This window comes from Parachitinimonas caeni, assembly GCF_030129945.1.
GTDB classification, from domain to species: domain Bacteria; phylum Pseudomonadota; class Gammaproteobacteria; order Burkholderiales; family Chitinimonadaceae; genus Parachitinimonas; species Parachitinimonas caeni.
This window is the reverse complement of sequence record NZ_JARRAF010000002.1, coordinates 1-57,671: the sequence shown is the minus strand read 5'-3', so window position 1 is coordinate 57,671 and position 57,671 is coordinate 1. Positions and strand designations below refer to the sequence as shown.

Below are 57,671 nucleotides of genomic sequence, written 5' to 3'. Positions count from 1 at the left end.
CTTCACGTTGCGACATATCAGCCGACTGGAAGCGGGTCCACCAGTCTGCCAGCTCCTGATCCAGCTCGCCGCTGGCGGCACGCAGACACAGAAAATCGTAACCGGCGCGAAAACGTGGGCTCTCCAGAAGGCGGAATGGTTTGGCGCCGGTACGTTGCTCGAAACGGGGCTGGATCATCCAGATTTCTTTCATTACCGTTCCGTAACGACGCGGAATTGCCAGTTTTTCTTCCTGTACGGCCTCTACTTCATCAATCGCAGCAAACAGTGCGGGCATTGGTTTCTCGTGGCGTGCTTTGCGCCGAGCCCAGTTTTGCAGCACTTCTTGCCAGAGCAGGGCTGCAAACAGAAAGCCTGCTGATACGGGCTTGTCGTCACGAATCCGGGCATCGGTGTTCTCTAGCGCCAGCTTCAGAAACTGCGTGCCTTGAGGATTGGCCAGGATGCTGTCAAGCAAGGGGAAAAAGCCATGATGCAAGCCTTCTTCCCGTAGTTGCATGAGCGCCCCCCAACTCTGGCCAGAGAACAGCAGTTTCAACATTTCGTCGAATAACCGGGCAGCCGGGACGTTTTCGAGTAGCTTGGCATGTTCCCGAATCGGCTTGCGTGTTGCTCCGTCAATATCCAGCCCCAGCTTGGCTGCAAGACGCACCGCGCGCAGCATGCGCACCGGGTCTTCGCGGTAGCGCTGGGCAGGAGGGCCGATCATGACCAGCTTTTTGCGTTTGAGGTCTTCGACACCGCCATGGAAGTCGATGATTTCCTCGCGTGCCGGGTCGTAGAACAGGGCATTGACGGTGAAATCGCGGCGTTTGGCGTCGTCTTCCTGGTTACCCCAGGCATTGTCGCGAATGACGCGGCCGGTTTCATCGGTTACCGTTTCTCCACCGCCACGAAATGTCGAAACTTCGATGATTTCGTCGCCAAACATGACATGCACCAGACGAAAGCGGCGGCCAATAATGCGGGAGCGGCGAAATAGCCGGTGAATTTCTTCTGGCGTGGCGTTGGTGGCGACGTCGAAGTCTTTGGGATGCTTGCCCAGCAACAGGTCGCGCACCGCGCCGCCTACTACATAGGCTTCAAAGCCGCTTTCATGCAGGCGGTCGGTTACCTTGAGGGCACAGGAGTCGATGCCATCGCGATGCAAGCCATGGCGGCGCTGTGGGATGACCACTCGGCCACCACCGTGGCGTTTAGGTAGGCGCAGCACGCGGCCCAGTAGTTTACGAATCATGGGTCGGATCGGCTCGGGTTGATAATCTGAAAATATGCGATAAACCCTGCATTATACAAAACAAACTTATTCAGTCGGCCGTTTTGGCCGTATTTATATTTGGAGTGGCCGATATGCCAGAAGTGCGCTTTCGCATTGTGAATGTATTTGCTGAAACAGCATTTGGTGGAAATCCGCTCGCGGTGGTCGAGGATGCGAGCCAGCTTGACGCGCAAACCATGCAGGCAATTGCCAGCCAATTCAATTTGTCGGAAACGGCATTTTTGTTTGAATCGGAAACGGCTTCAGCGGCCTTGCGTATTTTCACTCCGGCGTATGAATTGCCATTTGCGGGGCATCCTGCACTAGGGGCAGCGGCCGTGGTGCGGCGCGTTTACCAGACTGGGGATACGGTGACGCTACAACTTCCGGCTGGGCAGATTGCGCTGCAGGCTCAGCAGGATCGGTGGCGTTTGCGTGCACCTGTGCCTTTGCATCGTCTGTGCGAGTTAGATCGACGCCAGATTGCCGAAGTATTGGGGCTTGGGCCCGATCAACTGGCAGGTGAGCCGGTCTGGATGTCGGTACAGGGTAATGAGCAGCTTCTGGTGTCAGTGAAGGATGAGGTAGCGATTGAGGGTTGCCAGCCTGACGCTGGTTTGATGGCGCGCAGGGTGCGAAACGTGGCTGGGCAGAGCAAGGTGTACGTGTTTGCGCGTACGGAAGAAGGTTTCCTGGCCCGCTTTTTCTGGTTGAAGCAAGGGTGTGTCATGGAAGATCCAGGGACTGGTTCTGCTGCTGCCAATCTGGGTGGCTGGTGGCAACTCCAGTGTGGAAGAGTGCCCCTGAAGGCGCAGATCTCGCAGGGCAGACAAACGGGGCGTCTGAATTGCCTCTCGCTGGAGGTGGCGACGGACGGCGGGATATATGTGGGTGGCCGGGTGGTCGAACTGGGGTGTGGCGTATTGCATCTCTGAAATGCGTAATGCTGGCGGGCGACTTGCTGTGAGCTTGATTAAACTGAACTAGGCTCTGTTGACGTGACGGTTGCGCCTCATCAGAGCTGCACTTGGGTTGTCAGGCAATTTGCCGTGCTCGTCATGAAAGCCGTGAGGTCGATTCGATGAAGAAGCTAGTCATCTACCATAGTCTGCTGGCAGGGTTGCTGTTGCTCGGGGGCGGAATGGTCAGCGCGGCAGAGCAGCGTAATCTATCGGTATCTACCAAGAAGACTCGACCCAGTGAGCCTGCTCCGGCGCCTTCTGCCATTTCCAGCAAGGCGGCACCCGAAGTCTCCGTTACCATCACGCCCATTCCCTTCCCGCGTGAAGGGGCGCCATTGTTGCCCGCCAATGTGGTGATTCTCCCGCCATCCAAGAACGTCACCAGTGCGTCGGGGGCGCCATTGGTGGCGGCTATACAGACCGTGCCGGGCCAGGTAACGACGACTCCAGCCCACGCTTCAACTCCCGTTTCGGCACCAGCCTCAGCCCCAACTTTGGCCCCTACGCAAACTCAGCCCTCTGCGCCGGTTTCGGCGCAGCCTGTTATTGCAGCGGCCAAACAAACACCGCCACCAGCGATGCCGGCTCCCGTAGCTGCCCACCCGGCTCCGGTTGTTACGACTGCCGTCCCGCAAGTACCTGCTTCTTTTCCTGTCGCGACAACGGTGGCTTCTCCTCAACCGGCACCGAGCCCTATGGTGGCCGCCACCAGTGTCTCGACCGCACCGGCGATCGTGCGTGAACAAAAACTGGCGCTGGTGATTGGCAATGGCGCCTATCGTGACTCGCCATTATTGAACCCGGTCAATGATGCGAGAGCCATGGCCAGCAAGTTGCAACAGCTCGGCTTTTCGGTGACCAAGCGCGAGAACATTGGCTTGGAAGAAATACAGAAAGTGGTACGCGACTTTGGCAATCAACTAAAGAACGGTGGAGTGGGTTTGTTCTTCTATGCGGGGCATGGGTTGCAGGTGAAAGGAAATAACTATCTGGTGCCGGTAGGGGCCGACATCCAGGCAGAAGATGAGGTATCGACGCGTGCCTATAACGTCAACGAAGTTCTGGAGAAGCTTGATAGCGCCAAGAATCGGGTCAATGTGGTGATTCTGGACGCATGCCGCAATAACCCGTTTGCCCGTAGCTTCCGTTCGAATGGCAGTGGTCTTGCCCAAATGGATGCTCCGACCGGTACTTTGGTAGCGTTTGCAACGGCACCCGGCCGGGTCGCTTCGGATGGCAGTGGCGGTAATGGGCTGTACACCGAGAACCTGTTGCGGGCCATGTCTCAGCCTGGCTTGCGCATTGAGGAGGTGTTCAAGCAGGTGCGGGTGGGGGTCATGCAGCAGTCGGGTGGTCAGCAAACCCCGTGGGAGAATACGTCGCTGACTGGGGATTTTTATTTCAATCCGCTGGCGGGCCAGGAAAATACGGCGGCACCGATCCAGCTTGCCATGGCGCAAAGCGCTGAGCTGGCACCCTCCCGGTCTATCGGGGTCATCCTGCCTCGCAAGTTGTTTGAAAGCTATCAGCTGATTTCTGGTCTGGGAGGGTTCACTGGGGATGTTCTGAGTGCCCGTTTTTCTTCTGATGGTCGTCGCCTGGCGCTATTTGGCGCTGATCGCGCAGCGCGAGTGTGGGATGCGCAGAGCGGGGCTGTAATCAACCAGACGGCCAGTGCGGGCCAGCGCTCGCTATCGCCGGATGGCAAATATCTACTGACGCCGGCTGAGAGCAATAGTCTGAGGGTGCTTGATACGGAAAGCGGTGGCATGGTTGCCCACCTGAAGGGCCATCGCGAGCGGGTGGTTGAGGCGTTGTATTCTCCCGATGGCAAGCGGATTGTTGCGCGCGGTGGTGAGGGGGATATTTATTTGTGGGATATCGAGGCGGGCAAGCTGCTCGATACATTGAGCGCACCCAGCGGCAAGGTCACCTTCCTGTTTTCGCCCAATGGCAAGCGATTGCTGGCTTGGGGCGACGAAGACTCGAATCTGCGCATGTGGAATGTCGCGGACGGCAAACGAGAATCTGCCATGCGCGCCCATTGGAAGAAGGTTAACAGCATCCGTTTTTCACCGGATGGTAGCCGTATCGTCACGGCCAGTGATGACGAATCTGCCAAGGTCTGGAATGGCGAGAGCGGGGATGAGCTGTTCAGCCTGAAAGGCCATGTCGGCCCCGTGGTTGACGGATTGTTTTCTGCTGATGCCCGGCGAGTTCTGACACGCGGTGCCAATGGTCAGGTCATCTTGTGGGATGGTACGAATGGTCGGCAACTGCAAGTATTTGAAGGCGTGCAGCAATCCATGTTTTTCTCGCCCGAAGGTAGCAAGATCATTCTTAATGGAATGGATCGGGTACTACGGCAGGCTGATGCCCAAAGTGGGGCCCTGTTGGCGACGATTCCAGGTAATGTTTTTGTCAGTTTCTCCGCAGATGGCAGACGATATGCAACGTTAGGGGATGAAGGTGCGCGTTTATGGGATACCCAGAGTGGTGCAGCCGTGGCGCGTTTACCTGGTCAGGTTGCCGTATTCTTCGCAGGCAAGGGGCGTTTGCTGGCTTCCGCAGGCAATGACTTTTCGCTGCAGTTGTGGGATGCCGAGCATGGGGATCCTGTCGGTGTGCTGAAAGGGCATGTCGAACGGATCCGTAATGTAGTGTTCTCGGCAGATGGGCGTCGTTTGCTGTCATGGGGGGATGACAAGAGCTTGCGGCTGTGGGGTTTGCCAGAAGTGAATGACATTGCCACCTTGTCAAAAGACGCCTTCGAAACAACGCTGGAATACCAGACCCGGGTTGGCAAATGGTCGTCGGCTTATTCCGCCATCGTCAATCTGGGTGAATATGATGCGGATGTTCAGGTGTTCAATGTGCGCTTGGGTGATCACACCTTTGGTGTACCCATGCCGCGTGAAGAAGCCCGGAAACTTGCGGGGCAGAAGCAGGTCCAACTGACCGGCACGCTTCGCTTTTCCGATGCGGAGCGGCTGGAGTTGGCCGGAGCCAAGTTATCCCGATTACCTTGACGCCCTTTCTGCATAGAGTCGCGGCGCGCCGGAAGTCCGGCGCGTTTTGTTTGGTTCACGCCAAATGGGAAGTGTTTCGCCAGGCTCACCGGCAGGTTTGCTGGACCGCGTCGCTTTGATGATGGACATTTGCCGGAGTGGCTTAAGTCTTGATAAACCACCACGGGTGTCAAAATCGGCATTGAATACGGCAAATTGCCGGTTTATCGGGGTGGATCGCATATAATCTTGGCCTTTCTCGAAGTCTATCCACTATTCAAGATCAAGAATGAAAAGATTGCTTTTTGCCGGTTTGGCCGGCCTGTTGCTGAATGCAACCGTGTTCGCCAATGCCATGAATGTGCCTCCGGTGCCCGAGATTGCGGCACGGTCTTACTTTTTGGTGGACTATCAAAGCGGCAAGGTCATTGCTGCCCGTGGCGCTGCGGACAAAGTGGAACCAGCCTCCCTGACCAAATTGATGACGGCTTACCTGACCTTCAAAGCTGTCAAGCGGGGTTCGATCAAGCTCGACCAGCAATTCACCGTGTCGCAGAAGGGGTGGAAAACGGAAGGTTCACGCATGTTTCTTGATCCAAAGAAACCTGCCAAGGTGGAAGAGTTGATTCGCGGGATGATCGTGCAATCGGGTAATGATGCGTGTGTGACGCTGGCTGAAGCCATTGCCGGGGATGAGGCGGTATTTGCCCAGATGATGAATACCGAAGCCGCGCGCCTTGGTATGAAGAACACGCACTTCATGAACGCAACGGGCTTGCCTCATCCGCAACACTATTCAACGGCTGAAGATCTGGCGATTCTATCGGCGGCGATCATCCGCGACTTTCCTGAGTTTTATCCAATTTATTCGCTGAAGGAATATCGCTACAACAATATCAGCCAGCCGAACCGCAACTTGCTGCTGTTTCGCGATCCTTCTGTGGACGGCATGAAAACTGGGCATACCGATAACGCGGGCTTCTGTCTGGTGGCTTCGACCCACCGGGATGGTCGTCGCCTGATCTCGGTATTATTGGGCGCCGCCAATGAGAATGTCCGCGCAGTGGAAAGCTTGAAGTTGCTGAACTACGGTCTGCAGTTCTATGACACTCCCAAGCTGTATAGCGCCAAGCAGGTCGTCTCCAGTCTGCCGGTCTGGAAGGGGGCAGTGCCGCAGGTACAGTTGGGATTCCAGGCCGATCAATTCATGACGCTGCCGCGTGGTCAGTCCTCGAAAATCAAGGCGGATCTGGTGACCCAGCAACCATTGGTGGCACCGATTCGCGCTGGTCAAACACTTGGCAAGCTCAAGCTGACACTGGAAGGCCAACCTGTTGGCGAGCTGCCGGTTGTGGCTTTGGCTGAAGTGCAGCAGGCCGGGATTCTCGGTCGGGCTTGGGATACGATGCGCCTGTGGTTTCACTGAGCGGCGCTGAAACTGGCTCAAGAGACGATCAACGACGATTTCTTGCTTCGCCTCCGGCTAATGCAAGCCGCAAACGATCTGGCAGAAAGGTAGTAAACAGAATGCTTTATTTGAATGGCGAGTTTTTACCGGCTTCTGAAGCAAAGGTTTCTGCACTGGATCGCGGCTGCTTGTTTGGGGATGGGGTTTACGAGGTGGTTCCGGTTTACTCGCGCCACCCATTTCGACTTGAGGAGCATTTGGCTAGGCTGGAATCGAGCCTGGCAACCATCGAATTGCCGAATCCCTATCCCCGAGCCGAATGGGCGCGTCTGATTCATCAATTGATTGTCATGCAGGATTTTGATGATCAGTCGGTATATTTTCATGTGACCCGAGGCTCTGCTTATGAGCGGGATTTCCCGTTTCCGGCAAATGTCGCCCCGACCGTGCTGATCAATCCCACGCCCTTGATAACGCCGTCGGCCCAGACCAAGGCAAGTGGTGTGCGGGCGATCAGTCATGTGGATTTTCGTTGGCTGCGTTGTGATATCAAATCCCTCAATCTGCTGCCGGCGGTTCTGATGCGCGAGGCGGCGCGCAGGGTGGGTTGCGCTGAAACCGTATTGTTTCGAGATGGTTTTCTAAGTGAGGGTGCGGCCAGCAATATCTTTGTGGTGAAAGACGGCGTGGTGTTCACACCGCCCAAGTCCCATCTGATTTTGCCCGGCATCACTTACGATGTCGTGATTGAGCTGTGTCAGAACAATGGTGTCCCGCTTGAGATCCGTGCCGTGGCAGAGGCTGAAGTGCGTGCTGCTGATGAACTCTGGATGACCAGCTCGACCAAGGAAGTGCTCGCCTTGGTTGAACTGGATGGACTACCCGTCGGTAATGGTACCGTTGGGCCGCTGGCGCAACGACTGGATGCGCTCTATCAGAATTTCAAGAATCAGGTCATGCGATCTGGTCTGGCGAGCTGAACTCGCCACTAATCTAATATAGGTATTCCCATGCAAAGTCAGCCTGAAACCCTGCTGGAGTTTCCTTGCCGTTTTCCCTTGAAGATCATGGGGGTTCGGCATGATGAGTTTTCCCAGACCATTTTTGAGGTTGTACGGGTACACGCACCGGATGTTCAGGCCAGTGATGTTGAAATGCGAATGAGTTCGGGAGGGAAGTATCTGTCTGTGACCGTGACGATCACCGCTACCTCCAAAGCCCAGCTGGATGACCTTTATCGCGCCTTGACGGCGCACCCGATGGTCAAGGTCGTACTGTAATAAAATCAGATCCATATCCCCCGTGCGGCCAAACCTGTTGGTCGCCGCGAAGCTGAATCATGCATATCAAACACCTGGGGCTGGTTGACTACGAGCCCACCTGGCAGGCCATGCGCGAATTTACGGCCAGCCGTACGGTAGAGACAGCAGACGAGATCTGGTTGCTCGAACACTTGCCCGTCTTCACCCTTGGCCAGGCCAGCAAGCCCGAGCACATGCTTCGCCCATCTGACATTCCGGTGGTGCAGATTGATCGAGGTGGTCAGGTGACTTATCACGGCCCTGGCCAGCTAGTGGCGTATCTGATGGTCGATCTGGCCAGACACAAACTTGGTGTGCGTGAATTTGTACGTCGCATGGAACAGAGCGTGATTGATCTGTTGGCTGACTACGATGTCGCTGCCGCAGGGCGAGTAGATGCGCCTGGGGTCTATGTGGGAGATGCCAAAATTGCCTCCTTGGGCCTACGTATCCGGAATGGCAAGAGCTACCATGGTCTGGCGTTGAATGTGGATATGGATCTCACGCCCTTCACATATATAAACCCTTGTGGTTATGCCGGGCTTCGAGTCACCCAACTGCGTGATTTGAATGTTGAGGCGAGCCTTGCCTCGCTTGCTTCACAACTGGCAGTTAAAATCAGTCACTTGTTAGCGCTACCGGGAGTTGCCTCGGTTGCTGATTATGCGCTGACCTCCCAACCTCAACCGCCTGAAGCATCATGACCCGTCACTCTGAAAGCAATACTCCATCTGATTCTGTCGCAATCGCGACGGAGGCCGTTTCTCCCAAACCTGTGGTGACAGGTGTGAAACTCAAGGGTGAGGCGAAGACGGCCCGCATACCGATCAAAATCGTGCCTCTGGATAAGCCTCTGGATAAGCCGGAGTGGATTCGCGTGAGAGCGCCAAGTGGCAGTCGTTTTTACGAGATCAAGAATATTCTGCGCGAACAGAAGCTGCACACCGTTTGCGAGGAAGCCAGTTGTCCGAATATTGGCGAGTGCTTTGGCAAAGGCACCGCTACCTTCATGATCATGGGTGACATCTGTACCCGGCGTTGCCCGTTCTGTGATGTTGGGCATGGTCGCCCAAATCCGCTTGATCAGAACGAACCTAAACATCTGGCTGAAACGATTGCAGCGCTGAAGTTGAAGTATGTGGTAGTGACTTCCGTTGACCGAGACGACTTGCGCGATGGTGGCGCCCAGCACTTTGCTGAGTGTATTCGGATGACGCGTGAACTCAGTCCCACTACTCAAATTGAGGTTCTGGTGCCGGATTTTCGAGGGCGGCTGGAAGTGGCGCTAGACATCTTGAGCCAGATACCGCCAGATGTCATGAACCATAATCTGGAAACGGTTCCACGTCTCTACAAGCAGGCCAGACCTGGCTCGGACTACCTGCATTCGTTAAAGCTTCTGAAGGAGTACAAGGCACTGCGCCCAGACGTTTTGACCAAGAGCGGCATCATGGTTGGTTTGGGTGAGACTGACGAGGAAATTCTGGAAGTGATGCGGGATATGCGTGCGCACGATATCGACATGATCACCATTGGCCAATACCTTGCGCCTTCGAATTCTCATCTGCCGGTTCTCCGCTATGTGCATCCGGATCAATTCAAGCTATTCGAGGCCGAAGCATACCGACTAGGCTTTAAACATGCGGCAGTTGGGGCGTTGGTGCGGTCCAGCTATCACGCAGACCAACAGGCTCATGGGTTGGTGTGATAAAGATTGCTGCCCGGGGGGATGTCTTCCGGGCGGAATTCTTGCACAAGTGGCTTAGCGATACGAAGACGAGGATCCTGTTTGTAGAATAGGCTTAACTGTTCATAGATTCTCGGATATTCCTCGTACAGCTGATGGGGAAGCTCAAAGAAACATTCAGAGAGCACCGCAAAGAACTCTGCCGGGTCTTGCGCTGCATAGGGGTCGATCCGCGTTGGTATTCCCAGCCTTAATTTGCGGCGGAAATCTTCAAAGCCGCGATTGAAGACGCGACTCCAGGTTTCTCGATTCATGCCTTTGTGAAGCAAGGGAAATCCGTTGGCTGAGCCATTCATCATGTCCAGCTTGTGGGCGCACTCGTGAATCACCACATTCCAGCCATCCAATGCAGGCGCTTTCGTGACATCCGGCCAACTGAGCAGAAGTGGGCCATCCTGGCGGGCCATGCCGATGATCTGTCTTTCCCCTTCGTGGACAAGGCCAACATCATCACGCCAGATGTCTCTGGCAATAAAGGGGCTTGGATAAATGATGACGCCAAGCCAATCCTTGTAACTATCAACATCAAGAGCCAGGATCGGCAAGCAGGCTTGAGCAGCAATGTTAGTGAGCATGGCAGGGGTCAGCTCAAAGTCATGCGCGCCGTAGAATGATTTCTCAAGCAGGAATCGCCGCATTCTATATTCCAAAGCGCCGCGCTCATCTTCAGTAAGGCCCTGCAAAAGAGGGAGGGTTTCTGCTAGGCGAGGCCAGCCACCAGCCGCCAGCAACTCTGCAGACATGGCTTCATGCTTGGGGCTAAAAGCGCGCTTGAGAAAGTCGAACATGGGTGGACTGTTGAAATAATGACGATAGCATTAATGTGAGGGCGTTGTGCCGAATCACAAGTGAGGGGTTCCGACTTTCTAGTGAATACGCAGGTTGTTGTGGTGAGTCGGTTCATGTGTCATTCATGGGCGCGCGGCCATGATGTGACTAGGCACTATTCATAAATGTGCTGCGACGGATGCAAGATAAGTCGAAATTGTGATGAGGAACGGCGTGTTGTGTTATCGCGCGTGCTCTTTAAGGCTATGTAATTAAGTTGTCGCATCTGGTCGAGGGACATTGATAAGCTTGCAAAAATTGCAGGTATCGGTTCTATGTAAAGTAACGGCCTTCTTGATATGGATGACAACTGCGTACTGCCAATTCTTACTCTTTGCTGGGGGTGGTTAGATGAGAAAGCTAATTTGTGTTTTAGGCCTGCTGACAAGTAGCGGCTTTGCTATTGCAGCACCGAATATGCAGGCGGGACAGTATGAGGTGACTTACAAAATGAGTACTCAAGGTGGTGGGGGCATACAGATTCCACCTCAAACAGTCAAAGTTTGTCTCGCTCCTTCTGACGTGGCGGATGTGCGCAAATATGCCATGCAGGGGCCTCATGGTAGTAACGGAAGTGACTGCAAACCAGTAGAGCAGAATGTTGCAAATGACCATGCCACCATCAAGATGCGCTGTGATGGCAAACAAGGTGTTTCCAATATCACTGTGGATGTGGGGTTCAAGGGGGATACGTATTCAGGGAAGTCAACTATTGATACGACTGCCGGCCCGCAAGGGCGGATGGTGATTGTCAGCGAGTTTACTGGCAGACGAGTTGGCGATTGTGCCAAGTAGGGGCTCTCTGGATTCATTTCATACCTAACCGCTTGCTTGGGCGTATACGAAGTGGAGTGATTGCACGAGAATATGTGGTAATTCCCGCACAGGTACCAAGGCTGCTTGGACCTTCGCCCAATATGAAGCTAGAATCCGCACCATGTCCAAGCTGCCAGAGCTTCTGGATATTTTCAGGAACGCCTGTCAATCTGCTAAAAATGGAATGCGGGTGTTGCAAGCGCGCAAAGTATTTAGAACGTGTTGTGATAACCCCAGTGCTCACCGCGTGTGCGCTTGCCATGTCTCTAGGCTGCTGATATATTCGGCGCGTGTTACTGTGGCAGGCCAAGGTAAGCAGGCTGCGGCACTTGTTTGTTGCGGTAGCAAGCTTGGCAAAGTTTGGGGAACTTACGACCACTGTCTGGCGTGGCGGTCGGTGAGAGTAACACTTAAGTAGTTTTGCTGAACAAACCTTATTTTCAATTGGAGAAACATCCCATGATGAAGAAAAAGATCCTGGCTTCTGCCGTGGCTACGACTTTTGTCGCTGGCATGCTGGCTAGCGGCAGCGCACACGCTGTTCGCATGTCGGAAAACGGCTCGGGCCAAGTACTGCTGGGCGCACAATACCTGGCACGTGCCGCTGATTACACAACAACGCGTATTCGCGTTGTTAACCCTAGCCTGACTGATGCAGTTAAGGCACGTCTGTCGCTGCGTTCCAAGAAGCATTCTGACGAATGTTTCGATACGGTTCTGTACCTAACACCTGGCGACGTTGCTTATCTGGATCTGCGTCTGAGCGCAGCAGGCAAGCCGGAAGTTTGGACTGATGATGATTCAATCTTGGCAAGCCGTAGCTCTGATGGCAGCCTGAAGTTTGCTTCTCAGGTTCCTGGTGGCGTTACCTTCCCGATCAACGAGTCCGTTGTTCTGAAGACCGAGCCTACTGCTGATAGCTGTGCTCAGGGTCACATTGAAGTGGTTGGTGCTTACTCTGCTGCTGGCGTAATTTCTGGCTTGGCAAGTGGTCTGCCGAACGTAACTGTTCGCCAGACAATGTCCAAGTTTGAAGTTATCCGTATTTTTGATACCCCTAAGGGTAGCTTGAATATCGCTGGTAACAACGTTACCAACAACCCTGCAATCGGCACAGGCCCTGCTGACCACGCTGCTCGCGTTCAGTTGTCGGGCTTCGTTGAAACCATCAAGAGCGATGATCGCATCGCTACTCCGATGAGTGCATTGCGTGACGGTATCAACCCTCTGACTGCTGGTGCAGTTACCTATGTAATTGGTAACCCGCTGCTGGATCCGACAGTTGGTAACGAAGTTAAGATGGGCCAAAACTTTGGTTCTCTGACTGGTGGTACTCTGAACCTGACTGGCACGATCGACACTATTAACGATATCGAAGCCGGTATCGCTTCTAGCAACCTGCGTGGCTTCTACGAGAACAATGGTGGTCGTGGTTTGAGCATGGAAGTTACCTTCCCGACCAAGTACCGTCACCAGTTAGTTAAGGATGCTTCAGGCAAGATGACCTACGGCGCTCCTTTCCACAACTACGGTGAGATCGGGTATGCAACTTCCCTGTTTGATAACCAAGAGAACAGCGCACCTGCTACTGTTTCCGAGATTTGCGTTGTTTCTCCTTGCCCGATTGCAACCATTTCTGGCAGCTTCCTGATTCACGAAGTGAACTACAACGTGGTTACTGGCGCTACCAACTGGAATCCTAGCTCTGGCTGGTACTCCACTAACTTGAGTGGTGTTGCGGGTGCTCCGCGTTATGACATCGGTGTTCTGGGTACTGCTTACGCAGGTATCCCGACGATCGGTTACACACACTACTTCTACACCAATACTGGTACGATTTCTCGCTCGATCGTAGAGCCTCTGAATCGTAACAACAACGTTGGTCAGAACTAAGACTGATGTGGTGTATGTAGGTCAGCAGAGTTATTGCTGATAAAAGCCCGCCAATTGGCGGGCTTTTTTATTGGGGAATATTCGCAATGTTGTGACAAATTTCCACTGTTATAATGGCCTTGAATGCAGTGGACGATTGCTTGTTATCAGGCAGTTCCTGATATGGTTGTTAAATACATTTTCTTGGGCAGGAGTTTTCCGTGAGGCATGGATTAAGTTTTTTTATGAAGGCGGTGGCAGCTTCTGTGGTGATGGCTCTGCCTGCTATTTCTTTCGGCTATACGAGTTCAAAATATGTATTTCCCGAGGTTGGCGGAAAATTCTACAAGGCAGTGCCCGAGACGGGTAAGCAGCAGATTTTTTACACATGGGTTAATCCACGCTCTGCGCCATCTGAACCAAGACAAGTGTGGCAGCTACTACCTGTAGATAATCATATTCGTTTTTCTATTTTGCTTCCGCCGGGTGTAAGTATTGCAACGGCTTACGCTAACTCGTATTTCTTCACAGATCAGCATTTTGGTGTGACAACCAAAAATATCCCATATTGTCCTCGCCCGTCGGCCAGACCTGCTGCTCCTCCTTATTGCAGTGAGCCTGGCGTGGAGTCGAGTAGCGAATATTTATATTTAAATGACCTTCCGATTTTTCGCGCTTTGAACAACTTCGTGTATCCCACGAGTGGGGGGACTGGAGTAATTAACGACAAAGCACGCTATGTTTATTTGCATTTATATAATGGATTTGAGCAGTCGTTTGAGTTTGGCCAAATGGATTTTTCAATGGTTATTGATGATCCAAAAATGTACATGGACTGGCTGAGGAAGCGTCCTTGGTCGTCAGTCTACGATGGCACACCTGGTCAGTCGAACGATGGTGTTGATGGGAGTCCCCCTGAAGGCTGCACAGTAAACTGTGGCCCAACGCCGTTTACTTTCAATCCTAAGCCAACCGCCACTCCTGGCTCAGAGGTGATTTCAGATTCGGTCACTCTGGCAGGACAAGGTGGGACATGGACTATCTCTGTCGGGACAAATGCGCAATATAGTCTGAATGGAGGGGCATTTACGTCAAGCGGTGGGCAGGCGAAGGCTGGAGATACTATTCGCCTTAAGGTAACAGCCCCTACAGGTCCGGGTACATCTCTGACAGCTACAGTGACAATTGGTACGACTACCGCCAATTTCTCGGTAACTTCCGTGGCTCAGACGTTGACTTGTTCCACTCTGAGTGGAGTTGCCAAATCGATTTACACCGGTCGTACCAATCAGTTATTGGGAGATCGCCTGCGCTTACAGGAAGAGTCTGGTGGTTCCATAAAAGGGCAGATTACGGGCAGCCTGAGTTCAGGCGTCATGTTTGCCGCGAATTCTTCAATTGGACTACGTTCCGATGAAGGTGGTGTTCCCAAACCAACCGCAGACATTTCCATCGGCACCAGCGCCAAGAGTCAAGTAGCGTTCACCTTGCCTGCTGATACCAATGACACCTTGCGCGGTTACCTCGAACTGGGAAGCGATGCTGCTCCGATTACACTGGATACAACATCTGCCACAACGGTCGGTGAGGTGTCGGTGACATTCGCCGGGGGGGCCAGCTGCGCGCCAAAGCTCGCGCAATTGAAAGATGCGACAACTTACGCAAATGTTCCGTCTGCGTCTTTAGTAAGCCTGGCACCGGGAGGCGCAGCTGTTGCTTTGCCTGAAATCTCAATTGCCGAAGCTGACAAAGGGGCTCTGGATCTAACGGGTAACAAGACCTTGGCTATCAAGCTGCCAACAGGTGTTACATTTGACACCTCGGTTGTGCCGACGGTGCAAGTGCTCAAAGCAGGTGCTCTGGCAGGTGATGTGCAGGTTGCCAGTCAGTTTGGTGGGAATACTGATCTGAAACTGACTTTAGGCGCGAACTGGAATAGCGCTACTGATGGTCCTTATACAATTGTCGTAAAAGGCTTGAAGGCTCAGGCTGACAGCAACACTACGGCGGCCGATTTCAAAGTAATGGTTGGTGGCAGCAAACAAGTTGGTGGTACCGCTTTGACCGACGCTGACTTCGGTTCAAACGAAGGTGCAAAAGCCACCAAGCGAGATATCAAGTTGGGAACAATCGGTGCTGGTGTAACGCCTTGGATTCCACCTGCCTCTGTGCAAGTCGCGGATCCCAAGCAAGCTCAGATCAAGGCTCTCAAATTGACACCTGCCAGCGCGGATAAGGGTAAGGCAGGATCCCTGTTTGTTGCGGCTACTGTTGGCAACCAATTGTTCTTCCTGACATCCGGTAGTGGTTGGATGCTGTATACCCGACTGCTGGAGTGTTTCGCGAGCGGTGGTCCTGGTTGTGATGGTGCCAAAATTGCTCTGCAATCTCAGGCAAATCTCGATACCCTGACTTTTGATGTGTTGGCGAACCCGTTAGACATCAGCGGACTCAAGCCTCTGCGGATTTTTGCGGGTTATGGCATGGGTTCTGATAGTAATAATCCGATGCCGGTAGATGGTCAAGGTAGTGCGGCATTTGCAAATATGCTGCGTAATCAGACCTATACAACGATTTACTCGCAATAATCAACGCGCTGTTCCTTTGAAAAGGACACCCCGGCTTGCCGGGGTGTCTTTTGTTTTGTTTGCTCATGAACAAGAAACTAGACAAGCTCGTACTATTTGGCCGTTATTTACTTTCCCATCCGCGACTGATTCCTCAAGTTATTTATGGTCTGTTTGAGGCATTTGGAAAGTACCGATTTAACGGAATCAAGGCCTTCATCAATCACTTCATTGCCAATGTAGGTTTTAATCCAGAGGCGGTTGCCAAGGAGTATGACCAGGTATGGCGAGGCTACAAAGCCACAATGACGCCAGAAAAAATTGGCGCGGCAATGAAGGTGATAAAGAATTGGACTAATCCCCCGCTGATCAGCGTCATTGTGCCGACTTATAATACGCCGGAGCATTTACTGCGGACGGCGTTAGATTCTGTACTGAATCAGTGGTATCCGCATTGGGAGTTATGTATTTCGGATGATGGATCGCCAGATCCTCGTGTCAGAGAAATTCTTGAAGAATATAAAGCCAGAGATTCACGCGTTAAGGTTTTATATAGCCAGGAAAATACGAATGCGGCAGCGGCTTCCAATCGCGCATTAAATATTGTGCGTGGCCAGTATATTGCGCTGCTTGATCATGATGATGTGTATGAGCCACAAGCCTTGTACCGATTGGCAGATGCGATTCTGGCGGATCAGCCGGATATGATTTATTCGGATGAGATCATCGTCAATGATGCAGGTGATTCAGTAGTCGCATTTGTTTTTCGGCCTGCATTTTCTCTTGAGTTACTACGCAATCATCCTTACATCGTTCATTTGGTATGTTTTAAGGCTGAGACATTGAAAGCAATAGGCGCCTTCAATGAAACATTGAAAATATCGCAGGATTACGATCTGATATTGCGTGTCGCAGAACAGGCAAAAGCCATTACACATATCCCGGAAGTGTTATACCAATGGCGTCTGCGCCCGAGTTCGAGTGGACATCAACAGCAGTCGGAGGTCATGGCTGTTTCAAAGCAGGTATTGTGTCAGCATTTGCAGCGTAGCAATCTTCCGGCGGCATCCGTGGTGGATGGTGACTGGTTTAACTTTTTCCGCATTGAATATCCGCAGCCTGAAAAGGCACGTGTTGCGGTGGTGATTCCTACCAAAAATCACCATGCTTTGGTCAAGCAGTGCGTTGAGAGCTTGAAGAAAACTATTTTGGATGTGGAATACGACATTGTGCTGGTTGACCACGATTCAAATGATCCTGAATCGTTGGCTTATTTCGCCTTATTTGCAGAACAACCTAACCATATTCTGCTTAAGCATTCAGGAGACTTTAATTTCTCCAGCATCAATAATGGTGCCATCGATAAAATTGCTGGGAAATATAGCCATTATCTGCTGTGCAATAACGATATCGAGGCCATTGAGAGTGGCTGGCTGAATAAAATGTTGTCCGCTTGTTATGAGCAGGATGTGGGAGCAGTCGGGGCCATGCTGTATTACCCGGATGGGGAAATGATTCAGCATGCTGGCGTGTGCGTTGGGTTGTTTGGTGCGGCCGAGCATTTTGGCAAATTCATGGGGCAGCATTTTGATCATGGAGGCTTGAATCCCGGCTATATCGGCAGTTTGATTGCCCGCCGTGAAATGAGCGCAGTGACAGCGGCCTGCTTGCTGGTAAAGGCGGATGTCTTCCACCAGATCCAGGGCATGGAAGAAAAAATGGCGGTGGGCTTTGGCGATGTCGATTTCTGCTTGCGCATTCGCGATGCTGGTTATCGCATCATGTTTTGCCCGGATGCACGGCTGATTCATCATGAGTCGGTCTCGCGAGGCAAGAGCACTACCGATCCGCATCCCGTCGATTCTGCGTTCTTCCGCGACCGTTGGTTTGACCTGATTGAGCGAGGAGATCCTTACTACAACCCGAATCTTGATAATCGTTCCACCTGCTGGGATATTTGGCGGCCATTTACCTGGCAACTTTTTCCAAGAAAGCGGGTATTCAGGAATAACCGATTCAGTATTAACAACTAAGCCATGCAAAACGATATCAACGACACCTTGCCCGAGACGGTCTTGATCAGCTTACGGTCGCGCATTGCCAAACAGAGGCAGGAGCTGATCGCGTTGAAACAGCAATTGCAGCAGGCTCAGGATCTGGCGGCACAAACGGCGGCGCTGCAGCAACAGCAGGCGGAGCAATTGCTGGCGGAGCGGGATCAGGCCAGGGCCGAGCGTGATGCGGCTCGCCTGGATGTGCAGCGCGTGCTGAATCGTAAGGTCGTGCGCTGGGTCGATGCCTTGAAAGGTGTGGTGCGGCCATCACCAGCCCGCGCGGAGGCAACAACCCAACGGGTCGCCCAGAGCGAAGAGGTGTCGGTCGAGCAACAGGAAGTTGGTCTACATGCGGATATCGTTGTGTGCGTGCATAACGCTTTGCCAGATGTCAAAGCCTGTCTCGCCTCGGTACTCCGTTATACCACGCTGCCTTACCGGTTGATTCTGGTGGATGATGGCAGTCAGGAAGATACCGCCGCTTATCTCAAGGCGTTTGCTTTTGAGCAGGGCGCGCATCTCATCAGGCACGAGGCCGCTTTGGGTTACACCCTGGCGGCCAATCGTGGCATGCAGGCTACCAGCGGTCGTTACGTGGTGTTGCTCAACAGCGATACCCTAGTGACCCCGCAATGGCTGGAGCGCCTGGTAGCGACGGCGGAGGTTCATCCGGTGGTTGGTATTGTCGGGCCGCTTTCCAATACCGCTTCCTGGCAGTCTGTTCCTGAGTTCGAACAGGATGGCGACTGGGCAACCAACCCACTGCCTGCCGGAATGTCGATCGAGCGGTTCAGCCAATTACTGGCCCTGCGTGCTGGCCGTTTGAATCCACACATGCCGTTTCTGAATGGCTTCTGCCTGCTGATCAAGCGCCAGTTGATTGATCAGATCGGTTTGTTCGATGAAGAGACCTTTGCCAAAGGCTATGGCGAAGAGAACGACTATTGCCTACGCGCCCGTGCGGCGGGGTTTGTCTTGTTGCTGGCTGATGACTGCTATGTTTATCACGCACAGTCCAAGAGCTATTCGCATGAGCGTCGGCAGCTTCTGGCCGAGGCGGCGGGCAGGGCACTGGCGGCCAAGCACGGTCAAGCGATCATTGATGCCGGAGTACAGCAATGTCGGCATTCCCCTGTGCTGCAGGGCATACGTGCCCGAGCCCGGCAGTTACTGGCGCGACAGACCCTGGTTGATGAGGGGCGCCGGCGCTGGGAAGGTAAGCGGATGCTGTTTGTGTTGCCAGTGGTCAATGCCGGTGGCGGTGGCAATGTGGTGGTGTCCGAGGTGCGGGCGCTACAGGAAATGGGCGTGGACGCCCGGATTGTCAATCTTGCACACCATGCCTCCAGCTTCGAGGCGGCCTACCCGAATCTGAACCTGCCGGTCATCTATGTTGAAGGGGAGTCGGAACTGGCGGCGATTGCGGGCGATTACGATGCCATCGTCGCCACGGCCTACCATACGGCGTTCTGGATTCACCGCGTTGGCCTGCTTCATCCCAAACTGATGTTGGGTTATTACGTTCAAGACTTTGAACCCTATTTTTTCGAGCCCCAATCGGCGCAATATCAGCGCGCACTGGCTAGCTATCAGCTCGATTCGCGAATCCGGTTGCTGACCAAGACACGCTGGAATGAAGCAGAGCTTGCCCGAATTGGTGCCAAGGCCAGTCGTATCGGTATCAGCTATGAAGTTGACCTGTATCGGCCAGCCAATCGGGCCAGCCAGCGTTTTCCCGAGGGCAAGATTCGGATTGCGGCCATGGTGCGACCCACCTCACCCCGCCGCTCGCCGCTGCTGACCATGCAGGTGCTGCGCGATATCAAATTGCGTTACTCCGATCAGGTCGAGATCGTGCTGTTCGGCATTGACCGTTATGACCTCGCCTGGAGTACCTATCAGACCGATTTCGAGTATGAGTTGCTCGGGGTGTGTGATCAGGCGCAGCTGGCAGCAGCATTCCGTGACATCGACATTTTTACTGACTTCTCAACGTTCCAGGCCATGGGCCTGACGGCGCTTGAGGCCATGAGTAGTGGCGTTGCCGTGATTGCACCCGAGGCGGGTGGGGCTTCGGAGTTCATACGGCATCGCGAAAATGCCCTGCTGGTTGATACCCGCTCGAAAGCCGCCTGCATTGATGCCGTGAGTGAGTTGATTACCAACCATGCCCTGCGGGATGCCTTGCAGCGACAGGCTTTGCTTGATGTCCCCATCTATCACCCACAAGGTGTTGCATATCGCATTCTGCAAACCTTGTTTGAAGAGGAGAGCGCATGAAGCCGCGTATTCATGTCATGCATGAATTTGCCACCGATGGCATGCCGCTCAGCTGCAGCTACATCCGCCTGCTGCAACCGCTGCAACACCCCTCGATTGCGGCGGAGTTCGATATCAGCTCGGGCCTGATGCTGACGGAAGAAGCCGTTGACGCGGTCATCGTTGAGCGTTTGTGGCATCCCCACCGGATGACCATTGCAATGGCAGAAGATCTGATCGCGACTATCCGGGCCAAGGGGGCAAAGCTTATCTATACCCTTGATGACAACCTGCTCGATCTGCACCGGGATGAGCTGCACAGCGGTTTTCCGTCGGAAGTGGATCGGCTGGTGGTGCGCCTGCTGCTTCAAGCCGCCGATGCGGTCATCGTTTCGACCGAACCCCTGCAACAACGCTGCTTGCAGTTCAATCGCCGGGTCTTTGTCGTGCGTAATCAGCTTGATGAGAGGCTGTTTCCGGTGTTGCCCAAGCCGCGCGACCACGACGATATTGTCATCGGCTATATGGGCACCTTCAGCCATTTCGACGACCTGCTGTCGATACTGGGCCCATTGCGCTCTGCCATGCGCCGCCATCAGGGCAAGGTGCGGTTCGAGATGGTAGGCATTACCACTAATCGCGCAGTGCTGTCATTGTTCGAAGGCTATCCTTACCGGATTGTCCACACTGGCAACGACTACCACTACCCGAACTTTATTCCCTGGGCCCGGCGCGAGCTGTGCTGGGATATCGCCCTGGCCCCGCTTTCCGACCGGCCATTCAATCAATACAAGTCCGAAATCAAATACCTCGATTACGGCCTGCTGGGTTTTGCCGGCATCTACAGCGATAACAATGTCTATCGCACCGCCGTGCGTCATGGCGAAAATGGGCTGCTGGCCAAGGACGACGCTGGCTGGACCGAAGCGCTCGATATGTTGATTACCGACCGCAATTACCGCCATCAGCTAGTCCACAATGCCTTTGCCGATGTCAGCCAGCATCGCACCTGGGCAACACAGAATGTTCACTGGCGTGACGTTTTGCACCAAATTCTCGATTGAGCCTGCCACCATGAGTTCCTCCCCAATTTCCTCTCCCCGCCTTGTCTCGCTACTGCCCGGAAAAAGCCTGCTGATGCTGGCTGCCCACGCGGGTGATGAGCTGGCTGCTGCCGGCGGTACGCTGGCGCAGGCAACCGCGCTTGGCTGCAAAGTCCATGTCGTGGTGGTCAATCAGACGGCTGATGTCTCCCAGCGGGCGGCTATCGCGGCTGCAGCCGAACTGGCGTATGAGCCGCCCATGTTCTGGCAGCGCAAAGACGGGCAGCTGATTGAACCTCTGGTTGAAGAGATCCGCCACTACATGCGGCTGCAAGAGGTTGATATGGTACTGGCGCCGTCGCAGTGGGAGGCCGATCCCTTACGCCGTGCCCTGGCGGCGGCGGCTTTCGAAGCCGTGCGGCGGGAAGGCGGGGCGTGCCATCTTGCACAGTACGCGCTGACGCATGTTTTGCGCCCACAATATCTGATTGACCTCGCAGGCCATGCGGTGGCCAAGCAACAGGCGTTGCAGCGTCTGGGCGGGCTGGCGGCAGGTGCCAGTGCCGGCTTGATGAACGAACTCAACCACCTGCATGCGCGGTCTTTGGGTGAGGTCGAGGTTGAGGCGTTCGAGTTTGCTGCGGCCAGCCAGTTGGCGGCGGGTACGCTGAGCTATTTCCTGTCGGAGTCCCGGCGGGTTGAAGGTAAAGCGATTGAAGACACCGGATTCCCGCTGGTGTCGGTCTTGATCCGCAGCATGAATCGCCCGCTGTTGCGGGATGCGTTGGACTCCATCGCGGCCCAGACCTGGCCGAATATCGAAGTGGTTGTCGTTAATGCGGGGGCGCAGTCGCACCGAAAACTGGGCGACCGTTGCGGGGCTTATCCGCTGCGTCTGGTCGAATCCGGCCGCGCCCTGCCGCGATCAGAAGCCGCCAACGTGGCGCTGGATGCAGCCGCCGGCGATTATCTGTGCTTTCTGGATGACGACGACTGGTTCCTGCCCGATCACGTCGCCAAACTTGCCACCGCACTGACGCAACAGCCGACCGTGCCTGCCGCCTATAGCGGGGTGCAGATGGTTGATATGGATGGTGGGGCCTTGCATCAGACCTACGATCGCCCATTCAGCAGGGTTCAGTTGTTGGCCGCGAACTATCTGCCCATCCATTCCATCCTGTTCCGGCGCAACGCACTGCAGCGAGGCTGCCGTTTTGATCTGGATTTTGATCTGTACGAAGACTGGGATTTCTGGTTGCAGGTCGCTCAGGGCGGGGATTTCCTGCACCGTCCCGGTATCAGCGCCTACTACCGGGTCGCGGCAGATACCGGCTCGGGGGCGCATCGCAGTGACGAGCGCGTACAAGCTGCGCGCCTGCAGCTGTTCCGCAAATGGGTCGGCCGCTGCGAGCCGCGTCAGCTGTTCGATATGCTGGCCTTGGCTGAGCGCGTCCCGTATCTCGAAGCGCAGTCGCACGATTTCCGTAAGCGGGTCAGTGAGCGCGAGTCCGAGCTGCATGAAGCCAAACTCAAGCTGAACAAGGTGGAAGCCAAGCTTGAACAACTGGCCCATAAGCTGCGTGGTGCCGAAGCCAAGGTGGTACAGGCGCAAGACCATGCCACCAATGTCGAACGCAGTCGCGACATTTTGCTGGGCGAGCGCGATAACCTGCACCGGGCGTTGCAGCGCCAGGGAGAGGCGTTCCAGCTCAAAGTCATGCAGGAACACATGCTGCGTGGCGAAGTGGACGGCATCCGTCATCAGGCGGCAGTGCTGGCCGAAGCCGTAGCCCGATTTGAGCAGCAATCCCAACACGCCGACCATCACTTGCGGCAGGCGCTGGTGCAGCAGACCGAGCTGGCGCGCAATCTGCACGACCGGCTGGCGGCGGTTTATCGTTTACGGTCCTGGCATCTGGCCAGCCGTTTGCGGCGGATCAAGGCCCGACTGACGGGGGCACCGCTACCTGCCATCGAAGGACTACCCGTGGTGGCAGTGCCGCCCGTGCCGGAATCCCCGCAGCTGAGCCTGCCGACACCACCCGCAGCGCCAGCCCCAACGGTACCCTCTGCACCAAGCGTTACCTTGCCGCCGGAATTCGCCGAGTTCCACGGCTGCTTTGCCGAGTCGCCCCATCTGACCGATGAGTTCCGCAATGCCATGCGTGCTCAAATCGACCAATTCAAGGTCCGGCCGCAGATCGGGGTGCGAATCAGCGTTGCAGGCGCCAAGCCGTTGGATCTGCTGCAATCGATCGATTCGGTACGTTATCAGCTCTACCCCGCCTGGGAGCTGTATCTGGCCGATCTGGAAGCAGCCCCGGCTGAGATGGTTGATCTGGTTGAACGCTCTGCCGCGCTGGATACCCGGATTCGCCTGATCGGTAGCCGCTGGAGCCGTGCTGACTATGTGTTTGCGGACCTGGTCCTGCCGGTGCGACCGGGGCAGCTCGTGGCCGAGCTGACGACTTATCGCCTGGCGATGTACCTGACCCGTCACAACGACATGCGAGCTACTGAAACCGGCGCCACCGTCGTGGATTACACCCAATGGCTGGCGGGAGAGCAGGTGGTCAATGGTCTCAGTCGTACCGAGATGCAATCGCAGCTGTCGCAGATGGCCCACAAGCCGCTCTTGTCGATCGTGATGCCGACTTATAACTCGGACCGCAAGTGGCTGGCGGCGGCGATTGAGTCAGTGCTCAGTCAGTCCTATCCGCATTGGGAACTGTGTATTTGCGACGATGCTTCGACCCGCGCTGAGACGCTCGACACGCTGCGCAGCTACCAGCAGAAATATCCTGATCAGATTAAAGTCTGCTTCGCGCCCAAGAATGGCCACATTTCGCGGGCTTCCAACCTCGCTTTGGCGCAGGCTGCAGGGGAGTACATCGTCTTGCTCGACCACGATGATGAGTTGCCGGTGGATGCCCTGTTCTGGGTTGCGCGTGAAATCAACGTGCATCCCGACGCCAACGTGATCTACTCGGACGAAGACAAGATCAACGAAGCCGGGGTCAGAAGTGAGCCTCACTTCAAACCAGACTGGAACTACCAGCTGTTCCTGTCACAGAACATCATCAGCCATCTGGGCGTGTACCGGACCAGTCTGGTCCGGGCAGTCGGAGGATTCCGCGAAGGCTACGAAGGCTCGCAAGACTACGACCTGGCCCTGAGGGTGATCGACCACTGCGACCAGCGTGGCATTTATCACATTCCCCGTGTGCTTTATCACTGGCGGACCTTGCCAGGCAGCACATCGACCAGCACCGGTGAGAAGCCCTATGCCCAGATTGCTGCAATGAAGGCCATCAACGACCACTTGCAGCGACGAGGCATCCAGGCCGAAGCGGGTGAGGCGGAAGAGACCATGGGGGCTTACCGGGTTCGCTACCAGTTACCGGAAAATCCGCCGCTGGTGTCGATCCTGATTCCGACCCGCGACAAGCTGGGCCTGCTCAAAGCCTGTGTGGACAGCGTACTGCAACGCACCGACTACCCGGCCTTGGAGATCATCATTGTCGATAACGGTAGCGTCGAGCCGGCCACGCTCAGTTACCTTGCCACTATCGTGCGTGATGAGCGCATCAAGGTGATCCGCGATGACGATGCCTTCAACTTCTCGCGTCTCAATAATGTGGCTGCGCGTCAGGCCAAGGGTGAGTTCGTCTGTCTGATGAACAACGACATCGAAGTCATCAATGCGGAATGGTTGAGCGAAGTGGTATCGCTGGCTCTGCAGCCCAAGGTTGGCATTGTTGGTTGCCGCCTCTGGTATCCGGATGGCCGTCTGCAGCATGGTGGGGTCGTGATCGGTGTGGGGGGGGTAGCCAACCATGCTCACTTGTTCTGCCGTCGCGGCAATCCTGGCTATTTCAACCGGGCGGTGGTGTTGCAGGAATTTTCGGCGGTCACCGGCGCCTGCTTCCTGGTGCGCAAGTCGATTTACGATGCGGTCGGCGGTCTGGACGAACAGCTGGCCGTTGCCTTCAATGACATCGACTTCTGCCTGCGCGTGCAGGCGGCTGGCTATCGCAACGTCTGGAATCCGTATGCTGAGCTTTACCACCATGAGTCGGTGTCCCGTGGCGTGGAAGACACCCCGGAGAAGCGCAAGCGCTTCGCTTCGGAAGTCGAATTCATGCAGAAACGCTGGGGCGATCTGCTGGAGCGGGACCCTGCCTACAACCCTAACCTGACCCTGCGCACCACCGACTTCGCTTTGTCGGTGCCGCCGCGCAAGCTGGATGTGCTGCCCTTGGCAGTGGTTGCGACTCAGGCGGATGAGCCGCTGGTTGTGGCGTGAAAATCCTGTTTGTGACCCGCGAGCAGAAGGCGGATCGCCGTTATGGACTTGGCAAAAGCATCTTGCCGGTTCTGGAGACCCTGGCGGCACGCGGTCATGCAACCGGTTATCTCTGCCAGGAAGATCTGGCCGAGGCGACGCTGGCCAGTTGGCGGCGCTGGCATGGCCGTATGCAGCCGGTGCTGCGCTGGCTGAATTCAGCGACCAATCTGTATGCGCTCAGCTGGTGCATTCTGGAGCGGGTGGCGATGGGACGGCTGGCCGTGCAGCACGCCCGAGCAGCCAGTTATAGCCATGTCCATTGCCATGATCCGCTGATCGGCCTGGGGTTCTGGTTGTTCTCAAGCCGTGCCTCGCGTCCCGTCTGGGGCGTTACCGAGCACGGTCATGGTAGCTATACCCAGGCCATGCACGAAGACGGTTTGCCGATGACGGCGCGGATCGGACGCTGGATGCGGCGTCTGGAGGCCTTCGTACTGCGCCGTGCAGACTGGGTGATTTCACCGACACCGGCGGGCCGCGACGCTTTGGCGAGGGATCTCTGCGAATACCCGTTGGCGCCGCATTGGCATGTGGTACCCCATGCCAGACCCGTGATCCAGTTCTATAGCCGGGACAAAGCCCGGCAGTGCCTGGGGTGGGATGCACAGACGCTTTATGTGGTGTCGGTAGGGCGCCTGGTTCCGCTCAAGCAGTTCCCGCTGGTCATTGAGACGTGCGCCCAGGTTCGGGCACCGCAGCCTCTGCACCTGGTGATACTTGGCGAAGGGGATGCAGCCGCTTTGTACCGCCATGCCGAGTTAGCTGGATTGGCGGCAATGACCATCACCGCAACAGACGACATCGGCCTGTATCTGGCGGCGGCTGATGTTTATATCAGCCTTACCCAGACCGAGAGTTTCGGCTTGGCGAATCTTGAAGCGTTGGTGGCTGGGCTACCTGCCATCTGCACCGCAGTGGCGGGGGTGCCGGATGTGGTCGGTGCTGGGGCGATGTTGATCCCCCCACGCCCGGCAGCGGCCCGGCAGGCATTGCAGTCACTGCTCGATGATGCCGACGAAAGACACCGACTGGCCGCCTGTGCGCGCACCCACGCCGCGCAATTCCCTGATCTGCACGAAGTCACGACCTGCTATGAATCGATTTATCAGCAAGCCCGACCAAGCCATCAATAGACTGGCTGATTGTCCGTTGCCGCAGGCCCTGACCCTGCCGATGGGCGGGCGGATTCTGGTGCTGGCCCCCCATGCCGACGACGAAACCCTGGGTTGCGGTGGCACAATCGCCCTGCTGCGCCAGCGAGGTTGCACGGTGCGGGTGGTGGTGGTGACGGATGGCCGTAAAGGGGATCCTCACGACTTCTGCGCGGGGGAGGTCTACACGGTACGCCGGCAGGAAGTGTCGGCAGCAACCGCCGCGTTGGGGGGCACAGAGCTGGTGTTCATGGATGAGCCGGATGGCGGTGTGGTTGCCAATGCCGAGTTGATTCGTCGTCTGCAGGCCGAGTTTGCCAATTTTGCGGCAGACTGGTTATTCATTCCGTCTTTGCTTGATTACCACCGCGACCACGTTGCCACGTCTTACGCTGCGCTGGCCGCCTGGCGGCGCATGGGTCAGCCAGGGCGGGTGTTCTTCTACGAGATCTGGGCGCCGTTGCCGGCTAATCTATTGGTGGATATTTCAGCCGTCATGTCGCAAAAAAAGGCAGCGATCGACTGCTATGTGCTGCCTCTGCGCTATTGCGACTATCGCTCGGCCAATCTGGGGCTGGCTGCTTATCGTGGTCTGTATTGCCCGCCAGCCGAAAGCCAGCGTTTTGCCGAATGCTTTACCGAAGTTCACCCGGCCCGTTGGCCATTTGGTCTTGACCATCTGCTACTGCATCTACGCATGCGGCTGGAAAGACGCCTGCACTCAGCCTGAACGGCGCGGTCCGCCAATTCGACGCAAGCCATCTCGCAGACCGGCCAGCATATGCCCAAGCCGGCTCGCTGCCTGACCAAACAGGATGGGTTGGATCATCAGCTTGGCAAGGGTGCGGCCAACTTCACGTACTTTCCAGCGTAGCGGGATATAACGTAGCCGGCACAGGGCCAGCAGATTGCGGCAAAAGTAATACCCGCGTTCTGCAGAGTGGCGGGGGATGCGGCGGTTGAGCAGCGGCAACTTGACCAGGCTGTCGCCAATATCGTGCTGTAGTACCGCATCTTCCACCACAAAGCAGGGCCGACCGCAGGCCCAGGCCCGAAATCCCCACTCAATATCAATGTATTGGATAAACAAGGGTTCCATGAACTCGCCGACCACCGTGTAGGCATCCAGCCCAATCAAGGAACCCGAGCTGATGGTGAAATCGACCGCCTGCACGGCGCGAGGCAGGCGGTCTGTCTGGCGTTGCGGCAGCTGTGGCCGCCGCTGATGCTTGCGATCAAGATAAAGCGGCCCCACCAGTCCAGGCGAGATTCCCAGCGAGCGTAGCTGCCCGTCTACGGCAATCAGCCGCTCCACCATGCCGGCTTCACAAAGACTGTCCTGATCGAACAGCAATAAATGGCTGGCCCCGCTGCGGCGGGCTTGCTTGGCCAGCTGGTTATAGGCTGCGGCCAAGCCGATATTGTGGGGAGACTGCTGCCAGCTCAGATGGGGCGTCGTGGCTACGGCCTGACGCAACTCGGCAGCATTGCGACTGGCGTTATCGAAAACCAGTACCCGGTCAACGGAATCAATACAGCTGCTGATCAGTCTGCGCAGGCGCGCCGGGTCGGCGTTATGGCAGACGATGCCGGCACAGACGCTGATTCTGGCATCACTGGCTGGCATGGCGTTGGGCGGGCCGGTACAGCAACAGCACGGGTTCGGCGTAGTGCTGGTTGCACCACGCATGCTTGTTCTCGATGACGGCAGGAACGTTGTGATCGGCAGGAAGGGGGGCAAAGCCCTTGCCCATGTAAAACTCGGCCAGCTTGGCAAAAGGCAGACAATACAGCGGAGTGTTGGCTGCCTGTTGCAACAGGCTGTCTACCACGACGCTGGCGATGCCCAGCCCGCGAAAATCGTCGAGTACATAAATACCACCCAGCTCGCCCTGGCCATTCTCCAGCGGTACGACACGGCCCAAGCCCGCCGCTTGGCCATTGTGGCTGGCGATGACGATCAATTCACCGCTGTGGGAGGGGGTGAAGTCAATGGCGGCATAGCACTGGTTAACCCAGTCCAGATCTGTGGTGTCAGCCTGTCGAACGGAAATGCTCATAGTGGTTTAAGTAAACTTGGTGACAGTTATTTGAAGTCGGTATCGCCGCCAGTGAGGAACCAGCGGTCGCGCAGCTCGTCAGCGGTGGGGCCGGGCGACCAGCTGTTGCACGGAATGACAACGCCAGCGTCGGACTCGGTGGCGCCGGTGGCCAGCAAAGCCTGTTGCCAGGGGCGGCTGATCCAGGCATTCAGGCGAGGCGCCCCCAGCTTGGCGGCGGCCCAGCGTGCGGCCTGAGCCAGTTGTGGCCAGCGTTGACGGGGGGCGATCCAGTCCATCCATTCCACACGGTCATCAAACTGGCGCAGCACAATCAGTCCCTGTGGTCGCCGGCTGAGTTTATGGCGCAGCAATAGCAGGTGATAAGCCGTCTGCGGACGGTGGAAATAGCGGTGCTCAATCCAGCTGGCATCACGGATGCCGATGATGCCATCGGCGAATTCGGGGGCCATTTCGGCCCACAGGCCATTCACGGCTTCACGCCAACCTTTACTCGAAAGTTGCAGAGGCTCCAGCGACCACGTCCAGGGTAATGGGCTGGCGTCGGGTGTCCAATTGAGTTCGGCAACGCTGCCAACTTCGGCATACAGCTTCTGTCGTGCCGCCGTGGCTAATGCCCGCTTGGTTGGAAAGCCGAATCCGAGTAGATAGGGCTTGTTGTAGCCCATCCAGTTATCAAGAAAATACGAGGCGGCCAGCATGAAGGGGCCGCGATGGCTGAGCGTGCCACGCTCGCTGGCCGCGACCATCACATCACCGATCTGGGCGGCAGCGGCTGGATGCCCCCGGTACAGGATGGGCCGGCCAATGCCGCCATAGTGGGCAACCAGCTGGCCCGAGGTATTCCAGACCCCGCTGGCCCGACCACGGCCATCGCCATACTTCCAGTGCCAGAGTGCGGGTGTCAGCTCGCTGCCAAATACCTCGCCAAATAGCTGACGGATCGCCTCGGACTGTTGCACGTCCAGCTCGGCGGCTTGCCAGCGCGAGGTGGACTTCCGGCTAAAGCGCAGCAGGGCATAGCCGTAGTCGCCGGCGTAGTAACGCTCGCGGTAGCGCTGATTGGCGCTATTGACGCCATCAATATCCGCTTCGGTCAGCGCCAGATCGCTAAGCAGGGCCTGGCGATAGCGGTCGAAGCGGTTGAGCAGCCAGTCTGCGGTGGTGCGGGCGGCGGCAGAAACATCAGTTTCAGCGTGCAGCGTATAGCCTCGGGCATCAGCAGCCTGGCGGAAGGCTGTCAGGGGGTGCAGCGATTCGCCCGCAGCGGGCGGCACATTCCGGAACTCGTCCAGAACCACCAGCGTGCCACCCGGTTTAAGCAGGCGATCCACCGCATCGAATAGATCATCGAGTGCGATGTACTGGGCGCTTTCCTGAAACATCACACAATCAAAGCGCTCGCCGGGGTTGAAATCTTCAAGCCGGGTCAGCCGCAGATCCAGCGCCTGGCCATGCTGGGCATGGACATAGGCGATCTGGCTGGCGTCTGGGGTGATGCCGGTCACCTGATAGCCGGCGGCAACCAGGCGGCTCAGCGTGGTGCCAACACCGATACCGACTTCCAGCAAACGGCAGGGGGGCGGCAGTTGGGCAAACAGCAGCTCAGTCGAGCGCTCCTGGGCAGTGGTGACCGACTCATCGAGGTGCTCGAACAGGCCGTAATGCAGATAACGTACTTCGCCGGTTTCCAGCCACAGCACATGGGCGTAGGCGTTGAGCGGAAAGGAAAAGGCCTGATAGGGACGGGCAGCGGTCATGGTGATCCGGGTCAGTGGGTGGCTGAGTCAGTGTGCCAGCGGTGGGGGAGCTCAACAACGCCCTGCGCGAGCCCCGTCTGGCTGACGGTGATGACGGCGGCGCGATCAACGTGTTCGTAGACATGAATGGCTTTTTCGCACATCAGATACAGGCTGACGCCGTACTCGCCCTTGAGCAGTGGCAAAGCCGGGAATTCGATGGCTACTTCGCCGCTGCCATCCGGTTGGCGCGTCAGTTCCAGACCATCGTTGATGCTGCCGGCGCTCGCGACAATCATGCCCGAGCGATTGAGCAGGGCGATGGCCAGGCTGGGTGTGGGCAAGTGGGCCGGCGCGGCATAATGGACCCGGACTAGCAGGTCACTGCGGCCGCAGTGTGCATCCAGCTGCTTGCCGGAGATGCCGTCCACACTGACGACGACATCGGTGATCTTGGGCAACGTATGAGTGCTGCTGGAGGGAGCGGGAGGCGTCGCCAGCGGAGAGTCGTTGGCCTGTACCAGATCCGGCATGTCGTGACCGCTGTTGAGAAAGTCGTTATACGCGGCCACCACCTCATGCGGCTCGCCGATCATCTTTGCCTCGCCGCGCTCCAGCCAGATGGCGCGATTGCAAATGGCTTCGATCTGATACATCGAATGCGAGCAGAACAGGATGGTCTTGCCGGCTTCCTTCAATTCCATGATGCGATCAAAGGATTTGCGGGAAAACAGACCATCGCCCACCGAGAGCGCCTCATCCACGATCAGGATGTCAGGATCGACGTTGATCGCGACAGAGAACGCCAGCCGCACATACATGCCGCTGGAGTAGGTCTTGACCGGCTGTTCGATGAAGTCGCCGATGTCGGCAAAGGCGGCAATCTGCTCGAAGCGGGCATCGACTTCGGCCTTGCTCAGACCGAGGATGGCGGCATTCAGATAGACGTTTTCGCGGCCGGTAAAGTCGGGGTTGAAACCAGCGCCCAGCTCCAGCAAGGCCGCGATGCGGCCGTTGACCTGCACCTGACCTGAGGAAGGGGTAAGGGTGCCGCAGACCAGCTGCAAAAAGGTGGATTTGCCTGCGCCATTGCGGCCCACCAGGCCGATGACTTCACCGCGACGGATATCGAGTGACAGTTGGCGCAAGGCCCAGAATTCCCGGTAGTAGCGCCTCCAGCGGCCGAATACAAACTGCTTGAGCCGGTCTTTGGGCGAATTGAAAATCTGGTAACGCTTGGCAACGTCTTGTAAGGAAATAGCTAAAACCGACTGCATGGGTGCCCGGAGCGGTGGCCCCGACTGAGGTACGAAAGCGCCAGATTGTAGCAGAGCGGCCAAGCCAATCGCTCGCGCAGGCCAACGCAAGCGGAGCCAACCCGGTGCGAGGTCAGTCTGACAGCGCTTCCAGCCAGAGCGTGACGGTGGTGCCCTGGCCTGGAGTGCTGGCCAGCGCCAGGCTACCGCCTAGCAATCCCATGATTTCCTTGACCAGCGACATTCCCAGCCCGGTACCTGGGATTGGCCCGGCCGGATTGGCGCGGTAAAAGCGTTCGCAGATACGCGAAAGTTGCTCAGGGGTCATGCCTATGCCCTGATCCCGCACTTCGATCCCCACCAGTGGACGCTGACCATCATCTTGTTGCGCGATGAAGTTGATACGGACTTCGCCGCCATCGGGTGAATATTTATGCGCATTGGCGATGACATTGGTCAGCGCTCGCGAGAATTTTTCTTCGTCCACCCGAACCCGGATTGGCTGGCTGGGGTAATCGACCAGCGTCGGTCGGGCGTTGCCATCGGGCAGGAAATTATCGACGGTGGTGCGGACTACATCTGCCAGCGAGACCTCACTCCAGGCGAAGTCGGTGCCGGCGCGGGCTTCGATCCTTGCCAGATCAAGCAGTTCGTTGACCATCTGCGACAGCAATCCCGATTGCCGGTGAATGCGCTCCAGCAGCTCGCGCTGGCGGGCTTCGTCGTACTTGCGCACCAGCAAGAGCTGCGAGAAGCCGAAGATGCTGGCCATGGGAGTGCGCAACTCATGGGCGGCTGTCGAAAGAAACTCGCTTTTCATCCTTTCGACTTCACGTTCGCGGGTGACATCGCGCAGATACAGCACGAAGCCGGCGTTGCTGCCGTCGCTGTGCTGCATGGTGCGCACCGAACGTTGCACGACGCAGAGTTCGGGTATGGCCAGTTCCAGCTCGTCGTTGCCTTCAGGCAGCAGGGTGGCGAGCGAGGCATAGTTGGCAGCCTGATGGCAGAGGCTGCGCAGCCCGGCTTCGAGATCGTTGCGGCTGGCGCCATCCTTGCGTTCCAGGCCGGTAATGCGATGGAAGGCCGGGTTGGCATAGGTCCACTCGTCACGCTCGTTGCAGGCGACAAAACCATCCGGGCTCAGCGTAAAGATGGCGCTCAGCTCGCGGGTGAGCTTTTGCAGCCGGATCTGATCACGCTGACGTGCCACGAACTGCGCCAATTGCTGACCAATGGCCTGTAGGGCCAGCAGCACGGCGCCAGCTGGCGGGCTGATGCGTTCCTGCCAGAATTCAAGAATGCCGAGCTGGCGGTCTGCAACGGCCACCGGAACCACCACACGATAAATCAGCCCGGCGGCTCGGGCCTGGTTGACCAGCTGGCAGGTGCTGAATGCCGGCAAGGGTTCGCAGAGCGGTTGGTTGAGCGGTAATCGGCTACCGGCACAGTCCTTGTCTTCAGGCAGGCTGGCATGGGCCGACATCGCTTCCGCCAGCTGCAGCAGGCTGGCCCGTGGTGCATGCCAGACCGCATCACAGTGCAATTGCGGATCGGGCTCGTGTGCCAGCCAGATGGCGCCCAGCTGGTAGTCGAGGCTGGTACAGAGGATGTCGAGCACCCGGATCAGCCGTTCATCATAGCGACCGGTGTCGGCGAGGATACGTGCAACGCCGTATTGCAGCTGGATGGTGAGGTCTGTCAGCCGCTGTGCGGTAATGTCGCTGGCAATAGAAATGAAGCGGGTGACCTCTCCGGACTCATTGGTGATGGCCTGCAATTCGAGCGCCACCCAGAATTCCCTGCCGGCGCGGTTGCGGTTGAGCAGTTCCACGCGGAAGCTTTCGCCGGCTTCCAGCCCGTGCCGCATATGTTCGACGGCGACGGGATCGGTGCGGGTGGTCTGCAGCAGGTCTCCAGGCTTGAGGCCAATGACTTCGTCGAGCCGATAGCCGGCCATCCGGGCGAAGCTCTCATTGGCCCATTCGATATGCCCTTCGCGGTCGGTAATCGCAACGGCGCTATGGGTCAGCGTGGCAACCAGTGACAGCGTGCTGACGTCGATCTGGTCCTGATGGGCCGACGGGGCCCTGGCGGTGTTGACGATAGCGCTGTCCATGAAGCCTCTCCTGCAAAGATGGCCGGGTCATTCACCCCGCCGTGCCCAGCCCCAAAACTCGGCCCGGCGCGACCGGAAACAAAACGTCAACAGAGCCTAGCTGCTGCCGTTCCGGGCAAATTGCCGCCCCTGAATCAGCCGGTGCAGCTCGGCCATCTGGATCGGCTTGCCAAATACCGGAATGTCCGGTGGCAAGCCACCTCGATCCTGGATATCGGCAGGCCGCAACGCCGACATCACGACGATCTGGATGTCACGGTACTGCGGGTCTTCCCGCAGATGCCGGATCAGGCGGAAGCCGTCCATGCCCGGCATATTCAGGTCAGTGATCAGTAGATCTGGCCGACGTCGTCCCAGCTTGATCAATCCCTCGAAGCCATTGCCGGCCATTTCAAAGGTGACAGGCGGTTCCCAGCCTTCCATCGTCAGTTCCATCAAACGCCGCAGGTTTTCATCGTCCTCGACCACCAGAATGTGCAGCGGCACCAGCTTGCCCACTTCGTTTATCTGCAAATCCGTACTGGCTGCCAGCACCCCGGAGCGTTGCTGCAGCAGGGCCTGCACCGAATCCCGCTCGATCCTGCGGTGTCCGCCGGCCGTTTTCCAGGCACGCAAGGTGCCGGCCTCCACCCACAGTTGCACGGTGCGCAGCGCAACGCCGAGTAGATCGGCCGCTTCCCGGGTGGAGAGATAGTCAGTGTCTGATGGAATTTCTTTCATATTTATCATTATTACTATTTTTTTTGCGAAAGCAAGTCATCTGGTCTGTTGGCGAGGCGGGTTGGCTGCAATCCGAATGCAGACAGATCCGGTGCCATTGCGACAAAGGGAGCTAACTCAGGCCTCTGATGTAATAGGAATTTTTGGCTAGGTGGCCATCTGCCGCGGTACTGCAGATGTCTGGCGACGAACGGTATTTGATAAAAATGATATAAATGATAAAAATGAAACCGTGAAAAGACGGAGGCTGCCATGAACAACACGCTGAAGGAAATCCTGGGTGGTATGTCCGAAGGATTGGTACTGGTTGGATTCGACGGCCGGGTGCGCTACAGCAACGCGGCAGCCGAAAGGATGACAGGTCTGGAGCGGCCACAACCCTTGCCGCCCGGCCCGTTACGCGAAGCGATCAGTCGCATTGCCCAGTCGCCGAATGCCGATGCTGCTGAATTCGTTCTGCGCGAGTCGTCGGCTTCGGTGGTGAAGGCTCGCTGCCTGCCCGGCATGCAGATGGGTGAAGCGGTGGTGCTGCTGACCGAGAGCCGCAAGGAAGGCTTGTACCGGCAGGCGCTGGACAATTTGATGACCGTGATCGGCCTGGATCTGCGCGAGCCATGCAACCAGCTGGCGGGCAGTCTGAATGCGCTGATTGAAGATCAACCTGAACTGGCCGAGCAGCTGGAGGCCGTGAACAAGGTGTCGGAGTTGCTGGGAAAACTGGCTGATCTGGGGCAGTTGTGGGGCAGTGATGGGTTCGACAGTGAAGATCGCATCGTGCTGCACGAAATGCTGGCCGAGATCTGGACCGAGCTGTCACCGCAGGCCAAGCAGCATGGCGTCCGCGTCTCGATCAACGGTTTGAATGCCGACAGTGCGCCGGTTTACGGCAGCCGGGTCTGGCTGAAACGGGCGCTCGAAGAGTGCCTGCGCGAAGCGATTGCATCTTCGGCTAAAGGCTCGAATGTCGAAATCGAGGGTCGGCAGATTGGTCAGCGCATCATGCTGGTGTTCCGCAACCTGGGCTTCTACGCCCCGCCAGAAGCCGGCAGCCGTTCATTCCTGCCTGTGCCGACGGTGTCGGCTGAACGCCGGGCCGAAGCGGTGATCGGTCTCAATCTGTGCAAGCGCATCGTTGAATTGCATGGCGGCGCCTTGCGGGAAGAGTGTGAGTTTGACCAGCTGGACTTCGTGGTCGAGTTGCCAACCGGAGCCCCCGTTCGTAGCAACAACAGCGAGCTGGATCTGGCACAGGCCAAGCGCTATGCGGCTGATATGTCCCGGTTGCTGGCGCGGCGCAACAAGGCCAAGGATGCGCCTGCCGCCGGTTGAACGGTGGGTGGATGGGCCAGGCCCTTGCCCGCAACGCTGATCAGGATTCACCCCCAACGCGTTGCGGAGCAAAGACCTTGAGCCGTGGGCAAATGAGTTTCCGTGCTGTGGACGATGCGGTATGGCACGGAAGGGCGGACTGCGCATCGGGAGCAAGATCATGCACAAGATTCTGATCGTCGAAGACCAACCCGACATTCGCACCCTGGTGAGAGTGACGCTGGAGTTTGAAGACTTCGAAATTCATGAAGCCGGCGATGGGGTCAGCGGCCTCAAGCTGGCAGAGGCCATCCGGCCGGATCTGGTTCTGCTGGACGTGATGATGCAGGGCGAGCTGGATGGCTACCAGGTATGCAGCCGGATCAAGGCCAACGGCGCCTTGCATCAGACCAAGGTCGTGCTGCTGACGGCCAGAGGTCAGGCGTCCGACCGCGAAATGGGGCGTAAGGCCGGGTGTGATCAATACATGCTCAAACCCTTCAGCCCTCTGGAATTGATAGAGACGATTGATCAGCTGCTTGCCCCGGCTTGAGGAGTTGGCCATGCAGACCCCCTATCTCGGTGATGACAGCTTCTCGTTTGAGGAAAGTGTCATCGGTGCTTTGCGGCAGGCGGCTTCCGACCAGCGGATGCTATATGAAGAGTTGCGCGATGAATTCGAACGTCAGGAAGACGCCGGCCTGCAGATGATGTTGCGGCTGGCCTCGGTGGCCGAATTCCGTAACGACGAGTCAGCGGCCCATATTGTGCGCATTGGGTGTCTGGCTGAAGAGCTGGCCCGCCTGGCTGGTTGGTCGTCCAGCTGGTGCACCGCAATCAGGATGGCCGCCCCGCTGCACGATATCGGCAAGCTGGCCATCGCCGATGCCACCTTGCTCAAACCGGGGCCATTGACCGAGGCCGAGCGTGTCGCCGTCAACCGCCATTGCGAAGTCGGGGCGCACTTGTTGTCGGGATCGACCTCGCCGGTACTCAAACTGGCGGCAGAAATCGCCCGGACCCATCACGAACACTTTGATGGCTCCGGTTATCCGCAGGGTTTGCAGGGACGCGAGATTCCGCTGTCAGGACGGATCGTCGCGCTGGTGGACTTTTTCGATGTGCTGGCGATGGATCGTTGTTACCGGCCCCGTTATGGCGATGATCAGATTTTCGACATGATCGTCAGCCGCAGTGGCCGTCAGTTCGACCCCACGCTGGTGGATTTGCTGATTGCGAACGCCCCGCACTTCCGGGCGACTCGCGACCATATCGGTAACAAGCCGGTCGGCGTCGATATTCTGCGGCGCTACCAGTCCCTGCCTCGGTAGGGGGACCGGTTACGTTTTGGTAGCCCCCTCGTACCCGTTGAATGTCCAAGGAGATGATCATGTACGGATTGGTGAACAAAGCAGTCGAAGGCCTGGTAGTCAGCCAGTTTGGACGCCCAACCTGGGATCGCATCCGCAAGCGTGCCGGCATTGAGGACGAAGAATTCATCGGCATGGAAACCTACCCGGATGACGTGACCTATCGCCTGGTTGGTGCTGCATCCGAGGTGCTTGGATTGCCGCCGGACAAAGTGCTCGAAGCATTCGGCGAGTATTGGACGCTTTATACCGCGCAGGAAGGGTATGGCGAGATGTTCAAGGCGGGCGGCAACAGCATGCGTGAGTTTCTGGGCAATCTGAACGCCATGCATGGTCGGGTCGAGTTGATCTACCCCAAAACCATCCTGCCGCACTTCCGCTGCGAAGATCAGGCCGACGGTAGCTGGTGGTTGCACTACCAGTCGTCGCGGCAGGGCCTGGCGCCAATGGTGGTCGGACTGATTCGCGGTCTGGCCAAGATGTTCGGTGAGACGATCGAGATCGCCCAGATTGCCGACCGCACACAAGGGGCGCCCGAGGATGTGTTCAGCATCCGCCGGCTGGCTTGAAAGCGGTTTGCAAGATCGCTGCGCGGTCGCGATCCGGTGGCGGGCAGTACGGTGCGGCCGTCTGCCTGACGGACTCGCGCTCGCGCAAAGTGCAAATCTGGTGGGCTGTGTGGATGCGAGGACAGCCACCCAAGACATCATGAGAGGTCGGCATGCAACTCGATCCTACGGGCTTCGCAGCGTTGTTTCCCTTCTTCATCGTGTTCAACTGCAGTTTGCAACTGGTGGAACTAGGGAGCGCACTGCAAAAAACCTTGCCGGCTGCCGAGCCTGGGCAAGATTTACGGCATTGGTTCAAGATTCACCGGCCGGCGGGCTGTGATAGCTACGAGGCCTTGCGCGCGGTGACGGGTGATGTGGTGGTTTTACATTGTTTGCAGTCTGAAAGTCTGAAACTGCGGGGACAACTGGTGGCTTCGGATGAGGCCGGGCTACTGACCTTTGTCGGCTCGCCAGTTGCCAACCAGATCGAAGAATTACAAGCACTCGGCCTGGGCCTGAGTGATTTTTCCGCACACGACCCGATCTACGAATTCCTGCTGATGCAGCGTTCGATGAGTCTGGCTTTTGAAGATGCAAAGCGGATGGCCGGCAAACTGCGCGAACGCTCACGCCAGCTGGCGATGGTGTTTGACCTGAGTCCGGATGGCTTTGTCTCATTTGCGGCGGATGGGCATCTAATCAGTGCAAACGCTGCAGCCTGTCAGCTGCTGGAAAAGAACGATGAGGAATTGGCCGAGATGTCGCTGCAGCCCTTTTGCGACATGCTCGAAAGCTGGTTGGAGCCAACACACGGCCAGCCTTCGTCAATCGCCCATGGCACGCTGGTGCTGGATTCTGGCCGGGTGTTGACGGTAGAGCGCCGGGACGCTGCAGATGGCTCAATCGTGTTCTATTTCCGCGATGTCAGCCGCGAGCGCGAGCTGGACCGGCTCAAGAGTGAGTTCCTGACAACCGCTGCCCATGAGCTGCGTACCCCGATGGTCAGCATTTTCGGTTATGTCGAGCTGATGCTGGCCCGCACATTCCCGCCAGAAAAGCAGGCCAAGATGCTGGGTACGGTTCATAAACAGAGCAAGTTGATGATGGGCTTGATCGACGAGTTGCTGGCGCTGTCCAAGCTCGAATCGCAGCATGGGGCCGACTTCGTCTTTGCCCGGCAGAGCCCGATGCCGGCCATTCTGCGCAGCACCGATGCCCTCAAACTGCCCGAGAACTTTAGCTTGCAGCGCAGCTTGCCAGCAGAACTGCCCGAGGTGCTGGTCGACATCGACAAACTCACCATGGTGTTCGACAACGTGCTATCCAACGCAATCAAGTATTCGCCAAACGGTGGCTTGATTTCGGTCAGCGCACGCTACGACGAATCAGAAACCGGGCGTGGTGTGGAAGTGGCGATCAGCGATCAGGGCATTGGCATGTCGCCTGAACAGACGGCCCGCGTGTTCGAACGCTTCTTCAGGGCGGACCCCTCGCAGCATATTCCAGGTACTGGCCTGGGCATGTCGATCGTGCGGGAAATACTCGATTTGATGGGGGCGAAAATAAAGGTGGAAAGCCAATTAGAAGTCGGGACAACTGTCCTTATATACCTGCCTGTCAATTCTCAATGACCTCAGGTTGGTCCGGCAAAATGAATAACAGCAAATGCTTATTTAATGTCGGGCATAGCCCAAACAAACTGCAATAATCCACGATTTTTGCGTAAACAAATAAGCCGGTGAATTTCGCAGTATTTACACGCGAATCACCGGCTATTTGCATTATCTTAATACCCGTAGTCTCAGTGGGCAGATTTATGGCTGTTGGTCATGAAGCCCAGCTGGAAAGCAAGTTGTAAGCCAGTTTGATGGTGTGGCAATCGGGCAAGACCGTGGCGGTAGCGGGTAATACGTAAAATATCCGATTGATTATGCGATTCGACTTATCTGGTGTTATCTGAATAAGCACTTGTAAAAGTAAAGGAAATTGTCTATGGCGCCATTGTCTGACCAGGGACATATTCAGCCGGTCGAGTGCAAACCCCAAGCTAATTGCTAGAATGGAAAAATAATCTATGGCCGGTTTCGGGGGAATTACCAATGCATCGTCGTTCTGGTTCGGTTTTGCTCGCCATGTTGATCATGTCGATTTCTTCGGGGGCCCTGGCTTCGCCTGAGGCGATTGGCAAGGCGCGGGGGCTTCTGGCGCAGAAAAAGCCACAGGCAGCTTTGGCTGCGCTCGAACCCTTGCTCGGGGAGTACGGAGGGACGCCAGATTTCGACTATGTCTACGGGTTGGCTGCCAACGATTCCGGCAAGCCGGGGCAGGCCGTTTATGCGCTGGAGCGGGTGCTGGCCGTACAGCCGGATCACCAGCTGGCGCGGCTGGAGCTGGCGCGCTCCTACTTTTTACTGAATGAGCTGGGTGCATCCCGGCGTGAGTTCGAGGCCGTCAAGGCATCCAACCCGCCACGGGAGGTGATTCCGACGATTGACCGCTTTCTGGCTGCGATTGAAGAGCGCGCCTTGCAGAAGCAGAAGAAAACCGACATCAAAGGCTATGCCCAGACTTCGCTGGGCCGCGATACCAATGTCAACAGCGCAACAACTGAACGGCAGGTGGCGTTGCCGCTGCTGGGCGGCATTGTCTTTGATCTGAACGACGATGGTCGGCGTCGGCCCGATAACTTCGCCACGTTGTCGGGTGGGGTCAATATCACCCATCGGGCGACGGACTCGATGACCTGGCTGGGCGGTGCCAATGCTTCGATGCGTCGCAATCAACGCGAGCACGCCTTCAACACCGACAGCCTCGATTTCAACGCCGGTGGTGCGTATTCGAATGGGGCCAATGGTTATATCGGCATGGTGCAGGCATCGACGATGTGGCTGGATGGCCGCAGCTATCGCCACACCGGAGGCTTGGCCCTGCAGTGGGTTTACAACGTCGCCGAGACCACCCAGCTGGCGACGTTTGGTCAGGCCATGAAGATCCGCTACCCCGATCAGACCGTCCGTAATGGCCGGCGGCTGATGGGAGGCACTGCGCTGGCGATGCGCACGGAAGGCGAGATGCCTGCCAGCTATTTTGCCGGGCTGTATCTGGGAGAGGAAAAGACCGATGACGGGGCTTTTTCCAGTCTGGGTTATGGCTTGGGCGGGCTGAGAGTGGGCGGGGAGTGGCAATTTACCCCGGCGCTCAAAGGCTTTGCCAACTTCAGCTATGAGCGCCGCCGCTACAAGGGCGAAGAAGCGCTGTTCCTGAAAAAGCGTGAAGACAATCAATACGACGGCCGTTTCGGTGTGGGTTACACCTTTGCCAAGGATTGGCAGCTGGCGCCAAGTATCAGCTACACGCGCAATGAATCGAATATTCCGATCAACGACTACCGCCGCGCCGTCTTTGAATTTGCCGTGCGGTCCGAGTTCCAGTAAATCCCGGAGGCCACCATGTCCCGTTCCGTGTTCAGTCTGTCTCGCACGGCCTCAGTGCTGTTTCTATGCGGTCTGTATTCACTGCAAGCCTATGCGATCCCGGTCGGCAAAGTGGAGTTCTCCAGCGGTGCGCCCTTTGCGACCACCGAGGGGCAGAATCCTCGTCAACTGGTGCGCGGCAGCGATATTGAAGCCACTGACTTGATCGACACCCGCGAAGGCCGGGTGCAGATTCGTTTTACCGATAATTCTTTTGTCTCGCTGTCCCCCCAGACACAGTTCAAGATCAGCCGTTACCGGTTTGATGGTCAGGCTAATGGCAAGGAAGAGGGTGTCTTCAACTTGCTGAAGGGGACGCTGCGGACCATCACCGGCCTGATCGGCAAGAATCGCCGCGATGCCTACCAGATGGTGACGCCAACCGCGACCATCGGGATTCGTGGTACCGAGTATCTGGCTTCTCAGTCCGACTCGCTGACGGTGACCGTCAATTCCGGTTCTGTGGTGGTGTTTAACCAGATGGGTTCGCTGGTATTGGAAACCGGCCAGACCGGCTTCGTGGCCAACCAGAATAGCCAGCCCAGACAAGCGGCGCCCATGAGTCAGCAAGGTGAGAAGAAGGACGACAAGCAAGGCAACAAGGAAGAGAAGAAGGAAGACAAGAACGGCGACCAGCAAGGCAATAACGGCGGTGGCCAGCAAGACAAGGACAAGCCCGGCGGCAACCAGGCAGGCGGCAATGGCAACCAGCAGGGCAATGCTCAGAATGGCGGGCAGGGAGGCGGTCAGAGTGATTCTGGCGGCCAGTCAGCACCAGGTGTGGCTGGTAATACCAAGCCGCCCATCAATGCAGGCACCAGCATCGGCGGCGGGCCAGTTGGTACCGGGGGCGCAGGCGGCAGTGGTTCTGGTGGCAATACCGTTGTTGGCTCGGACAACCGTGATCCGAATTCCGGCAAGCCGGCAGTGTTGGTGGGCGTCAATACGAATCCTGGTGGCGGAACCAATCCTGGCGGCGGTACGACCCCGGGTGGCGGCACCACACCCGGTGGCGGTACGACCCCTGGTGGGGGCACCACGCCTGGCGGTGGTACGACCCCTGGAGGTGGCACGACACCTGGAGGCGGGACAACGCCTGGTGGTGGCACCACACCGGGAGGCGGTACGACCCCTGGTGGTGGCACGACACCTGGTGGTGGTACGACCCCTGGCGGCGGCACCACGCCCGGCGGTGGTACGACGCCCGGCGGTGGCACGACCCCAGGAGGTGGCACTACACCCGTTGGTGGTCAGACCCTGACAGGCATTCAAGGCGCTACCTCATACGTCGGCAAGAGTGCGACGGCTGCGACAGTGGGTGTGCCCATTTCAGGTGCCAATACCTCACCCAATATCACGGCGGTTTTTGATAGCAATGGCCATTTGCTGGAGGTGATTGAGGGCTCGACGCCGCTGAGTCGTGCGGGGACGGCATCCAGCGTTGATCGCGGCAAGGATGGCGTGCTGATCTGGGGGCGCTGGACGGGTGGCGTAGTGAGTTCACCCACGCCGACCAATGCCAACGATGCGCGGGATTTCACCGATCCGAACTCTGGGCAGCACTTCATCGTGGGGCTGCCGGTGACGGGGCGGCCAGTCATCAGTGCCCGTACTACCTATACCTACAATCTGGTTGGGGCGACTGCGCCGACCATGATCAATCTGGGCACCGGTGTCACCGTGGCTCCCGGCCAGTTTACCGGTGCGGTCAAGCTGCAGTTCGACCCGACCAATATCGCCTATGACGTCAACTTCAATGGTGTGGTCGCCATAGACGCCAAGACCTACACCATGAAGGCGGATGGCACCGGCTTTACGTCCGGCATCTTCTCGCTGGGACTGACGACCAGCAATTTCGTCGCCGCCACTTCGGGCACGTCTGGTTGTGTGGGAGGGTGTACTGGCGAGGTCAATGGCTTCCTGGCCGGGCCAGCCACCAGTCATGTTGGTGTGTCCTACAAGATTAACGATGGTCAGAACGCCATCACCGGGGTGGCCGGGTTCAAGCAAGACCCGAACGGTGTGGTCAACGGTACCTTGGTACAAAATGTGGCATTGGCACAGGCATTCACGGCACGTTCGGGCAATACCGGCCTGAGCGGCCTGTCACAGACCAGCGGTGTCGATGCCGTACTCGATGGTTCTGGTGGGCTGACCGAGATCAAGTCTGGCAGTAATAGCGTGTTGCAGATTGGCACGGCCAAGATCACGGATACCGGCAAGGATGGCAGTCTGAGCTGGGGCCGTTGGTCTGGAGGTCAGGTCAAGGCTCCCACCGGATCTGATCCGAATGCCAGCCGGGATGTCACCGATTCGAACTCCGGCCAGCACTTTGTTTATGGTGCGCTGGCGACCAGCCTGCCGACGCTGTCGGCACGCACCACGTTTACCTACAACCTGGTCGGTGCAACCAAGCCGACGGCGGTGGACACGGCCACGGGCCAGTCGGTTGGGGTGGGGAGCTTCTCCGGCAAGCTGCTGGTCGGCTTCGACCCGACGGCTGCGGCCTACGATGTCACCATGGATGGCGTCGTAGCCATGGGGCCGGCCAGCTACGGACTTTCGGGAAGCGGCGCCAAATTCACCGGCAAAACCTATAGTTTCACGCTGTCCAAAGTCACCGGTCAGGGTGGGGGCTGCGCCTCGGGTTGTACCGGGTCGGTGGAAGGTTTCCTGTCTGGCACCGCTGCCAGCCACACCGGTTTGTCGTATCTGGTGGCCGATGGCAAGACCAGCATTGCCGGGGCGGCGGGTTTCCGCATTGATCCGACTTCCGGCACCACGGGCAATACCACCATCCCGAATGTGCGTTATGTCGAAGCTTTCACCGGCAAGGTCGGTACGACTGCAACCGCGCAGCTGGGACGGCAATCGGGAGTCGATGCGGCGGTTGATAGCGCCGGTGGGCTGGCCGAAATCCAGTCGGGCGGTTCACCGTTGTTGCAGGTAGGCACCGCCAAGGTGTCGAACGCGGGCAAGGATGGCCCCTTGGTGTGGGGCCGTTGGTCGGGGGGTGTCGCCAAAACACCTACCAGTTCCGATCCAAACGCAACCCGCGACTTTACCGATCCGAACTCGGGTCAGCATTACGTCTTTGGCACGGCCGCTACCCTGCCTTCGCTGCAGAAGGCCACCACTTTCACCTACAACATGGTCGGTTCGACTGGCGCAACGCAGGTGGATACCTCGACTGGGGCTGTTGGGCCAGCGGGCAGCTTTACCGGCAGTCTGAAGGTGGGTTTTGACCCGACCAAGACGACTTACGACCTCACTCTGGATGGTCTGGTAGTGGTCAACACCAAAGGCTATCAGCTCAAGGGTGGTGGAACGGGCTTCAGCGGTAGCGACTATACGTTCGACCTCAAAGTCACTGGCCAGGGCGGGGCCTGCACGACCGCAGCCTGCACAGGGACGGCTGAAGGTCTGATGGCAGGCACGGGTTCCACTCACTCCGGACTTGGCTACAAGCTGGGCGACGGCAGCCTGGCCATTACCGGGGCTGCCGCTTTCAAGATCGACCCGAATTCAGGCACCGGTCAGGGCACCGTAGTGAATGGCGTGACCGGCATTGCTGCTTTCATGGGCAAGCCGGCAGGCGTTTCCGGCATTGGTCAGACCGGCAATCTGACGGCAACGTTTGATTCATCTGGCGGGCTGAGCGAAGTCTCTGAAAACGGCACGGTCAGAGTGCAGATCGGCACTGCCAAGGTGGTCGATAGCGGTAACGATGGCGTGTTGTCGTGGGGACGTTGGTCTGAAGGCGTCATCAAGACCCCGAATCTGACTGACCCCAATGCGACCCGTGACTACACCGATCCGAATTCCGGCGAGCATTACGTTATGGGCAAGCCGGCAAGCGGCCGACCTGGCACCTTTACTGCGCCGACGCAATTTACCTACAACCTGATCGGCGCGACCAAGCCATCGATGCGGGATAACACCACGGGGGCTTTTGCTGCGGGGGGGAGTTTCAGCGGTACCGTCAAAGTTGGTTTTGACCCTGCAGCAGGGGTTTACGACGTGACGCTCGACGGGGTGGTGGCGGTCAATAGCCTCAGCTATCAAATGACCGGGAAGGGCAGCCGCTTTACCAATGCCTCGTACGCCTTCACGTTGGGCGGTAGCGACATCAAAGGCTCTGGCGGCGCCTGCGTATCAGGTTGCAGTGGCGAGGTCACGGGCTTCCTGGCAGGTACCGGGGCCGTGGATACCGGTCTGGGCTACAAAGTGGTGGATGGCAACTCAACCTTGATGGGTGCTGCCGCGTTCAAAGTGGACCCGGCCTCCGGCGTGCCCATTGGGGGCGGTGCCGTACTCAAGAGTGGGAGCGGTTATGTCGGCGCTTTTGGTGTGAGCGGCAAGAACCCGGACTTGGGTGTGCTGTTCACCGATGCCTCGCCCATGACCAATATCACGACCGAGATCGACCCTCAGGGTGGTCTGACCAAAGTGCTGAACGGGACTAATGTTGCCTTGAACATCGGCACGGCGAAGCTGGTGGATATGGGAACCGATGGCGTTCTGGGCTGGGGGCGTTGGTCTGGCGGCGTCAGCGATGCGCCATCCAATATCAATCCCAATAACAAGCAGGATCTGAGTGATCCGAACTCTGGCCGTCATTACGTTATCGGCATGCCGGCGACGATGCCGACTGTGACCAGCCCGACCACTTTCAGCTACGCGATGATTGGCGCAACCAAGCCGACCATGGTAGACCAGAACGGCAATATCTATGCTGGCGCAGGAACCTTCAACGGCTCGGTCTCGCTCAACTATCAGCCTACCGGCATTTATGATCTGACCCTGAATAGCTCCATCGCTTTCGGGCCACGGGTCTATCAGATGGTGGCTGCCGGTACGGGGCTGAGCGGCACCCAGTACAACCTCTCGGTGACCAATGCCGGGTTTGCCGGCTCGTCGGGCGGCGCCTGCAGCACCGGCCAGGGCTGTATCGGCGATGTGTTCGGTTTCCTGTCGGGTAAGGATGCGTCGCACACAGGTTTGTCATACAAGGTGCTGGATGCGGGCGGTTTCCTGGTGACGGGAGCCGCAGCGTTCAAGCGTTGATGGACGGCGCACGGTTGGCGTTTTGCACCGGTTGGTAGCAGAGGCAAAACGTCAACAGCGCCTAAGCCATAAGACTGATTATTAACAAAAACTTGCCTCGAACCCCTTCGATTGCCCGCCGTCCAACTGTTACATTGCCGTCATGTTCAGCGGACGGCGGCGATCCGATTGCTTGTCTGTGGCAGGTTAGTCTGCCCACCCAAAGTTCGGATGCCTCAAATCCGATATCGATTTGCCCTCGGCTGAATCAGCAAAATTTTCAGTAAAGATGGCGGATGCCATCACATCGTTGCAGGGAGAGTTTTCATGAATATCCGCAAGCCTACCGCTATTGCCGCAGCCCTGCTGCTGAGCCTTGGCCTATCCGCTCAGGCGGCCGATCTGTTTAGCCTGTCCAGCCAGCGCTTTGCGGAAGGGCAGTCTGCGTACCCGTTTACCTTCAATACCGAACAGGCCTTTGCGCTGCCGATCGGGGGCAAACTGGGCATGCCCTTGCCTGGTGGTCGTCGCATGACGGCAATACTGGATCGCATTGAAACCCATCTGAATGGCGACCGGACCTGGATTGGGCATATGGAAGGGATGTATTCGGATTACCGGGTGATGATTACCCTAGGCAAGGGTGGGGTATTTGGTAGCGTCAACACGCCGCACGGTTTGTACACCGTCTCGACCAGCAAAAATGGTTTTTCGTCGCTGGATGATCAGCCAGCCAATCAGCGTTCAGAGTTCATCAGCTTTCACAACGATGGCCGGGTGCCACCACGTCTGCCGGATATTGCACACAGTGTCATCGAGCCAGTGAGCAATCAGTTTGCCGAGAATTCGACCATCGACGTGATGGTGCTGTACACCCCGGACATGGCATCGCGCTACAGCCCGGTTGATACACTGATCAACGATCTGATTGCCAAGGCGAATCAGGCTTATATTGACAGCCAGATCGGGATTACCGTCCGGCTCGTGTATAGCAGCCAAGTCAACTACACGGTCAAGAACGACAACGATGCGGCGCTGGATGCCGTAACCGATGCGACAGATGCCGCATTCGCCAATGTGGCCAGCCTGCGCGATCAGTACGGCGCCGATCTGGTCAGTGTGCTCCGACCATTTGACCGCTCATCGCAAAACAGCTGCGGGGTGGGTTGGGTCGGTGGGGCGGGGGGGCAATCCATATCCCGATACGCCCCTTATGGCTATTCAATCGTCAGCTATGGTAACGATGTTCAGGGTAGCCGCTCGTATTGCAGCGATTACACGCTGGCACACGAGATGGGCCATAACATGGGGTCGGCTCACGATCGAGCCAATTCTGGTAGCTCAGGCGCCTTTACCTATTCATACGGGTACGGTATTTCGGGTACGTTCGGTACCATCATGAGCTATATCTCGCCCAAGATCGGCAAATTCTCCAACCCGGCCGTCACCTGCAATGGCAACCCTTGTGGCATTTCGGAGAGCGATCCAACCAGTAGTGCCAATAATGCGCTGTCGCTGAACAATACCCGCGCCGCTGTGGCGGCGTTCAAGCCTACCAAGGTCACTGGTGGCGGCACCGGCACGACAACAACCGACTCTGATCGGGTTTTCAATTGGGCGCAGGTGACTTACGCCGGCTTCCTCTCGCCGGTTACCAGTCAGTCGCAAAATGGATTTGGGTACTATTACCGCTTCTATGGCACAACCAACACATATCTTGGTACTAAGGACAACCGGCTGTATTTTTTCAATGGCTCGACTGGCCAGTTAACCGATCTTGGCGATTTGTCCGGGTGGTTGACTCAAGCCAAGAACGGCGGGTTCTGACGGATTCCATGCGATACGTTCTGGTGTCCCGGCTGCGCGGTCCTGTTTAGGGGCCGTGTGGCCGTGATGGATCTGCAGGATGGATGTCAACAGAACCTTGGGTTGGGCGGATTTCCGCTCTTTTCTGTGTGTTTTGAATCAACATGTGAGGGTTGCATATGAAGAAAATCAGCAAATGGATGGGCACTGCAGTCGTAGCGGGCACTTGCTTGCTGGGCACCCAGGCTGCAATGGCCGAGAGCAAATTCGAGCAGTTGGTCGTCAAGTCCGCCATGCAGGCTCAGACGGCAGAGAAAGCAGCAGAAACCATCACGCTGACGGATGGTCAGGGCGGGACCGCCGTACTGACCACCAACAACAGTGGCGGTAATCTATCGGCAGAAGCGACCTACACCAACTACAATGCCGCGCCTGGCATTACCTACTCAGGAACTGCCCGGTTCAACGGTACATTGAGCGGGTCAACAGTCAGCACTGCCAATCTGGTTATGGATATCAGCATGATGGCTGGCGGGACTTCGGTACGTTATCGGTTGAACATGAATCTGGCCAACAACAGCTTTAGTGGTACGCTGACCTTGTTCTCGCCAACCGAGTTCACGATTGACTTCGGGCCGATTGCTGCCAACACCATGTTTGACTGGCTGCTGTAAGCTGCCCACCGGCCTGGTCCGGTCGCTCTGCAGTAAAAGGCCGTAGCCGGAATCCGACTACGGCCTTGTTGTTTTAGGTTCTGTTGATACGTTATTTCCGACCGGAAACAAAACTCAACAGAGCTGACATCTTGTTCAAAATCTATTTCGAGTTTTATGCGCGCTACTCATTCCATCAAAAAACGAATCCTCTATGTTATGACTGCCCTGGCCCTGCCATCGCTGGCTCAGGCTGCGACCGGGCTGGTGCCTGATCAGATTCTGGTCAAATATCGTGCCCAACCGGGATTTGCCGCAGCCCAGTCCGCTGATGCGGTACGTACTACTCGCGCTGGCGTACAGGTGTTACGCGTAGACGGGCAACACTTTGCCATGGCTGATGCCAGCGATCGCCGCTTGCTGCTGCAGCAAAAGCTGGCCGAACTGCGGGCAGATCCCAACGTGATTTATGCGGAGCCGGATTATTACGGCGAATTTGCCGATATGCCGGTGCCGGTTGCCACTCCCAATGATCCCGGCGTCAGTCAGGCTTGGAACCTGGAGAAGATTGGCGCTCGCCAATTGTGGTCGGTAGCCAGTGGTAACGGGATCAAGGTGGCGGTTGTGGATAGCGGGGTAGATCTGACACACCCCGATCTCAAGGACAATCTGCTGCCCGGCTATAACTTTGGCGATCGCAATGCCAATCCGCAGGATCAGCTCGGCCATGGCACCAAGGTTAGCGGTTTGTTGGCTGCGGTCAGGGGGAATGCGTTGGCTGGTGCTGGCGTTGCGCCTCTGGCCAAGTTGTTGCCGATCAAGATCAATGCAGGGGCCTCGGGAACCTTCAAGACCTCCGACGTTGCCGATTCGGTCGATTACGCCGTAGCCCAGGGCGCTAAGGTCATCAACCTGAGCCTGACGATTGATGAAGATACCCAGACCTTGGCTGCGGCGATTGAGCGGGCCAAGGAAGCGGGTGTTGTGGTTGTGGTGGCCAGTGGCAACCAGGGTGGGGCCGTGGCCTTTCCGGCAACGATTCCTGGCGTGATTGCTGTTGGCGCCAGCAATGAAAGTGACCAGCTCGCTGGCTTTTCGAATACCGGGCCTGAGGTGACCATTGCCGCACCGGGGACCAATCTCTATAGCACCTTGCTGGGCGGCGGCTTTGGCGGCGCTGGCCAAGGCACCTCGTTTGCCGCGCCCACGGTCAGCGGTGTGGTGGCAGCCTTGCTGGAGGTCGATCCTCGCCTGGGCAGCAGCCAGATAGCCAGCCTGCTCAAGCAGACTGCAAAGCCGATTGCCGGCAACACCGTGTCGTATGGGATTGTGCAGGGCGGTGCTGCCATGCTGACACGCCTGCCCGATCTGACCCTGCCCAAGAAGACGTTTGCCGCCGGGGATAGCCTGACGCTGGATTACAGCCTGCCGCCCACAGCCGGCCTGGTTGATATTTATGTTGCAGTGCGTACCCCCAATGGCGAGTTTGGACTGATGCCGGATGGTCGCTGGCAGGATACCAGCCAGGGTTATCCGGTATTGGCCAAGGGCTATCAGGCAAGCGGCAGCCTGCATGGCCAGCTGTTTGGTGGTGTGTTTCCACCGATTGCGCTCACGGGCTTGCCCGCAGGGGTATACACCTGGCGGACCGGGCTGGTTGATCCGGTTGCTGGTCGGGTGGTCGGGACCATCATCGAAACTCCGATGACCTTGCAGTAAACATCGCTGAATTCAGACCAAGTGATCGGAGGCTGCCGTGATTCGTGTCGTACTCGCCGATGATCATGCCCTGTTGCGGGAAGGCTTGCGCCTGATCCTTGAGTCGGAATCTGACATCCAGGTTGTCGCGGAAGCGGGTGATGGCAGCGAAGCCCTGCGCCGGATCGTTGCCGAACGTCCAGATGTCGTGGTGCTCGATCTTGAAATGCCGGTAATGGGCGGGCTCGACGTCTTGCGGGAGCTGAGTTTGCGAGGCGGGTCGGCGCGGGTCATCGTGTTGTCGATGCACGATTCCCTGCGCCATATCCGCGATGCCGTGCGCAGTGGGGCCAGAGCCTATCTGCCCAAAGGAACCGTGGGCTGCGAACTGCTGACCGCAGTACGGGCGGTTCATGCAGGGCAGCGCTATTTTGCAGTAGATGTCGCGGACCGTCTGGCGGATGTACTGTTGTCCCCTGCACAGTCAGATGCCCTGCTCGATAGCCTGTCTGAACGGGAAAGGCAGGTGCTGCAGATGGTAGTGGAAGGAAAGTCGAGCGCCGAGATCGGACGCCTGCTATTTCTGTCGCCCAAGACGGTGGATACCTATCGCAGCCGATTGATGCAGAAGCTGGGCATCGACGACATTCCGGGTTTGGTGCGCTACGCAGTCAGACAGGGTTTGATCCCCTTGGAGTGAGGGGCATGCCCCTTGCGGCAACAAAACGTCAACAGAACCTAGGCTCTGTTGACGTTTTGTTGCCGGTCGCGCCGGGCCGAGTTTTGGGGCAGGGCGAGGCAGGGTGAGTGAGGTTTAGCGAGCTAAATAAACGAACCCAAACGACGCCATGCCCCAAAAATCGACCCGGCCCGGAGGGTTGCGCCGGATTTGGGCCTACTGCTGTGTCGAAAACCGCTTGCTTAGTCCACTAAGTGGCGCGCTTTTCTCCTTGCATCAGGCCCAAATCCGACGAAACGCGATCCGGAAATAAAACGTCAACAGAGCCTATGTAACCGGATCTGCAATCGGCAGTTCCAGCCAGAACAGACTGCCCCCCCCTTCCGCATCCTCGTAACCCAATTTACCCTGCATGGCTTCGGTCAGCGCTTTGCTGATTGCCAGCCCAAGGCCGGAGCCGCCTTTTTGCCGGGTATCCGAACTATCCACCTGCGAAAATTTCTGGAACAACTGGCTGCGAAACTGCGCCGGAATCCCCGGCCCATAATCACGCACCATAATTCGGATGCGCTTGCCGGCACGGCGTACACCGACTTCGACACCCTGACCGGTGGGGGAGAACTTGACGGCGTTCGAGAGCAGATTAGCCATGATCTGACCGAAACGATCCGCATCCAGCCAGGCCATTACGTTATCGCAACTCTCTACCACCTTGTACTGAATGCCGTATTCCTGTGCGAAGCCACGGTTGATCGAAATGGCCTGACTGACCAGTGTCATGACAGGTTCTGCCCGGATCTCCAGCTTCATCTTGCCGGATTCGATCTTCTCGATATCCAGAATATCGTTGATCAGGCGCACCAGCCGCTCGCTGTTCTTGTGGGCAATCCCGATCAACTGCACCGCCTGTTCGGACAACTCGTTGTTCATCCCTCCCAGCAGTAGCCCAAGCGAGCCCCGGATCGAAGTCAGCGGCGTACGCAGCTCATGGCTCACGGTCGAAACGAACTCCCGTTTCATCTGCTCCACCCGTCGCCGTTCGGTGAGGTCATTCACGATCGCCAGAAAACCGCTGACCAAGCCGGTGCCTTGTTGCAAGGCGGTTACCGACAACATCACCGGCAGCCGGCTACCGTCTTTGCGCAGATAGGTCCATTCGCTTTCGGCGATCTGCCCCTTGCGGGCCTTGTCGGTCAGCAAAGCCCATGCCCCATCCGGTGAATACTCGCGGGTATCGAGATGGACGGCAATTTCGTTGGGGTCGTGAAAGAGGGTGAGCTTTTGCTGGCCAATCAGCTCGTCGGGCGGGTAGCCAAGCATGGTTTCCACCCGGCGGTTGACGCTGCGTATCGTGCCATCGCTGTCGGTGGCGATAAAGCCATACGCGGTGCTGTCGAGAATCGCGTTTTGCAGGGCAAGGGAGGCACCCAGCTGCTGCTCGTTGTGCGTGGCCTGTCCCTCGGCCTGCTGGCGGCGCAGCTGCTGATTCAGCAAAGCCAGGATGAACAGGCCGATGATGAAGGCGATCAGCAACAGGCCCGTGATCGTCATCTTCAGGGCGACGCGCCAGTCCTCGGTGATGGCGTCTTCAGAAACCGAGAGTGACACGGCGAGTGGGTAATTGCCGACATGGCGCAGGGCCAGATAGCGCGGGCTGTCGGAGTTGGCCGAATAAATCTTGCCGTACCAGGAAGACTGCTTGCGGAACAGAGCTTGCAGTGCCGGTGAGTTGACGGTGAGCTTTTTGCCGACCTTGCTTTCCTTGCCGGTCTGGCAGACCAGAATGGTGCCGTCGTCCCGCACCAGCGAAATCGACGCAGCCTGCCCCAAGCCAATGGATTGGTAAAAGTCCTGAAAATAGCGCACATCCAGCGTGATGACGGCCGTGCCGGCAAATTGCCCATCAATGCCGATCAGCGGTCGGGACAAAGCGATTTCCCAGTGCTTGCCATCGGGCTGGGGGGTCGGGTCGGCCAGAATCAGCTGATCGCGCGGCAACAGGCGATGCCGGTTGAAGGATTCCTGTGTGGCAAATGACTGCTGTGGCTTGGTGATGTGGGAATGGCCAATCAATTGGCCTTCCTTGTTGATGACCAGCAGGTGCCTGCTCTGTGGCAACCCGATCAGCCGTCCGCTCAGCAGGGCGTTCAGGCTGGCACCATCGTGGCGCACATTGGCCAGGGCATCTTCACGCAGACGTTCCTGCGTGGCGCGCAAGACCAGATCAGCCTCCTGCACTGTGCGGATGGTCTGTTCGGCCAGCACTTCACCCAGGCTGCTCAAATGGCTCTCGGTGGCGGTCAGCGCCTGCTGACGCAGCTGCCAGAGCAGCCCGGCAGAAGCCACGGTGACAACCAGCAAGGCCAATACACCAAACGCCAGCAGACTGGCGCCTGCGCGGGTGGTGAAGGCATAGCCGAGCAGCTGTCGAAGAGTGATGGGCTGGGGTTCGGCGTTTGAGGGGATGGAGGGCAACATAGCTACAGTACAGACTGTTGCGGCCCCCGAATCAAGGAAGACTCGACGCAATCGACAGGTGTGACCGGAAACAAAACGTCAGCAGAGCCTAGCCCCCATATCGTGTCAGCAATTGGCTGGCTGTGGTGCTCAGGTCGGCCGATGGATCGATATCGAGCGAGTCATTGCGTTCACTTTGGCGGGATAGCGGGCGGCTGCGGCGATAGGCCGGGTCGTAGTGCTGGTCGATCAACTCGCCAAACAGCTCGACCATCGCGCCCGCGTCAATCAGCTGATGCCAGTGCGAGATCGTTGCATGACCGTGCAGCATGGTCAGCCGGTCCAGTTGTGCCTTGAACAGGCCGGGGTTATCAAACAGATGTCGATAGTCGTGGCATAGATAGGTGATTCGGGCTTCCCGGCCGGCGCAGAGCGTCACGCCGTGGGCGGTGCGGAGGGATTGCATCAACGATTCCGGCAGATGCACCTGGCCGACTCGCTTGCTCTCGGCTTCGACAAAAACCGGCCGGCTGCGATCGAATTGCTGAAGTTGCGCAAGCAACAAGCTGTCAAAGCGCTTCTGGCTTGGCTGTCCAATGCCGGGCCAGGCACCGAGTACCGAGCCGCGATGGTGCGCAAGCTGTTCCAGATCAAGCACCTGCCCGCCCTGAGCCGCGATGCGCTGCAGCAGGCGGGTTTTACCGCTACCGGTGGGGCCATGGAGCACGACATAGCGGTACTGTGCAGGCAGCCCTTGCAAGGTCTCCAACACCCAGCTTCGATATACCTTGTAGCCGCCTTCGAGCTGACGCGCCCGCCAGCCGATCAGGTTGAACCACGTCGTCAGCGAGCCAGAGCGCTTGCCGCCCCGCCAGCAATAGACCAATGGGCGCCAACGTGGTGGCCGGTCGGCAAATTGCTGCTCAAGGTGGCCGGCAATATTGCGGGCAACCATGGCGGCGCCCAACCGGGTAGCCGCAAAGGGGTCCTGCTTGTAGAGCGTGCCGATGATGACCCGCTCTTCGTTGTTCAATACCGGGGCATTGCGGGCGCCGGGCAGGTGGTCTTCTGCAAACTCGGCGGGCGTGCGGACGTCAATGATTTCGTCGAACTCGGTGAGGGTGGCAAGCGTGGCCAGTAAGGTCGGAGGGGTACTCATCAATCAGAATCGGCTCATTCAAAGGGATTGGCTCGGCTGGAATACTGAATCAGGCATGCACAGCGGGCCAGTGGGCATCGGAGCCTAGCGCATCGTCGAGATTTCGCGGTAGGAATGATCAAAATGGCGTCGGTAGATGGCATCGACCTCGCCGCTTTTGATCAGCTCGCGTAACACGCTATCGAAAGCATTGCGCAGCTCCAGCTGCTCATCGTGAAAACCCGTGACTTCGGGACTTACCTTCACCAGGGGTAACAAAGCACGCACATTCAGCGCCCGGCGGTTGGCGGTCATGGTGCTCCACAGATAATCCTCGAACATGACATCGACCCGCTTGGCATCCAGCTTGCGCAGGCTGGAGACAGCATCGGTCGCTTCGTCCTGTTGCATCTGCTCCAGCTCGGGCAGGGTGTAGCGATAGCCGCGTACGGTGGCGACGCGGGCGCCCTTGAAGGTCTGCAGCCCTTCAAAGTGGGTGATTTTGCTATCGCGGTGGACAACGGCGGCCAGCAACCAGAATGCCAGCGGCACCTGGCTGTAGACAAAGGGGTGTCCGGGTTCTTCGGTAATGAATAACCCCATCTCGACTTTGGCGTTCGACAGCAAATATACGCAGCGGTTAAACGGTACTTCCTGATACCGGACTGTGTGCCCAAGCCGACTCATCACCAGATTCACCGTCTCGATGGCGGCACCCCCATGCTTGCTGCCAGATTGATAGGCGTAAGGCTCCCAGCGCTCGTAACAGGCGTTCAGACTGGCAGCCTGCACGCCAGATGCGACAATAGCGGCCAAGAGCCCGGTATGCAGGGCATGCCACATGGGACGGCTCCTTGAAGGAATCACACCCAATTATAGGCGCGGTGCATCGGTTATACCGGCGTCCGGGCAGATTTGCGCCGCGAAGTGATGAACGAATTTGGATAAATAGGGGATCGACATGGCAACACGACTCACACAGCTATCGCACGGAGGGGGCTGCGGCTGCAAGATTGCACCGGCAGTGCTGAGCGAAATGCTGGCTAGTCTGCCCTTGACGCAGACGTTTCCGCAGCTGCTGGTCGGTACCGAAACGGCTGACGATGCGGCGGTTTATCAGCTCAATCCCGAGCAGGCTTTGGTGGCGACAACAGACTTTTTCATGCCGATCGTTGATGACGCATTCGACTTCGGGCGTATCGCAGCAACCAATGCCATTTCCGACATCTATGCGATGGGGGGCAAGCCGATCATGGCGCTGGCAATCGTCGGCATGCCCGTCAACACCCTGCCTATGGCCGAGATCCAGCAGATACTGGCTGGCGGCGCCAGCGTGGCGGCGGCGGCCGGGATTCCGATTGCCGGTGGTCATTCGATTGATGCACCGGAGCCGATCTACGGTCTGGTGGCGCTAGGGCTGGTTCATCCTGGCCAGATCAAACGCAATAGCGATGCCCAGGCCGGGGATGTCCTGATCCTGGGCAAGCCGCTTGGCATCGGCATTCTTGGCACGGCAATGAAGAAAGGTTTGCTGGATGCCGAAGGCTACCGGCAATTGATTGATACCACGACCCAGCTCAATCAGGTTGGCAGCGTGCTGGCCACCTTGCCAGCGGTGCATGCGATGACGGACGTCACCGGCTTTGGCTTGCTCGGCCACCTGCTGGAGGTCTGTCGCGGATCAGGTCTGGCGGCAGAGGTGGATGCCGCAGCATTGCCGCTGCTATCGCACGCCATCGGCTTTGCACAGCAGGGGGTAGGTCCAGGGGCCATTGCCCGTAATCTCGCCAGCTTTGGTCCGGATGTCGAGTTCTCTGCCAGCGTGGCCGAGTGGCAGCGCCATTTAATGGCCGATGCCCAAACCTCCGGTGGGTTGCTCGTGAGTTGCGATCGTGAGCAGGCGGCTGCCGTGCTGGCCGAGTTTCATGCCGCAGGGTTTGCTGGTGCAGCCTGCATCGGCCAGCTACGCCAGGGTGAACCCAAGGTGTACGTCCGCTGAGCCTGGCGGGAACTGCGCGGCGGCCATGCCGCTCGGCAGGCGACAGACGGCATGCATTACGGGCCTAAGCAGCGCTCGGGTTGGTCTAGGCTGGGAAAGTGCCTGCTTCGGAGAGCCACCATGCGCCTGCTACCGATCATCCCTTGCTGCTTCAGTCTGGGCCTGCTGCATGTGTTTTCGGCGCAGGCGATGGATATCAATCTAACCAAGGCGCAAGCGGAAATCCGTGGCAAGTCGAGTGTGGTGTTGCGCAATATTTCGGTGCCTGGAAAGGGTAAATTCGATGCCGAGCTGGTCTGGAATGCGGCGACAGGCCAGTTTGATCTGCGCAATGCCCTGCCAGCGGGTAGCAGCCGGCAATGCCAGATGGCCCTGCCGGGGATGACGCTGAGTCTGACTATCCGCCCGGTTGCCGGCACGATTGACGCCGAACTGGTCAGCCAGAGTGACGAGGCAGTCTTCGACTACAACGCGGTGACGTTCAAAGGCAGTGACCGCACCATTTATCTGACCAACGCGCCTTACTATCTGGGCGGCAGCTGGGCGCTGCTGACGGCGGCTGGCGGCTGGAATGGCCTGGGGAACCTGTATCAGGGGGATAGCCAGCTATTCCGCCTCTCTGATTTTCCGGTGGAATTTGATCTGGGTGCGCCGTTTGAGCTGGGGTATCAGACCAATCAGGTCAGACTGGCAGCCAAGTGCTGAGCACTCATCCTGATACCTAGGCTCTGTTGACGTTTTATTTCCGGATCGCGTTCCGTCGGATTTAGGCCTGATGCAAGGCAAAAAGCGCGCCGCTTAGTGAGCTAAGCAAGCGATTTTTAACGCGGCAGCAGGCCCAAATCCGACGGAACCCTCCGGGCCGGGTCGATTTTTGGGGCATGGCGTCGTTAGGGTTCGTTTATTTAGCTCGCTAAACCTCACTCACCCTGCCTCGCCCTGCCCCAAAACTCGGCCCGGCGCGACCGGAAACAAAA

The 57,671-nt window shown here is 57.5% G+C and carries 40 protein-coding genes (1 of these 40 running past the window's edge); 29 read left to right on the top strand and 11 right to left on the bottom strand.

Features of this window, described 5'->3' with window-relative positions; translation table 11 throughout:
- On the bottom strand, window positions 1-1,237 hold the 5' portion of the coding sequence (gene pcnB, locus PZA18_RS01945) for a polynucleotide adenylyltransferase PcnB (RefSeq protein ID WP_284099096.1). Its footprint begins 95 nt before the window's first position; only the first 1,237 of its 1,332 coding nucleotides appear in the window; it begins with the start codon at window positions 1,235-1,237; the stop codon falls past the left edge of the window.
- A gap of 113 nt (window positions 1,238-1,350) precedes the next feature.
- On the opposite strand from pcnB, the gene PZA18_RS01940 reads away from it, so the two are divergent.
- The 7 genes from PZA18_RS01940 to lipA all read left to right on the top strand — a co-directional run bounded on the left by PZA18_RS01940 (window position 1,351) and on the right by lipA (window position 9,645).
- Window positions 1,351-2,193 (top strand): PhzF family phenazine biosynthesis protein, encoded by an 843-nt coding sequence (locus PZA18_RS01940; RefSeq protein ID WP_284099095.1) that lies wholly within the window; start codon window positions 1,351-1,353, stop codon window positions 2,191-2,193.
- Window positions 2,194-2,339: 146 nt separating this feature from the next.
- On the top strand, window positions 2,340-5,249 hold the full coding sequence (locus PZA18_RS01935; protein ID WP_284099094.1) for a caspase family protein: 2,910 nt from the start codon (window positions 2,340-2,342) through the stop codon (window positions 5,247-5,249).
- Window positions 5,250-5,517: 268 nt separating this feature from the next.
- Window positions 5,518-6,654, top strand: coding sequence for a D-alanyl-D-alanine carboxypeptidase family protein (locus tag PZA18_RS01930; protein ID WP_284099093.1), 1,137 nt, complete (start codon window positions 5,518-5,520; stop codon window positions 6,652-6,654).
- A gap of 101 nt (window positions 6,655-6,755) precedes the next feature.
- The gene (locus tag PZA18_RS01925; protein WP_284099092.1) at window positions 6,756-7,616 is read left to right on the top strand and encodes a D-amino acid aminotransferase; all 861 of its coding nucleotides are present in this window, start codon (window positions 6,756-6,758) and stop codon (window positions 7,614-7,616) included.
- Between the two features lie 30 nt (window positions 7,617-7,646).
- A complete protein-coding gene (locus PZA18_RS01920; RefSeq protein WP_284099091.1) occupies window positions 7,647-7,916 on the top strand; it encodes an HP0495 family protein in 270 nt (89 codons plus the stop codon).
- A 59-nt stretch (window positions 7,917-7,975) separates the two neighbouring features.
- Window positions 7,976-8,641 carry a lipoyl(octanoyl) transferase LipB gene (lipB, locus tag PZA18_RS01915; protein ID WP_284099090.1) on the top strand — a complete coding sequence of 222 codons (666 nt, stop codon included), beginning with the start codon at window positions 7,976-7,978 and terminating at the stop codon, window positions 8,639-8,641.
- Window positions 8,638-9,645 carry a lipoyl synthase gene (lipA, locus tag PZA18_RS01910; protein ID WP_284099089.1) on the top strand — a complete coding sequence of 336 codons (1,008 nt, stop codon included), beginning with the start codon at window positions 8,638-8,640 and terminating at the stop codon, window positions 9,643-9,645. The genes lipB and lipA overlap by 4 nt, the downstream gene beginning before the upstream one ends.
- Here the strand turns inward: lipA and PZA18_RS01905 are convergent.
- A complete protein-coding gene (locus PZA18_RS01905) occupies window positions 9,630-10,472 on the bottom strand; it encodes a M90 family metallopeptidase (RefSeq protein WP_284099088.1) in 843 nt (280 codons plus the stop codon). The two genes, lipA and PZA18_RS01905, sit on opposite strands and share 16 nt — an antisense overlap.
- Before the next feature lie 391 nt (window positions 10,473-10,863).
- Here PZA18_RS01905 and PZA18_RS01900 point away from each other — a divergent pair, with 391 nt between their 5' ends.
- From PZA18_RS01900 to PZA18_RS01860, 9 genes are all read left to right on the top strand, one after another.
- Entirely contained in the window at window positions 10,864-11,307 is a 444-nt protein-coding gene (locus PZA18_RS01900; RefSeq protein WP_284099087.1) for a DUF3617 domain-containing protein, read from the top strand.
- A 480-nt stretch (window positions 11,308-11,787) separates the two neighbouring features.
- Window positions 11,788-13,221, top strand: a complete 1,434-nt coding sequence (locus tag PZA18_RS01895; RefSeq protein ID WP_284099086.1) for a hypothetical protein — start codon at window positions 11,788-11,790, stop codon at window positions 13,219-13,221.
- 200 nt (window positions 13,222-13,421) lie between these two features.
- Complete coding sequence (locus tag PZA18_RS01890) at window positions 13,422-15,788, top strand: hypothetical protein (protein ID WP_284099085.1); 2,367 nt, start codon at window positions 13,422-13,424, stop codon at window positions 15,786-15,788.
- 65 nt (window positions 15,789-15,853) lie between these two features.
- Complete coding sequence (locus PZA18_RS01885; RefSeq protein ID WP_284099084.1) at window positions 15,854-17,800, top strand: glycosyltransferase family 2 protein; 1,947 nt, start codon at window positions 15,854-15,856, stop codon at window positions 17,798-17,800.
- Window positions 17,801-17,803: 3 nt separating this feature from the next.
- Window positions 17,804-20,101 carry a glycosyltransferase gene (locus PZA18_RS01880; protein ID WP_284099083.1) on the top strand — a complete coding sequence of 766 codons (2,298 nt, stop codon included), beginning with the start codon at window positions 17,804-17,806 and terminating at the stop codon, window positions 20,099-20,101.
- On the top strand, window positions 20,098-21,144 hold the full coding sequence (locus tag PZA18_RS01875; protein ID WP_284099082.1) for a glycosyltransferase family protein: 1,047 nt from the start codon (window positions 20,098-20,100) through the stop codon (window positions 21,142-21,144). Before PZA18_RS01880 ends, PZA18_RS01875 begins: the two co-directional genes overlap by 4 nt.
- Before the next feature lie 10 nt (window positions 21,145-21,154).
- Complete coding sequence (locus PZA18_RS01870; RefSeq protein WP_284099080.1) at window positions 21,155-25,429, top strand: glycosyltransferase; 4,275 nt, start codon at window positions 21,155-21,157, stop codon at window positions 25,427-25,429.
- Window positions 25,426-26,604 carry a glycosyltransferase family 4 protein gene (locus PZA18_RS01865; RefSeq protein WP_284099079.1) on the top strand — a complete coding sequence of 393 codons (1,179 nt, stop codon included), beginning with the start codon at window positions 25,426-25,428 and terminating at the stop codon, window positions 26,602-26,604. Before PZA18_RS01870 ends, PZA18_RS01865 begins: the two co-directional genes overlap by 4 nt.
- Window positions 26,564-27,352, top strand: a complete 789-nt coding sequence (locus PZA18_RS01860) for a PIG-L deacetylase family protein (RefSeq protein WP_284099078.1) — start codon at window positions 26,564-26,566, stop codon at window positions 27,350-27,352. Before PZA18_RS01865 ends, PZA18_RS01860 begins: the two co-directional genes overlap by 41 nt.
- Here PZA18_RS01860 and PZA18_RS01855 read toward each other — a convergent pair.
- The 6 genes from PZA18_RS01855 to PZA18_RS01830 all read right to left on the bottom strand — a co-directional run bounded on the left by PZA18_RS01855 (window position 27,344) and on the right by PZA18_RS01830 (window position 34,516).
- The gene (locus PZA18_RS01855; RefSeq protein WP_284099077.1) at window positions 27,344-28,249 is read right to left on the bottom strand and encodes a glycosyltransferase family 2 protein; all 906 of its coding nucleotides are present in this window, start codon (window positions 28,247-28,249) and stop codon (window positions 27,344-27,346) included. The two genes, PZA18_RS01860 and PZA18_RS01855, sit on opposite strands and share 9 nt — an antisense overlap.
- The gene (locus tag PZA18_RS01850) at window positions 28,236-28,682 is read right to left on the bottom strand and encodes a GNAT family N-acetyltransferase (RefSeq protein WP_284099076.1); all 447 of its coding nucleotides are present in this window, start codon (window positions 28,680-28,682) and stop codon (window positions 28,236-28,238) included. Before PZA18_RS01850 ends, PZA18_RS01855 begins: the two co-directional genes overlap by 14 nt.
- 26 nt (window positions 28,683-28,708) lie before the next feature.
- Window positions 28,709-30,442 (bottom strand): methyltransferase domain-containing protein, encoded by a 1,734-nt coding sequence (locus PZA18_RS01845; protein ID WP_284099075.1) that lies wholly within the window; start codon window positions 30,440-30,442, stop codon window positions 28,709-28,711.
- A gap of 11 nt (window positions 30,443-30,453) precedes the next feature.
- Window positions 30,454-31,698, bottom strand: coding sequence for an ABC transporter ATP-binding protein (locus PZA18_RS01840; protein WP_284099074.1), 1,245 nt, complete (start codon window positions 31,696-31,698; stop codon window positions 30,454-30,456).
- Between the two features lie 112 nt (window positions 31,699-31,810).
- The gene (locus tag PZA18_RS01835; RefSeq protein ID WP_284099073.1) at window positions 31,811-33,796 is read right to left on the bottom strand and encodes a PAS domain S-box protein; all 1,986 of its coding nucleotides are present in this window, start codon (window positions 33,794-33,796) and stop codon (window positions 31,811-31,813) included.
- Between the two features lie 96 nt (window positions 33,797-33,892).
- Window positions 33,893-34,516, bottom strand: coding sequence for a response regulator (locus PZA18_RS01830; RefSeq protein ID WP_284099072.1), 624 nt, complete (start codon window positions 34,514-34,516; stop codon window positions 33,893-33,895).
- A gap of 252 nt (window positions 34,517-34,768) precedes the next feature.
- Between PZA18_RS01830 and PZA18_RS01825 the strand changes: the two genes are divergently transcribed.
- From PZA18_RS01825 to PZA18_RS01775, 11 genes are all read left to right on the top strand, one after another.
- A complete protein-coding gene (locus PZA18_RS01825) occupies window positions 34,769-35,845 on the top strand; it encodes a sensor histidine kinase (RefSeq protein ID WP_284099071.1) in 1,077 nt (358 codons plus the stop codon).
- 160 nt (window positions 35,846-36,005) lie between these two features.
- Window positions 36,006-36,377: a response regulator transcription factor gene (locus PZA18_RS01820; protein ID WP_284099070.1), complete on the top strand. Its 372-nt coding sequence runs from the start codon at window positions 36,006-36,008 to the stop codon at window positions 36,375-36,377.
- Between the two features lie 10 nt (window positions 36,378-36,387).
- Window positions 36,388-37,155: an HD-GYP domain-containing protein gene (locus PZA18_RS01815; RefSeq protein WP_284099069.1), complete on the top strand. Its 768-nt coding sequence runs from the start codon at window positions 36,388-36,390 to the stop codon at window positions 37,153-37,155.
- 59 nt (window positions 37,156-37,214) lie between these two features.
- The gene (locus PZA18_RS01810) at window positions 37,215-37,763 is read left to right on the top strand and encodes a heme NO-binding domain-containing protein (RefSeq protein ID WP_284099068.1); all 549 of its coding nucleotides are present in this window, start codon (window positions 37,215-37,217) and stop codon (window positions 37,761-37,763) included.
- A 152-nt stretch (window positions 37,764-37,915) separates the two neighbouring features.
- Window positions 37,916-39,376 (top strand): ATP-binding protein, encoded by a 1,461-nt coding sequence (locus PZA18_RS01805; protein WP_284099067.1) that lies wholly within the window; start codon window positions 37,916-37,918, stop codon window positions 39,374-39,376.
- Between the two features lie 468 nt (window positions 39,377-39,844).
- The gene (locus PZA18_RS01800; protein WP_284099066.1) at window positions 39,845-41,179 is read left to right on the top strand and encodes a porin family protein; all 1,335 of its coding nucleotides are present in this window, start codon (window positions 39,845-39,847) and stop codon (window positions 41,177-41,179) included.
- Window positions 41,180-41,194: 15 nt separating this feature from the next.
- The gene (locus PZA18_RS01795) at window positions 41,195-46,285 is read left to right on the top strand and encodes a FecR family protein (protein ID WP_284099065.1); all 5,091 of its coding nucleotides are present in this window, start codon (window positions 41,195-41,197) and stop codon (window positions 46,283-46,285) included.
- A gap of 306 nt (window positions 46,286-46,591) precedes the next feature.
- Window positions 46,592-48,091, top strand: a complete 1,500-nt coding sequence (locus PZA18_RS01790; RefSeq protein WP_284099064.1) for a reprolysin-like metallopeptidase — start codon at window positions 46,592-46,594, stop codon at window positions 48,089-48,091.
- A gap of 158 nt (window positions 48,092-48,249) precedes the next feature.
- On the top strand, window positions 48,250-48,744 hold the full coding sequence (locus PZA18_RS01785; protein ID WP_284099063.1) for a hypothetical protein: 495 nt from the start codon (window positions 48,250-48,252) through the stop codon (window positions 48,742-48,744).
- Between the two features lie 198 nt (window positions 48,745-48,942).
- Entirely contained in the window at window positions 48,943-50,442 is a 1,500-nt protein-coding gene (locus PZA18_RS01780) for a S8 family serine peptidase (RefSeq protein WP_284099062.1), read from the top strand.
- Window positions 50,443-50,479: 37 nt separating this feature from the next.
- On the top strand, window positions 50,480-51,121 hold the full coding sequence (locus PZA18_RS01775; protein WP_284099061.1) for a response regulator: 642 nt from the start codon (window positions 50,480-50,482) through the stop codon (window positions 51,119-51,121).
- Between the two features lie 306 nt (window positions 51,122-51,427).
- On the opposite strand, the gene PZA18_RS01770 is transcribed toward PZA18_RS01775, so the two are convergent.
- The 3 genes from PZA18_RS01770 to PZA18_RS01760 all read right to left on the bottom strand — a co-directional run bounded on the left by PZA18_RS01770 (window position 51,428) and on the right by PZA18_RS01760 (window position 55,538).
- Window positions 51,428-53,578 (bottom strand): ATP-binding protein, encoded by a 2,151-nt coding sequence (locus tag PZA18_RS01770; RefSeq protein WP_284099060.1) that lies wholly within the window; start codon window positions 53,576-53,578, stop codon window positions 51,428-51,430.
- A gap of 88 nt (window positions 53,579-53,666) precedes the next feature.
- Window positions 53,667-54,716 (bottom strand): tRNA 2-selenouridine(34) synthase MnmH, encoded by a 1,050-nt coding sequence (gene mnmH, locus PZA18_RS01765; RefSeq protein ID WP_284099059.1) that lies wholly within the window; start codon window positions 54,714-54,716, stop codon window positions 53,667-53,669.
- Window positions 54,717-54,800: 84 nt separating this feature from the next.
- Window positions 54,801-55,538, bottom strand: a complete 738-nt coding sequence (locus tag PZA18_RS01760) for a substrate-binding periplasmic protein (RefSeq protein ID WP_284099058.1) — start codon at window positions 55,536-55,538, stop codon at window positions 54,801-54,803.
- A 118-nt stretch (window positions 55,539-55,656) separates the two neighbouring features.
- Between PZA18_RS01760 and selD the strand changes: the two genes are divergently transcribed.
- Both selD and PZA18_RS01750 read left to right on the top strand, forming a co-directional pair.
- Window positions 55,657-56,694: a selenide, water dikinase SelD gene (gene selD / locus PZA18_RS01755; RefSeq protein ID WP_284099057.1), complete on the top strand. Its 1,038-nt coding sequence runs from the start codon at window positions 55,657-55,659 to the stop codon at window positions 56,692-56,694.
- A gap of 120 nt (window positions 56,695-56,814) precedes the next feature.
- Entirely contained in the window at window positions 56,815-57,399 is a 585-nt protein-coding gene (locus tag PZA18_RS01750; RefSeq protein ID WP_284099056.1) for a hypothetical protein, read from the top strand.
- The last annotated feature ends 272 nt before the right edge of the window (window positions 57,400-57,671 follow it).

What these genes read in the sequence shown, in the direction of transcription:
- PZA18_RS01940 (WP_284099095.1), top strand. Translation starts at nt 1,351, where the DNA reads ATGCCAGAAGTGCGCTTTCGCATTGTGAATGTATTTGCTGAAACAGCA.
- PZA18_RS01935 (WP_284099094.1), top strand. Translation starts at nt 2,340, where the DNA reads ATGAAGAAGCTAGTCATCTACCATAGTCTGCTGGCAGGGTTGCTGTTG.
- PZA18_RS01930 (WP_284099093.1), top strand. Translation starts at nt 5,518, where the DNA reads ATGAAAAGATTGCTTTTTGCCGGTTTGGCCGGCCTGTTGCTGAATGCA.
- PZA18_RS01925 (WP_284099092.1), top strand. Translation starts at nt 6,756, where the DNA reads ATGCTTTATTTGAATGGCGAGTTTTTACCGGCTTCTGAAGCAAAGGTT.
- PZA18_RS01920 (WP_284099091.1), top strand. Translation starts at nt 7,647, where the DNA reads ATGCAAAGTCAGCCTGAAACCCTGCTGGAGTTTCCTTGCCGTTTTCCC.
- lipB (WP_284099090.1), top strand. Translation starts at nt 7,976, where the DNA reads ATGCATATCAAACACCTGGGGCTGGTTGACTACGAGCCCACCTGGCAG.
- lipA (WP_284099089.1), top strand. Translation starts at nt 8,638, where the DNA reads ATGACCCGTCACTCTGAAAGCAATACTCCATCTGATTCTGTCGCAATC.
- PZA18_RS01905 (WP_284099088.1), bottom strand. Translation starts at nt 10,472, where the DNA reads ATGTTCGACTTTCTCAAGCGCGCTTTTAGCCCCAAGCATGAAGCCATG.
- PZA18_RS01900 (WP_284099087.1), top strand. Translation starts at nt 10,864, where the DNA reads ATGAGAAAGCTAATTTGTGTTTTAGGCCTGCTGACAAGTAGCGGCTTT.
- PZA18_RS01895 (WP_284099086.1), top strand. Translation starts at nt 11,788, where the DNA reads ATGATGAAGAAAAAGATCCTGGCTTCTGCCGTGGCTACGACTTTTGTC.
- PZA18_RS01885 (WP_284099084.1), top strand. Translation starts at nt 15,854, where the DNA reads ATGAACAAGAAACTAGACAAGCTCGTACTATTTGGCCGTTATTTACTT.
- PZA18_RS01880 (WP_284099083.1), top strand. Translation starts at nt 17,804, where the DNA reads ATGCAAAACGATATCAACGACACCTTGCCCGAGACGGTCTTGATCAGC.
- PZA18_RS01875 (WP_284099082.1), top strand. Translation starts at nt 20,098, where the DNA reads ATGAAGCCGCGTATTCATGTCATGCATGAATTTGCCACCGATGGCATG.
- PZA18_RS01870 (WP_284099080.1), top strand. Translation starts at nt 21,155, where the DNA reads ATGAGTTCCTCCCCAATTTCCTCTCCCCGCCTTGTCTCGCTACTGCCC.
- PZA18_RS01860 (WP_284099078.1), top strand. Translation starts at nt 26,564, where the DNA reads ATGAATCGATTTATCAGCAAGCCCGACCAAGCCATCAATAGACTGGCT.
- PZA18_RS01855 (WP_284099077.1), bottom strand. Translation starts at nt 28,249, where the DNA reads ATGCCAGCCAGTGATGCCAGAATCAGCGTCTGTGCCGGCATCGTCTGC.
- PZA18_RS01850 (WP_284099076.1), bottom strand. Translation starts at nt 28,682, where the DNA reads ATGAGCATTTCCGTTCGACAGGCTGACACCACAGATCTGGACTGGGTT.
- PZA18_RS01845 (WP_284099075.1), bottom strand. Translation starts at nt 30,442, where the DNA reads ATGACCGCTGCCCGTCCCTATCAGGCCTTTTCCTTTCCGCTCAACGCC.
- PZA18_RS01840 (WP_284099074.1), bottom strand. Translation starts at nt 31,698, where the DNA reads ATGCAGTCGGTTTTAGCTATTTCCTTACAAGACGTTGCCAAGCGTTAC.
- PZA18_RS01835 (WP_284099073.1), bottom strand. Translation starts at nt 33,796, where the DNA reads ATGGACAGCGCTATCGTCAACACCGCCAGGGCCCCGTCGGCCCATCAG.
- PZA18_RS01830 (WP_284099072.1), bottom strand. Translation starts at nt 34,516, where the DNA reads ATGAAAGAAATTCCATCAGACACTGACTATCTCTCCACCCGGGAAGCG.
- PZA18_RS01825 (WP_284099071.1), top strand. Translation starts at nt 34,769, where the DNA reads ATGAACAACACGCTGAAGGAAATCCTGGGTGGTATGTCCGAAGGATTG.
- PZA18_RS01820 (WP_284099070.1), top strand. Translation starts at nt 36,006, where the DNA reads ATGCACAAGATTCTGATCGTCGAAGACCAACCCGACATTCGCACCCTG.
- PZA18_RS01815 (WP_284099069.1), top strand. Translation starts at nt 36,388, where the DNA reads ATGCAGACCCCCTATCTCGGTGATGACAGCTTCTCGTTTGAGGAAAGT.
- PZA18_RS01810 (WP_284099068.1), top strand. Translation starts at nt 37,215, where the DNA reads ATGTACGGATTGGTGAACAAAGCAGTCGAAGGCCTGGTAGTCAGCCAG.
- PZA18_RS01805 (WP_284099067.1), top strand. Translation starts at nt 37,916, where the DNA reads ATGCAACTCGATCCTACGGGCTTCGCAGCGTTGTTTCCCTTCTTCATC.
- PZA18_RS01800 (WP_284099066.1), top strand. Translation starts at nt 39,845, where the DNA reads ATGCATCGTCGTTCTGGTTCGGTTTTGCTCGCCATGTTGATCATGTCG.
- PZA18_RS01795 (WP_284099065.1), top strand. Translation starts at nt 41,195, where the DNA reads ATGTCCCGTTCCGTGTTCAGTCTGTCTCGCACGGCCTCAGTGCTGTTT.
- PZA18_RS01790 (WP_284099064.1), top strand. Translation starts at nt 46,592, where the DNA reads ATGAATATCCGCAAGCCTACCGCTATTGCCGCAGCCCTGCTGCTGAGC.
- PZA18_RS01785 (WP_284099063.1), top strand. Translation starts at nt 48,250, where the DNA reads ATGAAGAAAATCAGCAAATGGATGGGCACTGCAGTCGTAGCGGGCACT.
- PZA18_RS01780 (WP_284099062.1), top strand. Translation starts at nt 48,943, where the DNA reads ATGACTGCCCTGGCCCTGCCATCGCTGGCTCAGGCTGCGACCGGGCTG.
- PZA18_RS01770 (WP_284099060.1), bottom strand. Translation starts at nt 53,578, where the DNA reads ATGTTGCCCTCCATCCCCTCAAACGCCGAACCCCAGCCCATCACTCTT.
- mnmH (WP_284099059.1), bottom strand. Translation starts at nt 54,716, where the DNA reads ATGAGTACCCCTCCGACCTTACTGGCCACGCTTGCCACCCTCACCGAG.
- PZA18_RS01760 (WP_284099058.1), bottom strand. Translation starts at nt 55,538, where the DNA reads ATGTGGCATGCCCTGCATACCGGGCTCTTGGCCGCTATTGTCGCATCT.
- selD (WP_284099057.1), top strand. Translation starts at nt 55,657, where the DNA reads ATGGCAACACGACTCACACAGCTATCGCACGGAGGGGGCTGCGGCTGC.
- PZA18_RS01750 (WP_284099056.1), top strand. Translation starts at nt 56,815, where the DNA reads ATGCGCCTGCTACCGATCATCCCTTGCTGCTTCAGTCTGGGCCTGCTG.